The sequence below is a fragment of the Acidiferrobacter sp. genome (assembly GCF_054609335.1).
The window spans coordinates 1-53,815 of the sequence record NZ_JBTRWP010000018.1; the positions used below are offsets into that span (position 1 = coordinate 1).

Below are 53,815 nucleotides of genomic sequence, written 5' to 3' on the forward strand. Positions count from 1 at the left end.
GTGGAGGGGCCAGGGCCGTCAGGCCCTAGGCCCCGATCCTCCTAGGAGTCTCCTAAATAGAGACTCCTAGAAACTCCTACTAAGGCGGGCAAGGGAGCTACGGTGGCGGGCAAGGAAGCTACGCCCCGGGCAAGGGAGCTACGGTGGCGGGCAAGGAAGCTACGCCCCCTGTTTTTTGTACGACCGAAACGCGGTTTCCGACCACAATCACTCCAGCCGCCGCCATCGCCTCGGAGTCTGCCCGCACATCCTGCCGGACCCAGCGGGTTGGCTCGGCACCGACGACTGTGCGGATGAGACTGTCCAGTATCCACCCTCCGCGCGGTTGGTCCCGGTGGGTCAGGACGAGCCGGGTCACGGCCGCTGCCACACCGCTGCGTATCCCCGCCAGCAGCCGCGGATCGTAATGCAGATGGACCGGGTCGGCGTCTAGCCAGGTCGCCCAGCACGCGGTGAACTCCGCTCGCCACAGGGGGCGCGGTGGGCGTCCCGGGATCGGTTGGGGGGTCGTGGTACTGGTGGGAATGAGATGGTTTAAGATGCCATCCACAAAGGGTATATCCTGGCCGCTCACCGTAACCTGCCTTAATGCCCGGGCCAATTTCAACACCCCATCGACCCCATATCGCTCTTTCCTTTCCCCGCTGAGCGTCTTGCGTAGGTCGTGCATGTCCACTAAAACCGCCAACACCCCATTTTCCAGTCTCCTGGTTTTGATCGCATGGAAGTTGATGGCTTCCATTAGGAGCTCGTGACGCTGCCCAACCTTTCCCCCGACCCGGACTGACCCCGCGCCAGGCAGGTCGGTTTCAATTTCGCTCCATACCTCAGGGACCTGCGTGTGTTGAAAGATCCTGGACCGCGCCGTGCGCGCATTGTTTGTTGCGAGCAGCCGGTCACGCCATAGGATCGTGGCTGGGTCTATTTTAGCCATGACAAGTCTTCCTCCTCGCCAGTTCCTCGACCAGATGCCTCGGCGTACGCCTGGGCACCTTTTTTGATTTCCACGATTTTCTCCGCGTTCGTCAGATCCACCGGGGTCAGGACCCCACCTGCGTCCCGCCGATACCAGCGGTCGGGGATGGGCGCAGAGTAGTTATTTTTGGGGATGGACATGCGCACATACCTCGCGCGATCGTCGGGACCGATCGGCATGACTGCCCCCATGTCCCGGTCGATCAGATGACCCGCCTCGTCTGAAGTTATTTTGGAAAGAGCTGATCCCATCCGCGCGTTGTCAGTTAGGGCGCCAGCGCCGCGTGCGGCGAACTGGTCGCCCGAGTCCCCGGCGCGGCTCGCAAACTTGGAGATGTGGTGGAGGAATAAGATCGCGGCGCCTGTTTGGCGCGCGATCACCTCCAGCCACATCAGTAGTCGCGCCATTTCCCCATTCGAGTTCTCATCCAGTCGATGCGCCCGGGAAATTGTGTCGATGATGATCAATCGAGCATCTTTGCAATCCTCAATTAGACCATTCCTCTGCTCTGTGTCGCCTACGTCGAGCCCGGCGCCGACAACAGACAATAGGTCGATTTTCTCTTGAGCCCGTTCCACGTCCGCCTCCGACAACCCCTTTCCTAATGTGATCGCCCGCAACCGATGGTGGAGGACGTTTTGCGGATCCTCAGCTGCCAAGTACACCACGCGCCCGGTTCGCCCTGGTGCGATCCCCACGGTGTCCACACCGGCCGCCACGGCCAGCGCGGCCTGGAGCGCCCAGAACGATTTGGACGTGGCGCCTGGAGCGAACAACGTCCCCACGGTGCCGGCCAGAAAACCAGGCCAAACAAAATCCAAAGGCGGTGGGTCGGTTGTACAGCACTGGCGGATGTCAACCCTATAAGAGGAGAAGCCGAGTCTGCTCACGAGCGCGCCCTCCGTTCTGACGCCACCGCCGGCCGGACGCCTGCGGCGTCCAGCGCACCCTGAATCTCCACAGCAAGCCGCCCCGCCAGTTCAGATCCGAAAAACGCAAACCCATCGCCTCCACCACGTCCGCGCCGCCACAACCTGCGTGAGCGTTGTAAGAATGGTCGATTTGCCGGAACCGGGTGGAGAGAAGACGTCCCCAACAGTGCCCAAAGGCAGAAGATCCTCCAAAAACCAATCGATCGGTTTTGGTTGTTCCTGTAGCAAATCGCCGCCATCGAGCCACTCCATAACTCATCACCTCTATACCTATCTCCATCCCCGGAAATTCTGCCCCCTCCCCTAGCCCCCGTGGCGGCGAATGGCGCCTTCAAAGTGGCGCCATTCGCCGTCGGCCGATCAAAATAGTGAAGGCTGTGGGTGTGGGGTCTGATCGGACGCCGGCAACGCCACGCGCGGCACACGCGGTTTGTGGTGGCGCGGTTCGCGCGGGGCGCGCACCTCATTCGGGGTAGGCGGTGGGAAAAGCTCCTTTTGGCCCTCCGCACGGTCCAGTGCGCGGCGGATCGCTGGGGCATCCCGTAAGATCTGGCGCACACGGGCCTTTGAAACACCGCAACGCTTGGCGATCTGCGGCACATCGAATCCGTGCCAGGATAAAAAGATCACCGTGGAAACTAAGTTGCCGGGTGTTATTAGTGGGAGATCAGGGAGATTGTGATTGTTGAGATCATCGGATGCCTGATCTCCGCCATCCTGATCCTCGCAATCCTGGTACTCCCCCTCGTCATCCAACCTCGCGAGGGTGAGCCCCGCCGGCAAGGTACGGCGGTCGATCTCAACCTCCGCCTCAACCTCATCACCCTCACCCCCATCAAAGCGGTCATTAACCTGGCGACCAGAACGGCGTTGACGGCGCTCCTTATTAAGGTCGTGCCGCGCCTCTTTGATGGCCGCTTGAATGTCTCCAGGATGCTGCGTCATCGCCGCCAACGCCATCCCCAAGCAATCGTCCTGATCGAGCTTGTGAAAGGCCGCCAACCTCCTGACAGACCTATAAACCTGAGTAACCCCCGGCGCAGCCTTTTCCAATTTTTCCAGTTCTAATTTGTCCATAACAAAACCCTCAAACAATAGGCAAAATGGGGCTCGGCCGGGTCGGAGCGGGAAAAACGAAAGGCGCACGAGGCGCGGGCATTGGGACCGGGGATCGTGGCACGCGCAGGCGTACCCGGGGATGAAGCCATTTTTGAGGATTTTAGGACCAGGAATTCAGGACAGATCTGTCCTTATGGGTCCTTTTCAACCCAGGCCAGGAAGGCGGGGTTGTGAGGTTGAGGCCGGCCGGGGCCGGCTTCGCATTAATGCTGTTCTTGTTGCGCGCTCAGCTGGCGCGAGGGTTGCCCCTACGAATAACTATAGCACAAGCCAAACCGGACGCCAGTGCCTGTGGAATTATTTTTTACCCCAACCTCCCCACCAGGTCCTCCGCCCGAAAATGAGTATACCGCTTCACCATCTGCATGGTCTTGTGGCCCGTGATCGCCGCAACCTCGAGGGCGCTAAACCCCCGCTCTCCCAGGCGGCTCGCGGCCTCATGGCGCAAGTCGTGGAAGGTCAGGCCCGTGATGCCGGCCGCCTTGCAGACCCGCTCAAAGGCCTGACTGATGGAATCCGGGCGCATGCCCCACACGCGCCCATCCAGGCGGCGTGGAAGCCCGTCCAGGACCGCCAGCGCGGTCGTGGACAACGGTACACGCCGGGGCGTCCCGGTCTTGGTCTCCGGTATCAGGAGAACCCGCGCCTTGCGGTCCAGGTGCTCCCACCGCATGGCCGCGATTTCGCCTCGGCGCATGGCGGTCTCGATGGCCCAGGTGATGAGGGGGCCTATCTCGCCACCGTAGACGGTAGCGGCGGCCAGGAGGTCGATTTGTTCGTCCCCAATTAGGCGACGGTCGCGGCCGGGCGGCAGTTTTGGACGTTGACCCTTCACTAAGTCCACAGGATTTGACAGGGATTCCATGCCCCAGGCTGTGCGCGCGACATTAAACAGGTGGGAGAGTAGGGCGAGCTCCAGGCGAATCGTGTTGCTCCCCTTACCGTCACCCTGGCGCTGGCGCATATAGTCCGCCACATCCTTTCCACGGATGGAGGCCAGCGCTCGCCGGGCTAGCAAGTGCTCGCCAAGTTGCCGTCCTATAACTCGCTCACGGTAGGCTGTTGCTGGCTTTTTGGTAGGCGTGACTTCGGCAAGGTACCGCGTCAGGGCTTCGCCCAGACTTGTAGCCTCAGCCTCACTTCGTGAGGCGAACACTCCGCGGTCCATCTCACCTTCAATCTGGCGCGCCCAGGCCTCGGCCTCGGCTTTGGTATCGAAAGTCCTGTACTGGTGTTCGTGGCCTCGGCGGATGATCTGCGCCTGCCAAGCACTTTTGCCGCCCGGTCCTGGCCGCTTGCGGAACGTTGCCATAACTTTCCCCCTTTTGCCATACGCGTTATGGCGGGATTATGGCATATTCGGGCTTGTGGCCGGTATGGTTGTTCCTAAGTCCTTGATTTAATGGTGGGCCCGGAAGGACTTGAACCTTCGACCAGAGGATTATGAGTCCCCTGCTCTAACCAACTGAGCTACAGGCCCGTAAGAGGGTTACATGTCCAGGAAGCTGCGCAAGTGCTCGGAGCGGCTCGGATGACGCAGCTTGCGTAGGGCCTTCGCCTCGATCTGGCGTATCCGCTCGCGCGTCACATCGAACTGCTTGCCCACCTCTTCCAAGGTGTGGTCGGTATTCATGCCGATACCAAAGCGCATGCGCAGGACCTTGGCCTCGCGCGGCGTGAGGGTGTCCAATATATCAAGGGTCGCGGCCTTAAGGCCAGCCACGGTCGCGGCATCGGTCGGGGCCATGATGCTCGTATCCTCAACGAAATCGCCCAGATGCGAGTCCTCGTCGTCGCCGATCGGCGTCTCCATGGAGATCGGCTCCTTGGCGATCTTCAGTACCTTGCGGATCTTGTCCTCAGGCATGTCCATGCGCGCCGCCAGCTCCTCCGGGGTCGCCTCGCGCCCCATCTCCTGGAGCATCTGGCGCGAGATCCGATTGAGCTTGTTGATCGTCTCGATCATGTGCACAGGGATACGGATCGTGCGCGCCTGATCGGCGATCGAGCGCGTGATGGCCTGACGTATCCACCAAGTCGCATAGGTCGAGAACTTGTAGCCACGTCGGTACTCGAACTTGTCGACCGCCTTCATGAGCCCGATATTACCTTCCTGGATCAGGTCCAGGAACTGGAGGCCACGATTGGTGTACTTCTTGGCGATGGAGATCACGAGACGCAGATTGGCCTCGACCATCTCTTTCTTCGCGCGCCGCGCCTTGGCCTCGCCAATCGACATGCGCCGATTGACTTCCTTTAGGTCCGCGATCGGCAATCCGGCACGCACTTCGATGTCGCCGAGCCGGGTCTGAGCGGAGGTGATCGCCGCCATATTCGCCTCGATCACCTCGGCGCTGCCCTCACCACCCTTACCGATCTTCTTGATCCAGCGCGGATTGGTCTCGTTGCCCGGGAAGCTCTTCAAAAACACCTTGCGGGGCATGCGCGCCTTGGTGACGCAGACGTCCATGATGACCCGCTCCTGGTCGCGCGCCTCGTCGACCAGCGCCCGGACATGCTCGACCAGCCGATTGATCTGCTTGGAGACGAATTTGATCTCCATAAACTCTTCGGCGAGCTTCTCCTGGCCCTTCGCCACCTCGGGACTCTTGAAGCCTTTCTTTTCCGCGGCCTTCGCGATGGCGGCGTGCAGCTTGCGAATACGGCCGAAACGCTCGAGCGCCTCCTCGCGATCCGGACCGCTATCCTCGTCGGCGTCGACGCCATCACTGTCGTCGGCCTGCTCCTCGTCCTCATCATCGTCGGCGGCGGCGCCGACATCCCGCTCGGCCTCCTGCGGGGGCTCATCGACCGCTTGCGGGTCGACGAAATCCACGACGAGTTCGGTGAGCCGCATCTGGTCTTGCTCGACGAGCTCCATCATCCGCAACACCTCGACGATGGTCGCCGGGCACGCGGCTATGGCCTCGGTGCTTTGACGGATGCCATCCTCGATGCGCTTCGCCAGATCGATCTCGCCTTCGCGCGTCAAGAGCTCCACCGTGCCCATCTCGCGCATATACATGCGTACCGGGTCGGTGGTACGGCCAAATTCCCCTTCCACGGCCGAGGCGAGCACCTGCTCCGCCTCCTCCACCACCTCCTCGTCATCGGGGGTGGGGGCCGAATCGTTTTTCATGAGCAAGGTATCGGGGTCGGGGGCTTGATCGTAGACCTCGATACCCATATCGTTGATCATGTTGATGACGGTCTCGATTTGATCCGCATCATGCACGTCTTCGGGCAGATGGTCGTTGATGTCCCGGTAGGTCAGGAACCCTTGCTCCTTGCCCTGAAGGATAAGTTTCTTGAGCTGCAGGCGTTGCGTCTCTTGGTCCATTAAGGTCGCCCTTCGTGCCGTCTAGTTGAAATGGGACTCAAAATTTAACTGATAAGTATAGCAGGCCATCGACATCGCGCATCGACGGCTACTGCCCTTCGGCATTGCGACTCCGTAGATAGGCAACCAGCTCCGCCTGTTCCTCGGGAGTCAAACTTCCTTTATTAATCAAGAAATTATGCCGCTCTTTGGCCTTCGCCGCGCGGGCCTGCTCATTCAATGTTCTCATGATGTCACGCATGACCCCCTCGTGATCGGGAAGCAGCGACGGATACTCCCAGACGGCGAGCCGCGCCAAGGTCGAACGGTGCGGACTGTCAGCAAACCGCTCCAGAATGGCGCCCGTGGTCAGCCCCGGCGTCTCCCGCAGCAGCACCACAAGCGCCGCCAGTACGTCCATACCCGGTCTCCCCGCCAAGGGGAGTTCCCCGACTTCCTTAATGAGGGCGGGGTACTGCAAAAGCAAGGCCACGGCTTGGCGCACGAGCGAACCGCCACGCACCGGGACCAGGGGCTCCGCCCGCCGCACCTCTTCGGCGCGGGCCGGCACCAAAACCTCCGCCTGCGGGGCCTTCAGAGCACTCAACTCCGCCAATCGGCCGATCATAAGCTCATAAAGCGCCCCTTTCGCTAACTTCGACAACAAGGGCTTGGCAAGTTCAACCAACCGCGCCCGCCCATCCAGGCGTGAAAGATCAGCGCGCGCGCCCAAGGTCTCGAAGAAAAACTCCGGAAGCTCGGTGGCGCCCCGCAGGCGCGCTTGGAATCCGGCCTGACCCTCGGCGCGCACCAAGGTGTCGGGATCCTCGCCCTCCGGCAGAAACAAAAAGCTCACCTGGCGCCCATCCCTCAGGGCCGAAAGCGCCTGCTCCAGGGCGCGCCACGCCGCCTCGCGTCCGGCCCGATCGCCATCGAAACAAAACACGATCTCCGGCGCATAACGAAACAGGCGGTCAAGATGTTCACGGGTGGTGGCGGTCCCCAAGGTCGCCACCACATGGGTCACACCAAACTGCGAGAGCGCGAGGACATCCATATAGCCCTCAACGACGATGACCTGTCCGGCCTTATCGATGGCGTCCAGCGCCTGCGGCAGGCCGTAGATCTCGCGGCCCTTATGAAACAAGGCCGTCTCCGGCGAATTCATATACTTGGGCTCGCCTTGATCGAGCACCCGGCCACCGAACCCTATGATGCGGCCCCGCGCATCGGCGATCGGGAACATGACCCGGTCGCGAAACCTGTCATAAAAGCCGCCCGCCCCCTCGCGGGCGATGGCAAGGCCCGCCCGCTCCAGCAGGACCGGTTCGAAGTCCTGAGCCAGGGCGTTCAGGAGGCCGTTCCAGCCCGCGGGCGCGTAACCTAACTGAAAGCCCTTGGCGATCGCCCCCGTGATCCCCCGCCCCTTGAGATAGGCCTGGGCCCGCTCGGCGGACGGGTGATGGCGCAAGGCCTCCTGGTAATAGCGCGCCGCGGCGTTCAGCACAGGCTGCAGGTCCGGCCCCGCCTTGGCCATCGGGCGGCCCTCCTGTGGCATCTCGAGGCCGGCCCGGCGGGCCAATTCGGTCACCGCCTCGACGAAGGCCAAGCGATCGTAGTTCATCAGGAAACCGATCGCGGACCCGTGCGCCCCGCAACCAAAACAATGATAGAACTGCTTATCCGCGCTGACCGTAAACGAGGGAGTCCGCTCTTCGTGAAAAGGACAGCAAGCCTTGTAATCCCGGCCAGCCTTGCGCAAAGGCACGCGCCCGCCGACCAGTTCGACGATGTCCGTGCGCGCGAGGACCGCATCAATGAAGGGCGACGGAATCTTTGTTGCCACACAGGCCCCCCAGGCGCCCGCATAGGGAAAACAGACGCCCTTCCTTAACTCAACCGCTCCTTGATTCGCGCGCTCACAGCAGCCATGTCGGCGCGTCCTTGCACGCGTGGTTTGATATGCGCCACCACCCGTCCCATATCCTTGATCGAGGCCGCCTGCGTATGCGCCAAGGCCTCTTGAATGAGATCTTCGATCTCCTGGGCGGACAAGGGCGCGGGCCGGTAGGCCTGCCATACGGCAAGCGCGACCTGCTCCTTTTCCACGAGATCCGTACGACCTGCCGCGCTGAACTGTTCGATGGATTCCTGGCCCTGGCGCACGAGCTTTTCCAGAACCACGAGCACGCCGCCATCATCCAACGCTACGCGCTCGTCCACCTCGCGGCGCTGGATGGCGGCCCGCAACATGCGGATCGCCTCAAGCCGCGGGGCATCCTTGGCGCGCATCGCCGCCTTCATGTCCTCGGCGATTTGCTCCTTCAGTGTCATGGATCCTTAGAACGGCCTGTTGGCGCGCTGGGCAACCCGGGCGATTTTCTTCAGCTCGCGCTTGCGCGCGGCTGCCGCCTTGCGCTTGCGGACCGCCGTCGGCTTCTCATAGAACTCGCGACGACGAACCTCGGCGAATACACCCGCCTTCTCACACGACCTGCGAAAACGACGAAGCGCAACCTCGAAAGGTTCGTGCTCCTTGACGCGCACCGATGGCATAGACGCAATACACCTCGCTATAAGTGATGGATGAGCCGGGGCCCGTGGTAAACGGCGAATTCTAGCGCGCGCCGAGCCATTTGTACACATTCACCCAGTCCCAGGCCAGCGATGCCCACAGGGGTGCCGCTCCGCGAGCAGCCTCAGGCGCGGCCCTACCGGCAAGCGCCCACGGCCGGCGTAGCCGCACCGGGACATGGTCATTCCCCCGCAGTCACCAGGCGGTCCGGGCTCTATCGCCCCCATTGTCGAGAATTTCGGCCCCCAGACCGCCGTCAGGGGCTGGGGCGTGTGGCCGTCGCGCCCAACTTTCCGAGCCCCTTCCGTGAGGTCGTAGCGGCGACGGATAGGGTGCGATCGAGGCGCTCCAGGGCCAGCGCATGAGGGAACTGCCGCCGCATGCCTTCCAGAACAGGCCTCGTGTGCCGAATGGCTTCCTGGCAACGCTTCAGAATAGGCATCATGTCCTGGCGAGAGAGGCGGCAGATCGTCTCGCCAAAAACCAGAAGGTCTTCGGTGGTGGGCCATGATAAGGGACCGTTCTGTTGAAGAGGGAGGGCGGGCTGATCCTCTCGGATCCAGGCGACTGTACTGACGACGTCGTAGGCGGGCGCGAGCGCAGGATAGCGAGGGTCGTCGTATACCAAGCCAAAATTTTTAAGATGGGCATCGCCATTGCGCAGCAGGGTATTCATAACGACCATCGTAAACAGGGTATCCAGCGCCGGATCTTGACAGTACATCTCAAGCACCCGACCAACACTCGCCATGCTGGATGCGTACTTGGCGGTTCGTGGCAAACCCGATAGGGAACAGAAATCTTCAAACCCCAAGCGTTGCCCGTCTTCCCTCCGATCAAAACGTGTCACAAGAAGGGCGCGCCCGTTAACGGCAAGTTCCGAGTCCGCCGTGGGGATACCGGCGGCGCGGCATGCCAGGAGGCAAATATGTTCGACGATCGCAATGCCGGGGAATTCGGAGGTTTCGAGCTTAAGGATGGCATCCCCCACAGGGAACGACAGGGGCCCCCGTAAAGGCGCTGCGGCGAAGGTCTTGGGGAATATCCCCGATAAACCGGTTTGGGCGGCCAGCCGCTCAATCAGCTTCTCCAACAAAGGGGCGGTCGTCGACGGACTCCTGAGAAGCTCCGATACCGCGTGGCCTGCACTCAGCGCGGGGCCTGTGTCGGGGCTTTGCCCCTGTGGCAAAACTCGAACTCTGCCAACCATGTTCTGGCCCACCAGAGCGAGAACATCAAAGTCGTCATCGATCTTAAGCACTTTCCCCGCGATACGATGAATTGCCTCCAATAGAGCCCCTTCCGGAAAACCCACTTGTAAGGCGGGCGGTATGATCATAAAGGGATCTGAGTAATCTTCGTTCACGGGCATCGTGAGCGACACGGCATCGTCCTCTTTGGTGCCAGGCAAATAGGAGAACGTATATTCGCCGGGACTGGAGCGATCGAGGCGCGCGACCCGCGTGTCCCGGACATAAATGTCCAGGCTATCCATCAAATAAGACCCTGTTCGCGCATCGCCCTAAGCTGGTAGATGCTCGGCCGCATGGGCAAACGGCCATCCGCCGTCCGCTCTATCCGGGGCTCGTTCCGGAGATCCAAGGCGATATCCAGAGTGTCAAACACGGCTAATAGGTTCGCCATCGTGACATTACCGCTCCCGGCTTCAATGCTCCGTAAGGTGCCACGCGCGATACCGGCCCTCTTGGCCAGGTCCCGCTGCGATAAGCCCAGGAACACCCGGCGCCGAATGACTTTTTGCGCAATCTTTTCGGCAACCTCAAGCTGGCTCATGGCCCAATGGTATAACATATTGTACCAGAGGACAATCTCCGGGAGCTGGTGATAGCGGCCGGCCCGGTTGGGACCCTCAATGGCGCGGGCATAAGGCTGGGCTTACATACCGTTCAGGCGCACCCCGCCACGGGCGGCGACATGGCCGAGGCCGGGATCCGGGCGCCACAGCCTTGGTGAACGCGGCCCGGGGCGGTAAGCTGCACGCATTCCTGACTTCACTATACGGACCGCAACCCATGCTCGTGCTCGGCATCGAGACCTCCTGCGATGACACCGGCGTCGCCCTCTACGACCGCGATGCGGGCCTGCGCGCCCACGCCCTGTTCAGCCAAATGAGTCATGCGCGTTTTGGGGGCGTGGTCCCCGAGATCGCCTCGCGCGACCACATCCAGAAGCTGCTCCCGCTGATCGACACCTTGCTGGCCGACGCGGGGGTAGTCCTCGCTGACGTGGACGCGATCGCCTACACGGCCGGGCCGGGCCTCGCGGGGGCCTTGCTCGTGGGCGCGGCGCTGGCACGCGCGCTCGCCTTTGCGCTCACCATACCCGCGCTCGGCGTGCACCACCTGGAAGGCCATCTCCTCGCGCCGCGACTCGAACGCGAGGCCCCGGATTTTCCGTTTCTCGCCCTGCTGGTCTCGGGGGGGCACACCCTGCTCGCCGACGTCCAAGGCCTCGGGCGCTATACGATCCTTGGCGAATCGCGCGACGACGCCGCCGGCGAGGCCTTCGATAAGAGCGCCCAGGTCTTGGGCTTGGGCTTTCCAGGGGGACCTGCCATCGGCCAGGCAGCGGCACGCGGGCGCCAGACCGATCTCAAGCTGCCGCGCCCCCTCACCGATCGTCCGGGCCTCGAGTTTAGCTTCAGTGGCCTGAAGACCGCGCTCTTGCTGGCCGCTCGCGAACGGCCCTTGGACGACGTGCGGCGCGATGACCTCGCCTACGCCCTGCAAGAGGCGATCGTCGACACCTTGGCCATCAAGTGTCGCCGGGCACTGCTTCAGACAGGCCACGAGCGTCTCGTGATTGCCGGCGGCGTTGGCGCCAACTTGAGGCTGCGCGAGCGCCTCACAAACGACGCGCGCGCCCTCGGCGTCGAACTCTACTATCCACGCCCCGCCTTCTGCACAGACAACGGGGCCATGATCGCCTACGCCGGTTGCTTGAGGCTGGCCGCAGGCCAAACAGGCCATCAAGACTTCGGGGTTCGCCCCCGCTGGCCGCTGAACGAGCTTGCGCCGCCCTAAGCCCCGATCTTGGTCTCGCGGCCCGCGAGGAGATTGCGGATATTGCTGCGATGGCGCCACAAGAGGAGCACGCTCATGGCCGATGTGGCGGCAAAGAACACGCCGACATGGGCGCGCAGGGTCACGGCCACGAGGAAGGGGGCGGCGACCGAGGCGGTGAGCGCCGCAAGCGACGAGTAACGAAAAACTATTGCCACCACAAGCCAGATACCCAGCAGTCCGGCACCCGCCAAGGGATCAATGGCCGTAAGCACACCGAGGGCGGTCGCTACACCCTTGCCGCCGCGAAAACGAAAAAACACGGGATAAATGTGTCCGAGCAGCGCACACAAGGCGACTATCGCCACGAGCCACGGCGCAAGCCCGAGGAGCCGTGCCAAGACCACGGGGAGCACCCCTTTGAGGATGTCGCCGATTAGGGTGATAATGGCGGCCTTCTTGCCCCCGACGCGCAACACATTGGTGGCCCCGGGATTCCCCGAACCCGCGTGGCGCGGATCGGGTAAACCGAGCATCCGGCTTGCCAAAATGGCCGTGGAAAGGGAGCCTAAAAGATAGGCAAGCCCCGGCAAAACATAGGCCCAATTCGAGATATGCGTGACGGCGTTCCCCAAGACAGTAGTGACGTGCTGTATTTACACGATCTGGAAGCGGATTGCATCATCGGGATCTGGGACTGGGAACGCCAGACTCGGCAGACCATCGTCTTCGATCTCGACATGGCGGTCGATATTCGTGCCGCCGCCGCATCCGACGACATCCGCGACGCGCTTGACTATAAGGCGGTTGCCAAACGCGTCGTCGCATTCGTGGAGTCCTCGGAGTTTCGTCTCGTCGAGACCCTCGCGGAGCGCGTGGCGGAACTCGTCTTGCAGGAATTTCCAGTCCCCTGGCTGCGCCTGCGCCTCGATAAGCGCGGGGCGATCCGCGGCGCAGGTCAGGTCGGACTTGTCATCGAACGAAGCCGCACTACCCCCTGACGCGGTTACCCACAGAAATCCCGATAAACGCGCTCAAAAGGAGTTATTGCCTCATGCCCATGACGTTCCGCGCCACCGCCTTGATTGCCGCCTTGTCACTCTCCAGTGCCCATGCCGCCGGGTTTTACGTAGGCGCCAATGTCGGCGCCTCCGACGCCCAGAGCCTCGGCAATGCCGCCAGCGCCGGAATCTATGCGGGGTACGCCATTGACTCCTGGGTGACCCTGGAGGCCGGTTACAATCGTCTCGGTCGCTGGCTCGGCCACGATCAAGGCCAACCCTACACGACGATCGTCAACAACGTCGACGTTTCGCTGACCGCGGGACCCCGGTTCGACCGGCGGTTCCGAGCCTACGGACGCATAGGCTTCGTGGACTGGTCCACGATAGGCACTGGGGGCGGTGGCGAACATAGGGTCACAGGCAGCTCTGCGCAGAATGACATGCTGGAGGAACTGCACCAAGGGTTTTACGGCGTAGGCGTCTCCTATCGCCTGCGACACCGCATCGGTCTGCGTCTTGAATACCGTATCTACCGGGCCATGGCCGTCAACGGCCACGATCTCGACATAAGCTCGCTGCTGCTCGGCGCCACCTACCACTTCGGCTAAGGCGCGCCCTGGGCCATGAGGTTCCGCGCAGGCGGCGCCGCACCTGGTCGAGCCTCGTTCACGCAAGCGGCGCCTGCCACGCCGACTTGGGGTGGGGATGGCCAGATGCCCGAACCCTCAAAGCACGGTCGAACGCCCGCCATCGACCGCTAATATCTGACCTGTCACATAAGGGGCGTCCAGGAGCAGAAAGGTGGTGGCGCGCGCGATATCCTCGGGGGAGCCGGTACGGTGTAGAGGGATTTGCGCCAGCACACGCTCACGCTCGGCTGGGTCGGCGCCCGCCTCGGGCCACAGGATGGCGCCGGGCGCCACACCATTGACGCGCACCTCCGGGGCCAATTCGCGCGCGAGCGACTGCGTCAACATGGCAAGCCCGGCCTTGGCGATGCTGTAAATGGGGTAATCCTTGAGCGGGCGGGCGGCATGGATGTCGATGAGGTTGACGATGGCGCCGCCGTGCTCGGCGAGGTGCGGCGCGGCGCTACGACTCAAGAAGAACGGCGCGCGCAGGTTGGTGCCGAGAAGGTCGTCCCATTGGCCGACCGTCGCCTCCTGGAGCGGCGTCGGGTAGAAGGTCGAGGCGTTATTGACGAGCATGTCGAGGCGCCCGAAACGCGCAAGCGCCTCATAGATCAGGACGCGCGGGGCGTCTTCGCTCAGGATATCGGCGCGAATGAGGCTCACGCTGCCGGGGCGCGCCGACTCGAGTTCCGCGCGCAAACACTCCGCCTCATCGGCCGAGGAGCGGTAATGCAAGACGATCGATAGGCCGCGGGCGTGCAGTTGGCGGACGATGGCCGCGCCCAGCCGCCGCGCCCCACCCGTCACCAATACCACCCGTTTCGACACCTGCATGGCCTCCTCCTTTTGTGACAAAATGGCCGATATTCCCTTAATGGTCTCATAACTATGTCCGGTTCTTCGCTTCCCGCATGGGCTGCGCTCACACCCCCGGAAAAGGCTGCGCTCGCGCACAATGAACGGGTCCTCGATGTGCGCCTCGCCCAAGGACCGGTCGCCTTCGCCGATTATATGGAATGGGCACTCTATGACGATGAGTGCGGCTACTACGCCCGACGCGAGGTCTTCGGGGCGCGTGGCGATTACGTCACAGCCCCCCTCATATCCACACACTTGGCCCGCGCCCTGGCGCGCCAATGGACGCCGATACTCATCGCGCACGGAGGCTCCATTATGGAGGCAGGTTCGGGAAACGGCCAGTTGGCGATCGACACCCTGAAGGCCCTGGGTGAGGCCGGCACGCTCCCCGAGCGCTACTGGATGATAGAGCGAAGCGCGCGCCTACGCGCCATCGCACGGGAACGTGTGGCGGCGGAGATTCCGCAATGGGCCGACCGGGTCTTCGCGGTGGCCGACTGGCCCGACGCCGAGGCCTCGATCATCGTCGCCAACGAGATCCTCGATGCGCTCCCGGCGGCGCGTTTCCGCATGCGGGGCGGACGCGCCCATACCCTGCTCGTGACGCGCGATGAGGCTGGGGCCCGAGCCTTCGCCGAAGGCCCCGAGGACAGGTCTGCGACCGCGGCGCTGGCTGATTTGGCGCTGGTCGATGGCTACGAGTCGGAGACCTTGCCACAGGCCCGCGACTTTCTGCGGCAGGCCTCGGATCATCTGGCGCGCGGCGTGATCCTCTTGATCGATTACGGCTTCCCGCGTTCCGAGTTCTATCACCCGGATCGCCACCAAGGCACGCTCATGTGTCACTTCCACCAACAGGCCCATGGTGATCCCCTGATCCTGCCGGGCCTGCAGGACATTACGGTGCACGTCGACTTCACGGCCATCGCGCACGCGGGCCGGGCGCTGGGGCTCGATCTCGCGGGCTACACGAGCCAAGGGGTCTTTCTCCTGGGGCTTGGCATCGGCGAGGACCTGCCCACAGACGAGTTCGAGGCCTTGCGAGAGATCCAGGCGGTCAAGCGTCTCACGCTCCCGCACGAGATGGGCGAACTCTTCAAGGTCATAGCCTTCGAACGCGGCTACAAGGCCCCGCTTCGGGGCTTCCGCCTGCTCGACCGCAGCCGCGCGCTCGCCTGAAAAGGCGCGCCCGCCCGCCAAGACCCTCCCTCCAACCGCGTCCCGCGTAAGGCGCGCGGGCAAGGCCGCCTCCTCAGCCGGCCTTGCGCAACTTCAGGTAGATCTGCGGCAGCCGCGCTGGCAGCGCATCCAGGGTGTCGACGACCAAGAAATGACCCCGGCCGAAGATACGCTCCAGATAGGGGGCCCCAGCCGGATCGAGGGTGATGCAAAACGCGTGGACGCCCTGATCCGCCGCCTCCTTCACGGCCATGCGCGTGTCTTCGTGGAGGTAACGCTCGTCGCCGCCGTCATCGTAGTCGGCCGGGCGCCCATCGGAAAGGATGAGCAGCAGGCGACGCTCGGTGCCACTGTCGGTCAGGCGCATGCAGGCGTGGCGAATGGCTGCGCCCATGCGTGTCGCAAGCCGCCCCGACAGCCCGCCCACGATGGCCGCCTGTTTGGATGTGAAGCGCTCATCGAAGTCCTTGATCGGATAGTAGCTCACCGCATCGCGGTACTTGGAGGCGAAGCCGGCGATGGCATAGGGGTCGCCCACCTCCTCGAGGCTCACGGCAAACAGCAGGAGCGCCGCCTTGATGCGATCGACGACGCGCCCCACGCCGTCGGCTGCCTGCTGCATGATGGATGTGGAAAGGTCGGCGAGCAGCAGCACCGCCGTGTCGCGCACAAGCGGGCGCCGCTTGCGAAACACGAGGGGCGCGGGCGAGGCCCCGGCGCGCCGATCCACGACATAGGCGACGGTTGCGTCCAGATCGAGTTCCTCGCCCTCGTGCTGGCGCTTGCGCGGGGCCATGCGGCGCGGCTTCTCGGCCTGGATGGCGCGTCGAAGTCTGCCCAAGACCCGCGCATGGCGGGCGAGCAAATGCTCCGCGCAGGCCGCGTCCCGCTCCATCAGGGGTCGCTCAATCACGCGCGTCCAATCGCGCCGATAGACCTGCTCGCGATAGTCCCACTCCGGATACGGAAGTCCCGCACCTGCCGGCCGCAGCCTGCGAACGCGTGCCGACACGATGTGTGGCTGGGGCCGCCCGGCGCCTACGCGCCCACCCGACCCGCTGGTGTCCTCGGGCGGGATCGGCGTGTCCGGGTCGTGACCGGCGCTTAACGGTGCCGGCCGCGTGGGCGTAGGCTCCGGGGCCTCCGCCACAGCCCCGCCGTCTGGCTCTGGTATCTCGGCGGGCGCGGCCGGCCGTGGATAGACAGGTCGCCCTTGGTTGGGAGAGCGACCGGGGAGGTAGGCGGCGTCGCGGTCAGCAAGCCCTAATGCCGGAAAGCGACCCTCCCGATACAGCGATTGCGCCGCTACGAAGGACGTAACGAGATCGGCGTCGCGCGCGAGCAAGGCCGCCCAGGGGGCCACGGCGACCTCGCGCCCTGCCAACACAGAAAGGCTCTCCCGCCCGAGATCGAAGTAGGCCGCCGCCGGCCCCTCTGGACGCGTCGTGGCAAGCGCCATGAGGCGCTCGACATGATTCGGCATCAGCGCCTGAATTCGCGCATCCACGCGAAAGTCCTCGCACAGATCGAACAGAACCTGGAAACGCACAAGGTCCTCGCCGAAGGCCGCGAAGAGTGGACGCCAGGTCACGCGCTGATCGGCATCGAGCGGCGGGTGCGTCATCCCCGCCTGCGCGAAGAGCCGCGCCAAGACCTCGGCATCATAGGTCCCGAAACGCAGATGCCCGGCATGATGCAAAAGCGCCGCGAGCGCGTGCTCACGCGTTGGAAACGCGGGCGGCACAAACAAGGTACGGCCGTCGGTCTCGACAAAGGCGGGCCCGTCTACACTGAGCCCACGGGGCGCGAGAGACGGCGTCAACGAAAAGGCGGCGTGCGCGATCAGGACGAGAAAGCGTTCATGCTCGGCGCTGCGAAATCCCGGAAGCACCGCCATCAGGGCCTCATCACTGTCGGGGCCCTCCATACGAAAATAGGCCTCACCGCGCAAACGACCCGATTTCAGAATGTCGGCGCCACGCTTGAGCCAGCCATCGATCGCGCCCGGCCCCAAGAGCGTACGTACCTTGATCGCACCGTTTAACGCAAGCGCGGGGGCAAGGCCGCGATCGCGGGCGGCGGCGAGCGGCTCAAGGATCTCGGAGAGACCGGCAAAGCCGCGTCCAGCGGTGAGGCTTGAGATCGGGGCCTGAAAAAAGACCTCGGCGTTTTCCGGGGATCCGCGTCCCCACGCGATGCCGATGGCCCCCCAGCGACGACCACCCTCGACACCGAGCTCCCGCACCGCCGCCGCCAGGCCGTCGAGATAGGCGATCAAGGCCTTCCAGGCCCCTCGAATCGCGAGGAAATCACGCGCCTGCTCGATCCAGATGTCGGCCGCGCCCAACTCCCGAACAAGCCCAGGGCTTGCCCGCAGAAAGGCCTTGCCGGCCTCGCGGTCATAGAAGAATAGGTCCCGGCCGGTCTCGGCCCAGAGGGCAATGGTCTCGGCACCGTGCGGGGCCATGGCCGGCAGCGCCGCGCAGAGATCGCGATGCGCGACGAAGCTCAACTCCTTCAGCTCGTCCAAGACGAGTGCGAGCCGCACCTCGGGATCGCCTGTCATGCCGTGGACAAATGCGCCTTCACGATCTCGCGCAAGGCCATGGCAAGCTCGATATCGTCAGTCAGGGGGCTTACGAGTGCCGCCTCGCCCGCATCCAAGGGAGGCAGGCCTGCGGCGATGAGCGATCCCGCATAGACCAGCGAACGCGTCGAAGTCGCCTCGTCCAGACCATGATCCTTGAGGGCGCGGGCCTTGTGGGCGATCGCCACGAGCCGCGCGGCGATATCGGCATCCAACCCCCCCACCTCGTTTTGCACGATGCGCGTCTCGGTCTCGGCATTCGGATAGCGGAAGTCGATGGCCACGAAACGCTGCTTGGTCGACGGCTTCAAGTCCTTCAAGACCGTCTGATAGCCCGGGTTGTAGGAGATGACGAGCAGAAAATCCTCGTGGGCCTCAATCTCGACGCCACGCTTCTCGAGCGGCAGGCGCCGCCTATGGTCGGTCAGCGGGTGGATGATGACCGTGGAATCGGTGCGGGCCTCGACGATCTCGTCGAGATAACAGAGGGCGCCAACCTTCACCGCGCGGGTGAGCGGCCCGTCCTGCCAGACGGTCGATTCGCCTTCGAGCAGGAAACGGCCGACGAGGTCGGCGCTCGTTAAGTCCTCGTGGCAGGCCACCGACACCAGCGGTCGCCCAAGACGGTGGGCCATATGCTCCAAAAAACGGGTCTTCCCGCAGCCCGTCGGCCCCTTCAGCATCACTGGCAGCCGCCTGCGCCACGCCGCCTCGAATACCGCGATCTCGGTGCCCTGAGGCTCATAATAAGGGCCGTTTCCGGCCTCGGGGGCCTGCACGATGTCGCGTTCCACCCCTCGCAATCGTTCTATCAAGCCGCGCATGCCCATCCCTCATCTATAAGAAACTTATGATACATCCGGGGGCCTGAAATACCACGGGCGGGCGCAGGATGACCCGCACATCGCTGGGGCAAGGGCGCGCGACCCTGGACCATCCGGGGCTGGCGGCCTTCAGGCTCAGCGGGCCACCTTCAATGCCGCTATGAGGCGCGTGCGCGCGGCGCGCACGCGTTCCTGAATCTGCTCTCCGGCCAAGCCCTGCGCGGCCCACTCGCGTCCGGATACGCCGGCGGCGGCATCCCGGACTGTCCGCAGCCAGCGCGCCTGGGGGTAGTCCGTGTCCTCAAGACCGGCGCGCCCACGAGCATCGGCCTCGCACGCCCCGAGAAACTCCTCGAAGCGCTCGGGCCGGCGAAAGCCATCGACCGCCTCGACGAGACGCAGGACGGTCGCGGCCTTAAGCCGCAAAGCGTCATGGGCCAGTAGATGATGGGCCGCCACCGCGCGCGCCAGCGCCCGGTATTCGACGGGGGCCTTCAGGCGCGCGCAGAGCGCCTCCACGAGCGGTACGCCCCGCGCCTCGTGACCCTTATGCGAGGGCCATTCCTCGCGCGGCGTGAGCCCCTTTCCGAGATCGTGCAAGAGCACGGCGAAGCGCGCGCGAGCCGAGAGTCCGAGCACCGCCGCCTGACGCAGCGCGAGCAAGACATGGACGCCGGTATCCCCTTCCGGGTGGTATGCGGGGGGTTGGGGGACGCCGAACAGCCGATCGATCTCCGGAAATTGTGCCGCCAAGGCCCCGCAGGCGCGCAAGACCTCCACGAACAGCCACGGATGGGGCTCGGCGAGCGCCCGATCGAGTTCGGTAAAAACACGCTCGGGCACCAGTGCCGCCACCTCGCCGGCGCCGACCATGGCACGCATGAGCGCCATGGTCTCGGACGCCACGGTAAATCCGAAGCGGGCGGCGAAACGCGCAACCCGCAATATCCGCACCGGATCCTCGGCGAACGCCGGACTCACATGTCGCAAAATCCCGCCCCGCAGATCGGCGAGCCCGCCGTAGGGATCGACGAGCGTGCCGTCCGCACCACGGGCCATGGCATTGATGGTGAGATCCCGCCGCCGCAGATCCTCATCCAAGGTCACGTCGGGGTCGGCGTGGACCACGAAACCGCGGTAGCCGGGGGCGGTCTTGCGCTCGGTGCGGGCAAGCGCGTACTCGCAGTGGGTCTCGGGGTGCAGAAAGACCGGGAAGTCCGCGCCAACGCGCCGAAACCCCAAGGCCTCCATCTCTTGCGGGCTACTGCCGACCACGACATAATCCCGATCGATGACCGGTCTCCCGAGGAGTTCATCGCGGACCGCGCCGCCTACCAGATAGGTTTCCATGTGCCTCGCGATCGAATCGGCCTAGTGCGGCATTGTATCGGCTTCCCGGCCGTCCTGCTCGCGGTCTGCGCCTTGTCGGGTTGCGCGCTCCCCTACTATGCCCAGGCCATCGGCGGCGAGGCCGCGATCATGCGCGCCGAGCGTCCGATCACCCGCGTCCTGGCCGACCCCACTGCGGCACCCACGCTCAAAGACCGCCTGCGCTACGTCCTTGCGGTGCGGCGATTCGCGCGCGAGCGACTCGGACTCGCACTCCATGGCGACTACCGCACCTACGCCGACCTGCATCGCCCCTACGCCGTCTGGAACGTCTTTGCCGCCCGCCCCTTTCGCCTGACCCTGAAACGCTGGTGCTTCCCGTTCGCGGGCTGTGTCGCCTACCGCGGCTATTTCTCGCAGAAGGCCGCCACGCGCTATGCACAGCGCTTGGCGCGCCAGGGTGACGACGTTTTCGTGGGGGGTGTGCCGGCCTTCGCCACGCTCGGCTATCTACGCGATCCGGTCTTGAGCACCTTCATCGGCTATCGGCGGACCGAGATCGCGCACATCATTTTCCATGAACTGGCGCACGATCTCCTCTACGTACCCAACGCCACGACCTTCGACGAATCGTTCGCCGACACCGTCGCCGCCGTGGGGGTCAAGCGCTTCCTGAGAGACGAGGGGACCGCAAGCGAGCGCTTAGCCTACCGACGACTTCGCGTCCGTCACGAAGAGGTGCTTGCGCTCATGCGTGCCTGCCAGGCGCGGCTCGCGCGCATCTACGCGGATCCGACCTTGAGCCCCAGCGAGCGCGCCCAGGCCAAACACGCCTCTTTCCAGGCCCTACGGCGCGGCTTCCTTGGACTGGCGCGAGACTGGCACGGCGATCACGGCTATGGGGCGTTCTTTCGGGGACCCCTGAATAATGCCGTGCTCGGGGCGTATATGAGTTATGAAGGTCTGGTGCCCGCGTTCCGGCGCTTGTTGGCCCTGGAAAACGGCGACCTGCCGGCGTTCTTCCGGGCCGTGCGCTGGTACGCGCACCTCCCCGCACCCTTGCGGGACCGGGAACTCAATAGCCGACGGGGTCTAGTCGAGCGCCTGTCCACCTTTCAACAAACGAAAACGCGCCACACCCTCCAGGGATCCCGGAAGGATGCTGTGGGCACGCAGGGCCCGCGCCTGTCGCGCCCGATCCAGCACCGGTCGTACGATCAGACGGAGTCCTTTGAGGTATTTTCCATTCATGGCGCTGATGGCTAGCGTGGCCTGGCGCTCATCGGCTACGGCGACAAAGGCGTATCCACGCGCATCATGATCGTGCGCGCCCGGCACAAGATGCGTGAACACGATGTGCCCGAGACCCTCAAAGATGACCTCGAGATCGGCCTCCGTGACCGTCCGCGACAAATTTCCGATGTACACATTCATGACTTGAGCGTCCCCTCGCAGGCCCAGACCATCCTTCCGTCCCTTGTTAGACGTTAGCAGACGACGGGGGTGGCCGACATGTCCCCTTCGTCCTTCCGTCCAAAGGGTGCGACCGCACGTCAGGCGCAGCCGCGATCGAGCGCCTCCAAAGCCTCACGAAAGGGTCGGGGGGCAACACCCAGGTCGGGCAGGCCAGGCGCGCCCTCGGGACACACCGAGCCCACCTTCAGCGTGCGCCACTGATCCACCGAAAACGGCGTGCCCGGCGCATGTTGAAGAAGACGCGCAAGCAGGAAGCTCATGCGCGCCGATAACCGCCGCGGGCGGGCCCGCCCGCAGAGCGTGGCGATGGCGGCCACGCTATCCCCAAGAGACAGGATCTCCGGCCCGCAAAACCCATAGTCCTGGCCGGCGGCCGCCGTGCGCGCAAGCGCCGTGGCGATCCCACGGGCGACATCGTCCACATACACGGGCGCGATCAGACTTGCGGCAAGCGGCACGGGCAGACCCCAGGGCGCCCAGCGCAGGAGCTTGCGGAAACGGTCGACGAAGTGATCGCCAGGGCCATAGATGACACTGGGTCGCACGACGATGGCCTCGGGCGCGAGCGCCCGCAGGCGCATCTCGCCGCGCCCCTTACTGCACAAATAAGCACTCTCGGAGGCCGCGTCGGCGCCCGCGGCGCTTACCTGCAGCAGGCGCAGTCCACGCCCGGCGCGCGCCATGCGTGCCGGCAACTCCTCGTGCACCCGCGCAAAATCCCCGGGCGCGTGTTCCTTCAGGATACCCACGAGATTGATGAAGGCCTGCGCCCCCGATGCCAACTCCCGCAAGAAGCGCTCGTCATGGACGTCCCCCTCCCACAATTCCAGGCGCGGCAAGACCAGCAGGTCGCGATGACGATCCGGCCTGCGGGTGACGAGCCGCAGCCTGTAACCGCGGCCATGGAGTTCCCTAACGAGCGCGCGCCCGACAAAGCCGCAGCCGCCGAGCACCGCCACGCGCGCGTCGGGCCTAACTCCCATTCACGGCCACCTCCACCGCCGGGGTAACAGGCGCCATGCGATACTTGAGAGCATCCTGGCGACCCTTCAGAAGGTAATCGTATATGGCGGTAAAGGTGAGCACGTTTTTGACGTAGCCGCGCGTCTGGCGGTAAGGGATAGTCTCGATCCAGATGTCCGCCGGAAGCGCGCGCCTCACCGGCAGCCACGAGATCGCCGCCGTGGGCCCGGCGTTGTAAGCCGCCGTCGCCACCGGTTCCTCGCCGCGCGCCCGCAGCAGGACATCCGCCAGATAATGCGTTCCGACATCCACGTTGTTGGCCACGTCGATTAGGTCGCGATCACCCGTGATCGACAGATGGATCTCGCGGGCGGTGATAAATCCGGTTTCGGGCATGAGCTGCATGAGTCCGAGCGCCCCGACGTCGGACCGCGCATCGAAAATGAAAGCGCTCTCCTGCCGGATGATGCCATAGACCCAGGCCGGGTCGATCTTGTTGCGCCCGGCGTCGGCCTCTATGAGGGATCGGTACAGCAAGGGAAAGCGGATCGAGAGCGCGTGTTTGGCCCCGGTGCCGGCCACCGTGAGGATCGCGCAGTCACCCCAACCCCAACGCGAGGCAAGCAGGCCCGCGGCCTCGATCTGGTCCTCGGAAAGGCCGTGCAGGCCCTGAAACCACACGGCGCGCGCCTCGCGATGCTGGTGCAGCCGGAAGAGCTCGCGGGCCAAGCGGATGTCCGGGCGGCGCTCGACCGACCGGATCACGGCCGCAGGCGCGGTCAGGGGGACATTGGGAATATGGTAAGGCAGGCCAAGGCGGCCGGCTGCCAGGAACCCGTAGTACCCGAAATGCCGGGCAAGTTTCGCGAAGATCGCGTGCGCCTGGCGCTTATGGCCCATCGATGCCAGCGCCCGCGCCCGCCAGTACTGCCACTCGTGCGCCTTTTGCACCGCGTGCGGCATGGCGTCGATGAACATCAGTACGTCGCCCCACGCCTGCTCGCGCAGCGCCGCGCGCACCCGCCAGCGCGCGAGCTGGCCATTGCCCTGGCCCTTAGGCACCGCCGCCGCAAGCCAAGACAAGGCCACGGGCAGATGATCGGCCGCGCCGATCAGCCCAAGCCCGCGCAGGACGTAGTTATTGTCTTCACCCAACACCGGTTGCTTGGCCCGCAGCTGCTGCCAGAGGGTCATGGCGAGCGTGGGACTGCGATAGCCAAGCGACACCACCGCTTGGCGCACGATGTGGCGGGCGCGACGCAGGGTAAGCGGGTAATCGAGGTGCGCCAAGGTTTGGGCGGGATGCGCCGAAAGCGCGAGCCATCGCGCGACCCATAAGGCGTGGTCCGGGGACAGCGCCGCCTGGAGGCGCTTCAAAAGCTTCGTATTGCCCGCGCGCATGGCGAGCTTGGCACGTGCCCACAGATGCGCCTGGTCGGCACCGCCTGCGCGTAGCCAGCGTGCAGTCAGGCCTTGGCAGCTGCGCGGCAGCGACTGGCCGGTGAGCCATACTGCCTGCACCGCTGCCGCCACATTCTGTCCGCTGCGCGCGCGGGCGACGAGATCGTCGCAGTGCAGGGCAACATCGGAGTCGAAAGCAGGCACATAGAAGGCGAGGAAACGTTTGTCTTCGTGACGGCGGGCCAAGAATTTGAGCCAAGCGCGCCTCAGTTTCACGGCGACCGGGAGCTGGCCGTGGCGCGCGAGAAAAGCAGCGACCGCTTGTGGCCGGTCATGGCGCATGCGGTCCATGAGATAGTGGTAGCGGAGATAAGGCCGGGCGATATACCCGTCCATCTCGCCGTATAGCTGGCGGAAGCGATCGTAGCGCTCCTCATTCAGCGCCGTAAGGGCCTGCTGGTAACGGGCCCGGTCGAGCCCGAGGGAAGTGGTGCCGGCGTGAGCTATGCTGGAAAACGCCAGGGCGAGAACGAAGATTCGGACGACGCGCACGGGCCTGACTTAGGTGACGAGAAGAAATCACTATACTTGAGCCTACGAACCGTGCAAAGGATCGCATCATGCCATTCGACAGCATCAACCCGGCGACCGACGAAAGGGTCGCAAGCTTCCCGGAAACGAGTTCCAAGGAATTAGAAGCGGCGCTTACACGCGCCACACACGCCGCGTCGCAGTGGCAAAGGCGGAGTGTCGGCAAGCGCGTAGCACTCCTACAGGCGGCCGCCGCGATACTGCGCGCCGACTCGGAGCGCTACGCGGGGATCATTACCCTTGAGGTCGGGAAACCCATCGCGGAGGCCCGCGGCGAGATCGAGAAATGCGCGTGGGCCTGCGATTATTACGCCGAAAACGGCGAACGCCTCCTGCGAGACGAAAGCATCGACATCCCGGACGCGCAGGTATCCGTCGCCTTCTTGCCGCTTGGCGTCGTGCTCGCCATCATGCCGTGGAACTTTCCGTTCTGGCAGGTGTTCCGCTTTGCGACCGCCGCGCTCACAGCCGGCAACGCCGCCCTCCTAAAACATGCCGCCAACGTCCCACAGTGCGCCTTGGCGATCGCCGAGGTCTTCGAGCGGGCCGGCGCCCCCGAGGGGCTGTTCCAATCCCTGATGATCCGCGCGCCAGCGGTGGCAGCCTTGATAGAGGACCCGCGCGTGCATGCCGTGACCCTCACCGGCAGCGAGGCCGCCGGACGCGCGGTGGCGGCCGTCGCCGGACGGGCCCTGAAGAAGACCGTGCTCGAGCTCGGTGGTTCGGACGCCTTCATCGTGCTTCCCGACGCCGATCTCGAAGCGGCCGCCGAAGCGGCGGTTCGATCCCGCTACCAGAATGCCGGGCAGAGCTGCATCGCGGCCAAGCGTCTCATCCTCGTGGAGGCCATATCCGAGCCTTTCCTGGAACGATTCGAGACGCATGCCCAGGCCTTGAAGGTGGGCAACCCCAGCGACGAGACGGTGCGCATGGGTCCGCTGGCCCGTCACGACCTGCGTGCCGCCCTCCATGAACAGGTGGCGGACGCGCTGAATCAGGGGGCCGTGGCGCGGTTCGGCTGCCGAATCCCCGCGGGCCCCGGCAACTACTATCCGCCGTCCCTCCTCGACCACGTGCGCCCGGGGATGCGGGCTTATGCTGAGGAGCTCTTCGGGCCCGTGGCCATCGTCTTGCGCGCGCGCGACGCGGAACATGCGTTGGCCGTGGCCAACGACAACCGTTACGGCCTCGGGGCGAGCCTCTGGACGCGAGACACGGTCCAGGGGGCAGCGCTCGCGCGACGGCTGGAATCGGGGTCGAGTTTCGTAAATGCCATGGTCAAAAGCGACCCCAGGGTCCCCTTCGGGGGCGTAAAGGCCTCGGGGTATGGGCGCGAACTTGCCCTCTACGGCGTTCGCGAATTCATGAACATCAAAACCCTATGGATCGCGCCATGAAAGCCCCGTGGCCGACAACGTCCGGCGCCGACCACGGGGCCCCAAGCATGGTCTAGAACCGCAGCACGAGGTCACCGCTATAGAGCTGCGTGTTGTTGTTGGGGATGCGAAACTCCTGCCATTCTCCCCGGAAGGCCACGTGCCGGGTCACATAATACTGGATACCAGCCCCGTAGTCGGGGTGGGTTTGATCGCGCGTGACAGTGGTGGAGATCGGCGTGATGGTGCGCGTATGGAACCGCGAGGCACCCCCCTCTATGAAGAGCGAGAGGCGTGACGTAAACGGGAATGAGAGCAGCGCATTCAAGTCATAACCGCGATTGCGCACCTGCTCCGACCCTATCGGCGTCGAAATCGTGTCGGTGCCGAAATTCAGGTAATCCGCCTGAATGGCGAAGAAGCGGTCGAAGGCCAGTCCCATGAAGGCCTTCCACGCCCCCTGCGTACCACTGAAGTTGGTGAAAGGTTTCGGGAGATTGCTATTGTTAAGCCCGCGATTGCGGGCAACCCCGCCGCCGGCGCCGATATAAAGCCCGGCTTGCGAAAAACCCCCGTCATGGGCCAACGCGATCACCGGCGCAAGCGTCAACGCCGCCGTCATCCCTGTCTTAAGTAACGCTCCTTTTCTGATCATTGCTGTCCTCCGTTTTCAATGTCCTACGGTTGGACAAGAAAAACCCCTGCCCATCTTTGTCGTTCGTCATTGTAGAAGGGCGGCTCACAACGCGTATCCGGCTTAAGAGGCGATTCGGCTTGGAGAATTTCACGGAAACGTGCGCGAGCGTGGACGACGACCGGCGCTAGAGGACCGATAAGGAACGCGCGACGAAGGCCTTCAGGTAAGCGGTCTCCGGGATTGCCGGATGCACCGGGTGATCGGGGCCCTGGCCACCCTCGTCCACGAACTGCAGCCCCCGCTTGAGGCGGGCGGCCGCCTCTGCCACGGCCCGCGCGAGAGCGTGACGCTCAAGATGATACGAACACGATGCCGAAAGCAGCACCCCGTCATCACCCAAGACCGCGAGCGCCGCCTCGTTCAACCGCTGATAAGCGGCGAGCCCCGCCTCATAATCCTTGCGCCGCTTAATGAGGGCCGGCGGATCCACGATAACTACGTCAAAGCGTTCACCGGCCCCGCGAAGCTCCCGTAAGACATCGAAGGCATCACCCTGAATGGCGCGAACGTGTCCCGCCACCCCATTATCGGCGGCATTGCCGCGCGCATAAGACAGCGCGCGTTCGGAGGCGTCCACCAGAGTCACATGATCGGCCCCGTGGGCGGCGGCCTGAATCCCGAAGCCGCCCACATAGGTGAAGAGGTCCAGCACCCGGGCGTGCGTGACATACGGCAGGAGCCGCGCACGATTCGGCCGCTGATCATAGAACCACCCGGTCTTCTGGCCCGCGCCCAGCGCCACCCGGAACCGGCAGAGGCCCTCAATCACCGTGGTCTCGGCCGGCGGCTCGCCGAGCACTGCCTCGACATAGGTGGGGAGGCCCTCGAGGGCGCGGCTCGCGGTATCGTTGCGAATGAGGATACTGGTCGGACGCACGACCTGCTCCAGGGCCTCGATCACGAGCGGCTTCAGGCACTCCATGCCGGCGGTCGTGAACTGCGCGACTAGCGCATCGCCATAACGATCGACGACAAGACCCGGGAGGCCGTCGGCCTCACCGAAGATGAGCCGGTAGAAGGGCTGGCCGAAGGCACGTTCGCGCCACGCGAGCGCGGCTTGCACACGCGCGACGATCAGATCCCGGCCTATGACCGCACGCGGATCGGCGCTCATGAGCCGCACGCTGATGAGGGACTTCGGGTTCACATAACCCACCCCCAAGGGGCGCCCGCGGGCGCTTTCAACGCACACGAGATCGCCCGGCGTAAAAGCGGTGAGCGCCGTGGCATCACAATCGATCTCGTTGCTGAACACCCAGAGGTGGCCGGCACGCAGGCGCCGATCTTCGCGCGGTCGCAAACGAATAGTAGGGAGAGACATGGCGCCATTATACCAAGGAAGGGTGCGCGGCGCGGCTTGCGGGGTACAATCGGGATTTTGGAAGGCGCCATGGACACGACCGATCTCAGCAATCGCCTCGCAAGCGAGACGAGCCCCTATCTCCGACAGCATGCCGACAACCCGGTGGCCTGGCAGCCATGGGACGACCGCACCCTAAGGGAGGCGCGGCTGGCCGACAAGCCGATCCTGCTATCCGTGGGCTACTCGGCGTGCCACTGGTGTCATGTCATGGCCCACGAGTCCTTCGAGGACGACCGCGTGGCCGCGGTCATGAACCGTCTGTTCGTATGCATCAAGGTCGACCGCGAAGAGCGCCCCGACCTGGACCGCGTCTACCAGGCCGCCCACAATCTGCTTGCGCGCCGCGCCGGCGGCTGGCCGCTCACCATGTTCCTGGCACCCGACGACCTGACGCCGTTTTTTGGGGGGACCTATTTTCCGAAGGAAGCCCGCTTCGGGCTGCCAGCGTTCCCCGACCTGCTCGTGCAAGTGGAGCACTACTTCCGAGAACATCGCGCGGAACTCACAGCTCAGGCACCGCAGTTGCGCGAGGCCCTGAGGGCCGAGGGGCGTGCCAACCCCCGCGGTGGTGTCCAAGCAGCGGACACATCCGAGGCCCTGCGCGCGCTCACCGAGCTCAAAGGGCAGTTCGATGGGGCAAACGGCGGGTTCGGAGGTGCCCCGAAGTTCCCTCACCCAGGCGGCGTGCGAAGGCTTCTGCTCGCCTCCCCGGGCAAGCCCGATCCTGAGGCGCTCTCCATGGCGCGCGCGAGCCTGCGCGCCATGGCCGACCGTGGACTCTATGATCACCTCGAAGGGGGCTTTTTTCGGTATAGCGTCGACGCGCAGTGGCACATCCCGCACTTCGAAAAGATGCTCTATGACAACGCCCAACTGATCCCGCTGTATGCCGAGGCCTTTCTGGCCACCGGCGACAAGCGCTTTCGAGACGTCGCGATCGAAGCGGGCGACTGGGTGCTCGGGGCCATGCAGGCCCCCGAGGGCGGCTATTACGCCACCCTGGACGCCGACAGCGACGGCGAGGAAGGGGCCTTTTATCTCTGGCAACGGTCCGAGGTCGAGGCGCGGCTCGGCGCGGACGAGGCCGCCGTGGCGGTTTCGTATTTCGGGCTGGACCTGCCCCCCAACTTCGAAGGGCACGCCCACCACCTCATGATCGCGCGCCCCCTCGATGAGGTCGCCGCACGTCTCGGCGTGCCGGAAGACTTGGCCGCCCAACGCCTGGCGCAAGCCCGTGCTCAACTCGCGGCCATCCGCGCCACGCGCCCGAAACCCTCGCGCGACGATAAGATCTTAACGGCATGGAACGGGCTCATGATCAAGGCGCTGGCGCGTGCCGGGCGGCTCTTGGGCATCACGCGCTTCGTGGATTCCGCGCAGCGGGCCTGCGACCGGATGCGCCGGGATCTCTGGGATGGGACGCGTCTGGCCGCCGTGACCAAAGACGGTCGCACGAGTCCCTACGGCTACCTGGACGACTACGCCTTCCTGCTCGACGGTGTGCTCGAGCTCATGATGGCGCGCTGGCGAGACGCCGATCTGGCATTCGCGCGGGCCTTGGCCGCACGCATGATCGCGGATTTCGCCGACACCGAAGAGGGTGGGTTCTACTTCACGGCCAGCGACCACGACACCCCCCTCTATCGGCCCAAGACCTTCTCCGATGACGCCCTGCCCTCGGGTAACGCGGTGGCCGCCTCGGCGCTTTTGCGCCTCGCCCACCTGCTCGCAGACCCCGCGCTCGAGGCGCACGCAGAGCGCGCCGTCGCGGCAGGCAAAGGGGCGCTTGCCCACTACCCCTCGATGCACACCACGCTCATCGAGGCCTGGGAGGACGCGACCGACCCACCACCCATCATCATCCTGCGCGGGGCGGCGGGCCCTCTCGTCCAATGGCAGGAACGCGCCCGCAAAGACTTCGCCCCGCGCCGTTCGGTGTTCGCCATCCCCGAGGATGCGCGCGACCTGCCCGAGGGGCTCGCCGCACGCGCCCCGACAGGCCCTATAGTGGCCTACGCCTGCCAGGGCTTGCATTGCGAGGCGCCAGTGACCGAAGAACAGATGTTCGAGGCCTTGCTCGCGCGCACCACCCTTTAGCAGAATAACGAACGGCACCGTGGAGGAAACACCGTCATGCCCATGAGTCTTGGCGATTTCGTCGCACAGGCCCGCAGTCGCATCCAGGAAATCGCGCCCGACGAGCTCGACCGCCTGCTCGAGGACAATGAGGCTGTCCTCATAGTCGATATCCGCGAACCCGCAGAGTTCGAGGGCGGCCATATCCCAGGCGCGACCCTGATCCCGCGCGGGACCCTCGAACAGGCGGCGGACCCCAAGAGTCCGCACAGGGTGGAGCCCTTGTGCTCGGCCCAAGGGCGGCGTGTGGTGCTCTATTGTGAGTCGGGGACCCGCAGCGCGCTGGCCGCCGATACCCTGCAACAGATGGGCTTTACCGAGGTCGCGAGTCTCGCGGGCGGCTGCGTGTTGTGGGAGGCGGAGGGTTTAGTCTTGGTCGGGAGATAGGCGCGGCTCTCCGCCGTGACGGTCCACGATGCGATATACCGATCCGGCTGCAGCCGCCCGCACTTTTCGTTCGAACATCTCGGTCGCGCTGCGGTCGCGGGCTGAAACCATTGCAAAAAACGGTTGCACGCGAACCCCCCATTCGGACGCCACCCGCCCCACATCCGGATGTTGGACTAGGTGACGCGTGCCGTCGGCGACCTTGTCACGAACCGCACCCGGGCACCGGCATGCATCGGTTGCCAGCCGCCCCCGCTGCGTAAGGCGATAGCGCTCCCCACCACAACTCACGCGTACGCCGCGTCAGTCGGCCGCCCGATGGCGCGCACGAGAGCGGCTGTAGGCCCAAGCCTCACTTCGGGGCCGGGAGATGGAGTAGGCGTTCGGAACGCCAAACCCGCACGATCCGCACCTTCCGGGGGTCGCGCCGATACACGATACGAAATGGCGGATGGATGAGTTCCCGCAAGAATGGTTGCCCAAATTCAGGTACCACCCGTCCCATATCCGGATGCTCGACCAAACACGGGATCCGGTTGAGGATCTCCTTCACGAAACGCACCCCGACCTCTGGCACCCCTTGCTCCATGTACCAAATACGCACGTCCTCGAGATCTCGAAGCGCGGATTCGGCAAGACTCAGGACTATGGGAGACATGACTTAGAATCGGTCCCTGGACGCTCTAGCTGAATCGGGTTACGTAGACTACTCGCGCCATAAAACGTGCCAAGCGCTCACAGAACAGCCGGGACGCGATAAGCGCTCGTTGCCGTTTGCGCTGCTCGAAGCCTCCCGAGGGATTATCCCGAACGCCGAGCTTCATGGGTCGCGGTCCTCATTGTGTCTATCGACGCGCCTATCGGCCTATCCGCTATTCCAGACTGAGCCGCCTCTTCGCCTCGGCAAGCGACATCTCACGCCCCTCTTCCAAATCCGCGAGTCCCGCGACCACGCCCCGGAGGAAGGCCCGCTCCTCCTCGGTCTTCTCGTAATCCGCAACCGATTGGACGACTGCGACTCCGCGGCCCCGGCTGGTAAGCAGCACGGCGCGATGGGCATCCGTCACATGCTTCACAACACGGCCCGGATTCACCTTCAGATCCGCCAGAGGCACCACGTCTTCGGAAAACTTGATACTCATAAGCGCCTCGAAAAAGACCTGTTAACAGGAGCTAATTTATCAGAGGCGAACAGGTCCTGCAACGATATCAAGAAGGAGATGTAACGACGCACGGCCCCTCAGCCCTGTCGCGCGACCGACGCCTGGGCGGCGGGCCGAACCGCCGCCTCTTTGCCCCGCCCGAACCACTGGACGAAGGCGGTACGTGGCGGCGCGACATGGGCCTCGGCGAGCGTTCTCCGATCTTCCATGCTCTGCTCATGGAAATTTCCGACATTGCGTGCCACGGCCTCCTGGGAACGCTCCATCAGTCCAAGATAGGCCTCGGCGTCCAGGGGCATCTCCAGTTCCCGGCGAATAGCCACATTGGCACGCACGACCAGCGCCCCAAAGGCGATCCCGGCATTGGCCGCGTCGCGCAGCAACTTGGCCTCGGCCACCAATAGCGCCTGCTTCAAGTCGCGCATACGCTCGATGGCGCCCTCGATCGCGGTCTGGGCCTCGGTCAATATCTGGTTCTGCACGTCCCAGAAGGCCGACTGCGTGGCCTGCGCCTGATCCATCTCGCGCATCCGCGCGAGCGCCTCGTCGCGCCGCCCGCCGGCCGCCTCGATCACAAGCTCCTGGACCTTGATCTCTTCTTTCAGCCGCTTTACGGGCAACTGCTCGACCCCGAGATCGGCGACACTGCGCACGAAGAACTCGTTGGCGGTGACGACCGCCTCCACGGTGGGCATGGACCCCACGATATGCACCTTGTTCAGGTCGCCCCCTATGCCCCGGATGAGCGCTTCGTGCTGACCTGTCCCCAGATCGTCGCGCGCGAACGCCCCCAGATACTCCTGGGCGTGGGCCAAGGCCTCTGCTGACTTGAGGTAGACCTCGCGACGCAGCGCCATATCGCGCTCGCGATCGCGCATAAGGGCATCATGACGCAGACGCTCACCGTTGCGTTCGGACTCACTGCGGTTTTGCATGTAGAGCCCGCTTAGTGTGATGGTCGACCCGGTGGTGATCGCATAAAAAATGGCCGGCACGGACTTCAGTAAGGCAAACACCGATTCCAGCAACATGTAGAGATGCCCTCAGTCAGTTCAGACGATACCCGAAGACCTTGGCGAAACGTTCGCCGAAGGCCTCGGCGTCTATGGTGTGATTCTGTGTCCCGTTGTACTCAATCTTCAGAGAGCCGAGGAGCGATGCCACGCGCCCACTCGTCTCCCAATCAAAGCCCTTTTCCAATCCAAAAAGCAGGCCCGCGCGGTAAGCGTCACCACAGCCGGTTGGATCGCAGACCTTGTCCGCGCGCACCGGGGGGATGTGATAGACGTGCCCATCGGCATGGATCTCCGAGCCCTCGGCGCCCTTCGTCACAATGAAAGCGCGGGTGCGCGCGGCCAGCTTGGCGATACTGACATCGGTACGGGTCGCAAGCATCTGTGCCTCGTAGTCGTTCACGCACACATAATCGGCCTGATCGACGAATGAGAGCAGTTCCGCGCCCTCGAACATAGGTAGTCCCTGACCCGGATCAAAAATGAACGGTATGCCGGCCTCCGCGAATTGCCGCGCGTGGTCGATCATGCCCTGTCGCCCATCCGGCGAGACGATGCCGAGCGTGACGCCAGCGGCATCGGCGACGCGGTTGCGGTGCGACTCGCCCATGGCCCCGGGATGAAACGCGGTGATCTGGTTGTCATCCAGATCAGTCGTGATGAAGGCCTGCGCCGTATACGTCCCCGGCACCTCGGTCACATGGCCGCGGGCGATGCCGTGCCGATCCATCCATTGGGCATAAGGGAGGAAATCCTCGCCGACCGTACCCATGGGCACGGCCTTGCCACCCAGCGCGTTCAGGTTATAGGCAATATTGCCGGCGCAGCCCCCGAACTCCCGCCGCATGGTCGGCACCATAAACGACACGTTCAGGATGTGCAGCCGGTCCGGAAGAATATGTCGTCCAAACTGGTCCGGAAACACCATAATCGTATCGAACGCAAAGGATCCGCAAATCAACGTGGTCATTGTCCCCAAAACCCTCGTGAGTGGACCGGCCGCTGAACACGGGTAACTCAATGGCGCACAGCATAACCGCCACCGAGGTCTCCCGATATCGCAACCGGCCCGAATGGAAGAAAAGGCCCGATAGGTGGCTGCCACCGGGCTCAGGCGTGGGTCGCCGCAGGCCTCCAGGCCAGGTCGAGCTCGCGCGCGGCGCGCACCTCGTCCACGCGGCGCACAGGCAGCGTATGGGGTGCAGCCTTCAGAACGTCCGGCGTGGACGCGGCCTCGGCGAGGATCTCCGCCATGGCCGCCACGAAACCATCGAGCTCGTCACGGCTTTCGGTCTCGGTCGGCTCGATCAACAGACACTCTGGAACCATCAAAGGAAAGTAGATGGTCGGCGCGTGGTAGCCCTTGTCGAGCAAGCGCTTGGCGACATCGAGCGCTGTCACCCCGGTTCTTTCCTTGAGACCCTTCAAGGTCAACAGAAACTCGTGCGTGGCGCGGCGACGCCTATAGGCGGGCTCGAAGCCCAAGCCGCCGAGGCGCGCGAGCAGGTAATTGGCATTCAAGGTGGCATAGTCACTGATCCGCGCCATGCCCTCACGTCCGACGAGCCGCGCATAAACATAGGCGCGCAAAAGCACGCCCGCGTTGCCCATGAAGGCCGATAAACGGCCGATGGTCTGCGGACGGGTCTTCTCCGTGATCCAGCTATAGCGCCCGCCGCTCTCGGCGACCATGGGCACCGGCAAAAACGGCAGGAGCCGCTCGCTTACGCCCACAGGTCCCGCGCCCGGGCCGCCCCCACCGTGAGGGGTGGAAAAGGTCTTGTGGAGATTCAGGTGCACGACATCGAAACCCATGTCCCCGGGCTTGACCCGGCCCAGGATGGCATTCAGGTTTGCGCCGTCGTAATAGAGGAGCCCACCTGCGGCATGCACGCGCCGCGCGATCTCCTCAATGTGGCGATCGAAGACACCCAGGGTCGAGGGGTTGGTCAACATGAGGCCCGCGGTCTGCGGTCCGATGGCGGCATCGAGCGCCGCGAGGTCGATGTCACCATCGGGGCGCACGTCGATCTCCCGCACGCGGTAACCGCACATAGCCGCGGTCGCTGGATTGGTCCCGTGGGCCGCCTTGGGGATCAGGATCTCGTCGCGCGCGAGGTCGTTACGAGAGCGATGGTAGGCGCGGATCATAGCCACGCCCGCGAACTCGCCCTGGGCCCCAGCCATGGGTGTGAGCGACACCGCGCGCATCCCGGTCACGTCCTTCAACATCTCCTGCAGCTCGAAAAGACACGCGAGAAAGCCCTGACCTGTCGACTCGGGCGCGAGCGGATGGCGATTTGCGAAGCCCGGCAGGCTCGCCGCGGCGTGCGCGGCGCGGGGGTTATACTTCATCGTGCACGAACCGAGCGGATAGAAGTGCGTATCGATGGAGAAATTCCGCTGGCTCAAGCGCGTGTAATGCCGGACCGCCTGCAGCTCCGAGACCTCCGGCAGGACGGGCGGCGCGCGCCTCAGGAGCGCCGGCGGAATGTCGCCAGGCTCGGGCAACGAATGCGGCATCTGCGCGCCGTTCACCCGCCCACTCTGGCCTCTTTCGAATATGAGCACGGGCGGCTACTTCAGGGCAGCAATGGCGGCGGCGTAGTCCGGTTCCTGACCGATCTCGGCTACGAGTTGGGCGTGCGCAACCCGGTCCTCGGCATCGAGGACCACGACCGCGCGGGCCGTTATCCCCTCGAGCGGCCCGTCCTGAATCAAGACCCCGTAATCGCGCGCGAAATGGCGGTCGCGCATCATAGACAGCGGCACGACATGCGAGGTGCCCTCGGCCGAACAAAAACGGCCTTGCGCGAACGGCAGGTCGGAAGACACCACGAGCACCACCGTGTTCTTGTCCTTGGCGGCATATTCGTCGAAACGTTTTGTGCTTATGGCGCACACCGGCGTGTCGAGACTCGGGACAATGCTGATGATCTTCTTCTTGCCCTTAAAATCGCCAAGACCCACGTTCGCGAGCGAACCATTGACGAGCTTGAAATCCGGCGCCTTGGCGCCGACTTTGGGAAGATCGCCGGAGGTGGTGCAGGGGGTGCCTTTCAGGGTGATTTTTGCCATGTCTTAAGAGCTCCTTGGGTTGTCGTCCTTGTATGCGCAGGGGGGATCGAGACGGCGCTTCATCACGATCCGCTCCAAATGCTCGGCGTAGCGGGCTATATCGTCCGGGGTCTTAGTCTCGGTGGCGCACACAAGCAGTCCGTCGCCCATCTCCGGGAAGGACTCACCGAGCGCATAACCGCCGAGAATGCCCTGCGCCTCGAGGGCGCGCAGGGCCTCGGGCACCGGCACCGGGAGCCTGAGCGCCACTTCATGAAAAAACGGCGTCGCGGGAAAGGCCGCGCGCACCCCCGGTATGGCGGTCAGGCGCGCGCGCAAATCGGCGGTATGGGCGTGCGAGGCGAGCGCCACGCGGCGCAGACCCTCGGGCCCCAAGAGCGCCATGTGCACCGTGGCGGCGGTCACGAGCAGACCCTGGTTCGTGCAGATATTGGAGGTCGCCTTGGATCGGCGGATGTGTTGTTCGCGCGCCTGCAAGGTGAGCGTGAAGGCCTCGTGACCGGCGACATCGACCGTGCGCCCGACGACGCGTCCAGGCATCTGGCGGACGTGCTCGCTCCGACAGGCCATGAAGCCGAAGTAGGGTCCGCCCGAGGACAAGGGCGCGCCGAGCGGCTGCCCCTCGCCGACTGCGATGTCACAACCTGGGCCCCACATTCCCGGCGGCGCAAGCAATGCGCAGGCGACGGGGTTCACGAGTCCTATGGCCACGAGACCGTGATCCCGGGCCCGGGCAGTCAAGGCATGCACGTCCTCCAGACAACCGAAGAAGTTTGGCTGGGGGATGACGAGCGCCGCGGCCCCGTCGAGACGCGCCTTCAGGGCCTCCAGGTCGGTCGTACCATCGGTGCCCATGGGCACGATCTCGAGCGTGATCGACTGCGCCGATACCACCGCCTCCACGACTTTGCGGTAGAGGGGGTGAACGGTTTCCGGAATCAGCACGCGTCGCGACCGGCCATGCAGCCGCACGGCCATTAACACCGCCTCGGCCAAGGCCGATGAGCCGTCATAGAGGCTGGCGTTGGCGACATCGAGACCGACGAGGCTCGTAATCATGGTCTGGAATTCGTAGAGCACCTGCAAGGTGCCCTGGCTCGCCTCGGCCTGATAGGGCGTATAGGCGGTATAGAACTCGCCGCGGCTCGCGATCTCCCAAACCGCCGCCGGAATGTGGTGCTCATAGGCGCCGGCGCCCAGGAAGGTCAGGAACTCGCCGTCAACGGCGGCGCGCTCACGCATGAGACGACTCACCTGCTGTTCCGTCATCGCTTCCGGCACGCCGGCAAGCGGCGCTGAACGCAGCCGCGATGGGATCTCATCGAAGAGCTCCTCGACCGAGGCCGCGCCTATGGTCTCAAGCATCGCGTCCCGATCGGCCGCAGTATGGGGAATGAAGGGCATGATCTAACCTTCGGAGGCCAGCAAGGACTCGTAGGCGGCCGCGTCGAGGAGTGCGCGGACCGCCTCAGGATCATGGGGTCGCAATTTGAAGAGCCAGCCCTCCCCGTAAGGATCGCTATTGAGGGTCTCGGGCGCGCCGGCCAGCGCCTCGTTCACCTCAGTGACCTCGCCCGCAAGCGGGGCGTACACATCCGATGCCGCCTTGACGGATTCGACGACCGCGCATTCCTTGCCGACCACAAGCTCGGTCCCGGGCTTCGGGAGCTCGACGAATACCATATCGCCCATGAGGTCCTGGGCGTGATCGGTGATGCCGACCACGATATCGGCGCCTGCCGCGCGGACCCACTCGTGGCTCTTCGTGTAGCGCAAATCCCCCGGTACTTTACTCATCTCTCCTCCCGTCTATAGATCGATCAGGGCGCGTCCGTGGCGCACAAAAGGGGGCGCAACCAGCCGTGCGGCCAGCGCCTGCCCGGAACGTCCGGCGAGCGCGCAGACCTCCCCGTCCAAAGCCCCGAGCGGTACCCGGACGAGACCGATACCGCGCGACAGGGTCGGCGAGAAGCTCCCGCTCGTCACTGTCCCCACGCCAAAGGGCCCCTGCACCTCCTGGCCCGCACGCACCACCCCCGCTCCCTGCAGGACGAGGCCTGTAAGCCTACGCGCAAGACCCTGCGCGCGCTGCCGCAAAAGGGCGGAACGGCCGATAAACTCGCGGTCGGTGGCGAGATTGACAGTCCAGGCGAGGCCCGATTCGAGCGGCGAGACCTGTTCATCCATCTCATGTCCGTAAAGATTCATTCCGGCCTCAAGCCGCAGGGTGTCACGGGCGCCGAGCCCCGCGGGAACGACCCCCTGGGCCGCGAAACGCGTCCAGAGCGCCGCAACTTCACGCGCGTCGACGAGCATCTCAAAGCCCTGCTCGCCCGTGTACCCCGTGCGCGCCACGAAGCTGTCCCCCGTAAATACAGCATGGAAGGGCGGCAAGCGACCGAGGGCGGCGAAGGCGGCGGCATCCAGTACCCGCGACGCCGCCGCATCGGCCTGCGGCCCCTGCACGGCGATCATGGCCAGATCGGGACGCGGCGCGATGTCGACGGCAAACGCCCGCGCATGCCCGCGCAGCCAAGCGATGTCGCGCTCGGCGGGGCCGGCGTTAACGATCAGACGAAACCAGTCGGGGGCGATGAAGTAGGTTATGAGATCGTCGAGCACGCCCCCCTGTTCGTTCAGGAGACAGCCGTAGAGGGCCTTTCCGGGGACCGCGAGCCGGTCCACATCGTTGGCAAGCACATAGCGCAGGAAGTCACGGGCGCGCTCCCCGCGAACCTCCACCGCACGCATATGGGATACATCGAAGATGCCGGCCTGGCGGCGGACAGCGTGGTGCTCGGCAATCTGGGAGCCATAGTGGAGGGGCATGTCCCAGCCCCCGAAATCCACGATACGGGCGCCGGCCTTGACGTGCTCTTCATACAGGGGGGTTCGGTGACCCATGAGAGATCTCGCGTTCAATACACACGAACTCGCACCCCAAGGGCTGCGAGCGCTTCAGAAAGCCACCCCTCTGTCCCACAACCTGAGAGCTTTAGCCCCTTCGGTGGACTGCCACGCAGTCTCTCTCCAGAGTCGACGAAAATGGCCTCGCGGTCCCTTTGCCGGTACGTTTCCGGGCGGTTGCGTCGTCGGCGCCCATGCCCCGAAGGGCGGGTCTCTCCCGCGAGCCGTCTGTCGCCCGCTGACTATATCAGCCTCCCTATGGGGACGCCAAGCCGAATAGAAGCGCGTCCGGAGCCCGGCGAACGCGCAAAGCCACGCTTGCAAGCCCCGGCGCAGCGTCTAGGCTATAATGGCCAATTAATAATAATCATAATCCGGGTGGAAAAGGCCGTCGGCGGTCGCGCCGAAGCCGCCAGAGCGGCCTTTCGAGGATATTGAGGAGACTCTATGCGCCGCTTCATCGCTTTAGCTCTATGCCTTTTCTGTGCGTCGGCCTGGGCCGCAGGCCCCTCCAAGGCCTACATCATGGTCGCACCGCCTCGACAATCGCAAACGCAGGAGCAGGCGGTCTACGGACGCATCGCGCAATTCCTGGCGCAGGCGACCGGCGCACCGATCCGATTTCGCTATACGAGCAACTGGCTCACCTATATGGACCAAGTCCGCCAAAACTCGGCCGACATCTACTTTGACGGGCCATCCTTCATAGGATGGCGGATCGCGCGTTGGCACGATCATGCGGCCGTGGCCCTGAGCGGGCACCTGAAATTCGTGCTGGTGACGAAAAAGAGCGACCACGCGCCCACCAAAATGAGCGAGCTGGTCGGACGCAGTGTCTGTGCCTTCTCTCCGCCGAACCTCGGGACCTTGACACTCGACACCTCGTTCACCAACCCATCCCGGCGGCCCTATATTGTCGTGATCCACAGCTTCCCCGAGGCGGCGCGCAACATCATCGACGGAAACTGCGTCGCCGCCCTGGAGCCACTCCCGGTATTCAAACACCAGAACGCGAAATTCCCGGGCCGCCTGCAAGTAGCCGGCACGATACCGGGCCTGCCCAATCAAGCCTTCTCCCTGAGCGACAGGATCCCAGCAGCGTTGCGCCAAAAGATCATAGCCGCGCTCCTGAGCCCGGCGGGGCACGCAGTGACCAAGCCTTTGCGGGATATGTTCGGGCACAAACAGCTCGTGCGCGTGCACGACGCCGCCTACCTACCCTATCGTAAACTGCTCAATGCCATGGTGGGTTTCTAGGCGCTGCGAGACGGAGACGGGCCCCAAGCTGCGCAGGCCCTCTCCCTACGCCGCTTGGGGCCGGGTACGGACTGGCATCGGTGGGCCGGCAGCGTGTGAGGCGCGCGACCCTGCCGCGGGCCGTCGGCGGTGCGACGCACAGCGGCAGACTTGGTCACAGGGAATCCGGTTTATTGGAAGGAGTGCGGCCCGCTTACCAAGAGCGCGGACTCGAACAAACCGAGCACGCACTTGAACCTGCGATGGCGGCCCCAAGCGCCACGCCCCACCTCTTCAGTCGCGCGGCACCCGATGCGCGATCTGGTATTTGTCGAGCAAGCGATAGAGGGTCACGCGCGAAACGCCGAGCGAACGTGCCGACCGCGACAGGTTGCCGCCACTTTTCTCGATGGCCTCGCAAATCGCCTCACGCTCGGCACGCTCGCGCGCCTCGGCCAGCGTCTCCTCGACAGGAACGTCACGGTAGGAGCCGACATAATCCAGGCCCAGATCCTCGGGCCCTATCAGTTGCCGCTCGCACATCACCATGGCGCGGCGCACCCGGTTGATGAGCTCACGGACGTTGCCCGGCCAGGTATGCTGGCTCAGGGCGATGAAGGCATCGCGGCTGAAGCCCCGCACCTGCGGGTTCTTTTCCGCAGCGAATGTATCGAACCAGTGGCGCGCCAAGGCCGTCACGTCACCCTCGCGGGCACGCAGCGGCGGCACCTCGAGGTTCAAAACATTCAGGCGATAATAGAGATCCTCCCGGAACCGCTTTTCGCCCACCGCCTTTTCGATATTGACGTGGGTCGCGGCGATGACGCGGATGTCCGCATGCATGGTCTCGGTGCCGCCCACACGTTCATAGGTCCCGCCCTGCAGAACGCGCAAGAGGTTGACCTGGAGATCCAAGGACAGGTCTCCGATCTCGTCGAGGAAAAGCGTACCCCCCTCGGCCGCCTCTATGCGGCCGATCTTGCGTTGATGGGCGCCCGTAAAGGCGCCCTTCTCGTGACCGAACAATTCCGACTGGATCAACTTGTCCGGGAGCGCCCCGCAATTTACGGCCACGAACGGGTGCGAGGTGCGCGACGAATGAGCATGAATGGCAAGCGCGCACAACTCCTTACCCGTGCCCGTTTCTCCCTGGATCAGGACCGGGGCATCGGATTGGCTGATCTTCGCGATCCGCCGAAACGTGGCCTTTATCGCCTGGCTGGTGCCTACGATGTTCTTTTCGAAACGGTTTTCGACCGACTGCTGAGGGCGGACGCGGCTCAGGTTCGCCATGCCAAGGGCGTGGCCGAGGCTATGCAAAAGGCGCGGGACATCGACGGGAGCGACGTGGAAATCGAGACAGCATTCGCTGATGAGATGGTTGGCCACAGCGCTCTTCAAGAACGCGAGATCCAGGATCGCGATCCAGCGGAAACGGCTATTGCCATATCCGAGCAAGGCTTCCGCTTCGGCGACTTCCTTCTCGTTCGCGTTCTGTAGGCACACGATACCGACGCCCGCCCCCAGGCTGTCCATGTGAGCGCGTGCTGACGCCCACGCGCCGACGCGCGTCAGATTCCACCCCTGGCTCGTGATATCGGCCTCCCGGAATGGGAGAGTCTTCGCCGCGCAGTATACGAGCAGAGAGCGGGCGCCGCCCCCAAGCCCGGCACGGAAACCGAAATTCTCCGTCTTGCCGTCTCTCTCCTCGCCTCGCACCTCTGCCTCCTGCTCCCCTCGTCAATTCCGCTAAAAGGTCGTTGGCACGGTCACGCTTAAATTGACATTGGGCGCATCCTTCGTGAGCCCTATCGCTAAATTGGTGACGACCGTCACGCGACGGCTATCCGCGTAGGACATGCCGAGATTCAAGACCGCGGCGTTGCCGTTGCTCCCGACAACCGCCTGCCATGGACCGCCTTGCGGCTTTATGCTCGTCTCGGTGATGAACGTCTCGTTCATGGACAGCGTCAGACTCACGCGGCGGTTGAGCGCGAAGGCGGTCCCGCCCCCGAAACTAAAGGCGTTGCCGCCCGCGACCTCCCCGGGCTGCGGGGTTGTCGTACTGGAGATATTACCGAAGCTGTTGGGGATGTTATACGTATAACTCACGCTCCCGAACAAGATCGCCGGACTTACGGGTTTGATGAAAGAAAGCCCCGTCGAAACGGACCACACGCCGTTACCGGTCGGCAGGGACTCCGGGTAGCTCAGGTTATTGTTCTGCGGCTGGGTGACGACCGCGATGCCGTAAGGGCTCCGTCCGGTGGGCGCCTTGGCCGTCAGGTTCCAAATGGCCGCAGCCCCACCTTGGGTGCCGGAGAGCTGGTAATACAGGGCGGCGCTGACATCACCGATCTGGCCCTTATTGGCCACATCCTGCTGGCTCGCCTGAAGGCTCGAGCTATTGACGCCCACAGACTCGTAGGTGCTCTGCCGGGCGAGATAGGGGACCGTCAGCGACAACTCAAGGTCGTCGGTAGGCGCGTAGCTGCTCTGGAGCGACAAGGTTTCGATATTGCTCTGGACCTTACTTACGTTGATCTGCCCGAGAAAGATCGCCCCGAGGGCCAAGAAACCGTTCAGCGTAAGGGCGTTGCTGTCCGAGTAGGCGTAACTCACCCCGGGCTGCAGAATCAGCTGACCGGCCTTGAATAATGCGTTTTGCTGGCGATAGACCGCCTGAACGCTCTCTTGCGCCTTCGGTTTATGCTGGACGCCCAGCGCGCCCTGCGTCGACGAAGCGGCCCACGCGGGCTGCGCCGCAATAAGCGCTACGATGAGCCCCCATGAAACGGAACCACTCTTCCGTCCGCGCACGGTCATACTCCTTGCCAGCGTGAATTGGATCGGGACCTGGATCACGTCGTCTGGCCCCCCACAATATCATTTTTTTATAATATTATACTTGAGTTCTCTTTAATTCTGCCGCTCTGCCGCGCGTGGAGCGCCCCATGGATCACGGCGGGGACCGATATCTCGACGTCCTCTCCGACCACAGAGGTAGGCCGGTCCAGGCATCCGATCTCGCACCCTTCCGCGATGTGGATGTCGCCTTCGGCGATGATCGGTCCCCATATCACGCATCGCATGCCTATGATTATCTCACCTTCACACACAAGCGCGCCGTCTATGACGCTATCCGCCCCCACCTCCAGACGGCGGCGGGCTTTGACCGATCCCCGTAGTCTGGTTCCGGCCACCAGCGATACCGGTCCGCGAACGACCCGATCCTCGGTCATCGTCGCAGACACCGGATCCGGCAGAGTCGCATCGCGCATCCGTGGCTGCGCATCACCGGCCAGGATCGTCGGGGCCGTCATCGATACGAACAGGCACGGCGCGTCAACTTCAATCGTTTCATTGGCCGATGCCCGGCCGGTGATGCGGCAACCGCCACTTATTTTGAGTGTAACATCGGCGTGGCACCAGCGAATGATCGTGGAATTCCGATTGAGATGCAAGGTGGCCGCCGCGTAGAGCGCGCGATACGAGCCGTTTTCTCCGGACTCCAGCGAGCCTTCGCAGGCGACCTCTCTCTGGAACGCGATGGACGCCGGCAACACAATATCGCCGAAGGCGTAACTCATTTTGGTCGCGCATTCCGCGGGCGGTCGACGCACGGACGCCGGGATGAGGAACAGCAGCTCATCGTCCAGCCGGTATTCGGTAACAGTCGTCACGGGTTGCGCGAACAAGCCAAGGCGCGCGCGTAGCTTCGTGATCAGGCTGCGGGCGAAATGGTCCGGCGCGTAGGCGGCCTCCGATAGCGGTGACGGCCCGAGCGCCCTGCGCTGGCGCAGGAAGAGCCCCGCGGTCGGCGCAAAGGGGAGGACGAAAATGGTCGCCGTCACGATGATAAGTAGGCTCAACATGGCGTTTCCTCAAGGGGGTGCCGGCGCCGCCGGATCCGGCGTGCCAGTCGCTTGGCCGCGGTAACGGGGCGTCTTCTGCCAGCGAACGCGGCCCGGCCGCACCACGTCGCCGATGGCAGCCAGAAACCCGGCGGTGGCCGCGTAGGTAGAGACGAAGAAACCGATCAGGATGAGCGGGACACCCTTGACCTTATCGCGTTCCCCGTCGAGACGCATGGCCGAGGCGATCTCGTAGAAGGCCGCGGCGTTGCCGAAGGTCCCATAACTCACGACCGCCAGCATGAGCAGCAGGCCGCTGCCGTTGTCGCCGCACAGCCACAGGAGATACAAGACGAACCACCCTACGAGGAGCACGGGCGCCATGGCGTATATGCCGAGCAAAAGCACGCCGTCGATGCGCTCCCGGCGCGTCACGTGAGGAGAACGCAAGAGTGGCAGCAGGTGGCGAAAGAGGACTTGATTATGCCCCTGGGACCAGCGACGCATCTGGCGATAGCGGGCCTGCCATGACTCCACGACCTCTTCGTAGCACTCCGAACGGTTTTGGTACGCGACCTGCCATCCAGCGATGGCAAGACGATAGGTGATATCGGTATCCTCGGCCAAGGCATAGGGGTTCCAACCCCCGATCGAGCGCAGAGCGGCCACGCGCACCCCGCCCACCGTACCGCCGAACTGCGGGATCAGACGCAGATTGGCGCGCGCCTGCTGGTCGACCTGGTAGCCGCCCGACCGCTCCAGCTCCAGAAGGTGGGTAAGGACGTTAGTATCGCTGTTGTAGGGAACCACACGCCCCATAACGCCCCCGACTTCCGGGTCGAAGAACGGCGCGACGAGCTGTTTGACGAGCCCGGGACCGGGCAGATAGTCGGCGTCGAAGACGAGCGCGATATCGCCCGACACGAGCGCAGTCGCGTCGACGAGCGCCGCGGCCTTGCCGGGCAGCGCGTCCATGGGCCGATGCATGACCAGGATGCGGTCAGGGTAAAGGCCGGCGAATCGGTCGAGGATTGCGGGCGTCTCGTCCGTGGAGCGGTCGTCGATGCACAGTATCTTCAGGCGATCGGTCGGGTAGTCGACGGCGACCATGCGTTCGAGGACTTGGTCTATAACTTGCTCCTCGTTGTGAGCAGGAATGACGACCGTCACGGACGGCCAATAGGCCTGGGTGATATCGAGATAGGGATGGCGCTGGCGCCCAAAGAGCCGGTTCATGGTGAAGAACAGGTGCCGCAAGGCGTAAAAAAGCACCATAGAAACGACGACAAAGGCGATCGGCTGAAGCACGCCGATCAAACCCGCGTGCGCCTGCAAGGCGCGAGCGGCAAGCGGTATGCCGACAAGATCATTACTCATGGCGCAGCCTCCAACTCATACCCCACGAATAGAACGCAACGAGGCCCATAACATCGAGCAGGAGACCTAAGAGCAGGAACAGTGTCGGCATGGCGATGAGGCCAAGGTCGTGGATCGCAAAGGCCTGCAGGCAGAACTGGCAAGGCAGAGCGACTGCAAGCCACGTCAAGGCGAGCAGCGTCAGGGCGATCTTCTTGCCCAGACTAAAGTTGAGCGGGTAATAGATCGCCATGAACATGAACGGAGTGACGAACATGAGGGTCAACCCCATGAGCAACATCGACTGGATGTAGCCCGCTAGAACATACGGAAACGGCGCGAGCAGGGGAGTGAATGCCGTGGCACCTATGGCGAAGACCGCGGCGAGAGTAAAGAGCGCGAGGGACACGGGGAGGTGGCGGCGACGCAAGAACGCGGCTGCGACCAGATCGGCGATGACGAGCACCACGCAGGCCATCCACGCAGCATGCGAGGGCGGCCCGGCGCCCAGGTCGGGCACCGGGATAAAGAGGTCCGCCCTCCACGGCAGCACGTAACGTATCTGGCTAACGCCCACTCCGGGCGCGATCACGCCGCACCAAAATCGTTCTATGGCGGTCCAAAGCGGCAGAATGATCGGGCGCACCGCCCACAAAACCGCGAGCGCGAACACCGGGCCTAACATCAGCGAGATCCGGCGCTGGCCGCGTTCGTGGGGCATGATGCGCAAACCGCGGTGGGCGGGAATGATCCCACCCCGCCAGCCTTCGGCGCGAACGGCCGCGCGTGCCTCCGCCTCCGGGTTAAAAATGATAGAAGACACCGATGGACCCTCCGATCTGCCGGTAATAGGGACTTGCGAAACGCGCCGCGAAGAGATCGGTGCCCCAGTCAGCCCCTAGCCATTGCCGCCAAGTGACGGACAGGGTGTGGCTACGAAAGTCGACGAGCGCGACATTGGCGCCGATCGGGAGATAGGCCTCGGTCCCCCAACCATAACGAAGCGTCACCTCGGTTCGCCCGCTGGAGTCGTAACCGACGGCCGCGAAGCTCCTTTGCGCCTGCACGGCGCCCGGGTCGCTCGTGGTCCAATTGTGACCGGCCGTTGCGACCCAATGCGCGGGGAGATAGGCGGTGAGGTTCACCCAGCCACTGCGGTCGTCGTGGCCATCGCGAAAGCGTATGCCCGTGTATCCGACCGTGCCCACCAGACGCTTGTCGGGAAGTGCCTTGTAGGACAGGCTGGCATCGACTCGGTCTTTGGGGACGACGTCCGAGTTCGTACTGCCGGCGAGGCTTAGATAGCCATACCATCGCGGTGCGAAGGTCTGGGTGACGCCAAGGACCCCGTAGCTCTGTTCATACCCGAACGTGCGGCCGTGGTCGACCTCCCAATTCCAGATCGTATCCGACCCTTCGCCCAAGACTCCTCTGGCGTAGACACCCTCGAAACGCCCGTACCCCTGGGTCAATCGATAATAAGACCCGCCCGCACCCACCCACCCGTGGGCGCAGGCAACGCCCGGCCCCATGACCGCAAGCAGCGCGATAAAGCGTAGGGAATGTGCCCTTCGCTGGGCCGTCATGACGCCACCGCCCGCGGGCGAGTGACGCCGGCCCGCGCCTTGGGCGTACGGCTTTGTCGAGCCTTGGCCAGGACGGCCGCGATGCGCCGACCGGCGGTCCCGTCCCCGAACGGCGAATGCGTGGGACGCATGGCCTCCCATTTCTCGGCCGAACGATAGAGGCGGGCGACCTCGACCTCCAGGCGCCGAGCATCGGCGCCCACCAGACGCCCGGCGCCGCAGGTGATGACCTCGGGGCGCTCGGTCTGGCGGCGCGTGACCAAGACCGGCACGCGCGCGGTCACCGCCTCTTCCTGCAAGCCGCCGGAGTCAGTCACGACCAGCCACGCGTCCCTCAAGGCCTGCAGCATGTCGGGGTAGGCGAGCGGATCCGTGAGCGTGACCCGTTTGCTGACATCGGGCGACAATCCCCGCCAAATCGTCTTGACAGCACTTGCGACCTCGGGATTCGGGTGCAACGGCCAGAGCACGGCCACGTCTGTGAACCGCTCCACGACGCGGCGCATGGCCAGGCCGATCTCGTCGATACCAGCCCCCCAGTTCTCGCGACGATGCGCGGTGACGACGATCAGGCGATGCGCCTCGGACCTGCGTGTCACAGGACGGGGGCCAAGGCGACTGTATCCGAAGAGCGCCGCGTCGACGACGGTATTGCCAGTCATGGTAACGGTCTCAAGCGGGACACCCTCGCGACGTAAACAGGCGACCGCAAGCGGGGTCGGTGCGAAATGCCAGGTGGCGATGCGGGTAATGAGTTGGCGATTCAACTCCTCAGGAAACGGCTCGGTGGTGTCGCCGGAGCGCAGACCCGCCTCCACATGCGCGACCGGCACGCGGTGATAGAAACCAATGAGCGCACCCACGAGCGCCGTCGTGGTATCGCCCTGGACCACGAGCACGTCAGGGGCCACGCGCGCGACGATCGGATCGAGACTTTCAAGCAGCCGCGCGTTTAGCTCGGCAAGCTGCGGGCCGCGCGGGCCAAGGCGCAGTGTCGCGAACGGCCGCAGCCGCAGGAACCGATAGAGCTCCGAGACCGCGGCCTCGTGTTGTCCGCTGTGGACGAGGAAGGTCTCGCAACCGGCCGCCTCAAGCGCATGGACGACGCTCGCCGTCTTGATGATGTCAGGGCGCGTTCCCGTCAATACCAGGATCCGCAGCGCCCCTTTCTTACCGGTCGGCCGCGGACGCGCCCTACGGCGCTCGTTCGCGGCTCCCGCCCCCACTGACTGACGAGACATAGTCCTTCCAAAAAAATGGCCTGTGGCAAAATCCGGCCACCTCTGTGGGCGGCTCGGTCTCGTCGCGGGGCGTCAAAGCCCCTTCATAGTCCCCAAGATTGCGCCGATCTGCGCCGCGGAAAACACCCCAGAGTGCGCAAACCCCACACTCAAACTCATCTGGTTCAAGACATTGTTGGCGCTCGACAGGACCTGCGCGCTCTGGCCCAAGCCTTGCGCGCCCAAGGTCTGCTGTATGACCCCCTGCCCCGGCACGTTCACCGCCACGATCACGGAATCGCCGTTGAACGCCACGCGCCCTTGCGCATCGCCGTTGGCCGCCGCGATATTCGCCGACCCCCCGGCCGCACCGCCGATCTCGTAGCCCGGTCCAGCCGCCCCCACATTGATGACGGCGAAATTCTTTATGACGTTGTCATTGCCCGTGGTCTGTATGCCTTGACCTATTCCCGAAACGCCCGCAATCGGGTTCCCTTGGATCGTTCCCGTGCCTTGCGCGGCCGACTTGCCCGTGCCAGCGGTCTTGGTCGAAAAACTATGCACCGCGAGCTGTGGTCGGCCGCCGCTATCCAGCCCCAAACCGAGCGTCGTGCCCACAGCGAGGCTCGACCCATCCGCCTGCGTCCAGCGGCTCACCATCTGCAGCCCGAAATAGACCACGCCGTCCGAGCCCACATAGCGACCGCGCAGCCCCGACAGGGCGCGCGCTGATAGCGGCGGCTGCGCCGTGATAGGGCCCAGATCGGGCGCAAAGAGCGTGGCCGCTCGCACTGAGACGGTCGTCGCGCAGAAGGCACCCACCGCAAGCACCCTGACCGCACTGCGGATTACTCGTTCCCTTTTGCTCGTGTCCATACCGCTCCTTCGCCCTTAATCAGGAAGTCCTTAGGTTAAAATTCAGTCGCGGGAATGAAACCAAAATCCCGCAGATTGCGTGCCTCGTTCCTTTCCATCGCCGCCATGAGGCCGTGCACGCGCATCGTCTTCATGCCTTGGCGCAGGGGTGTGGCCTTGTCGTAGTGACGCCCCATGACGATGAACACCACGTCGTCCCAATCCTTCACGAAGCGCGCGAACCGAAGGCTGCGATCGCCCAAGGCGGGGTCAGCGAGGTAGACGCGCCCATGAACCACCCCCTTAAGCACCACGAAATGCTCATAGCCCTGGATGTCGAGCAGCACCACCACCGGGACCCGCAGCTTGACGAGCAAGGCCGGCGGTATTTTGTATCCGGCCCCGTGCAGTCCGATCCGGGAAAGGTAGCGGGCCATATCCAACATCGAAAAGCCCTTCTGCTGTACCACTTGGCGGTTGCTCACCTTGAGCATCCCAACGATCACCTGGTTCTCCGACAATTTCCGGCCGTAGGCGAAATCGACGAGCGTGGCAAGCGCCGCGGCCCCACAGCTGTAATCGGTATGCTGGCGAACCACCGCCCGAAACTTCAAAGCTTGCATGCTGGCGACGTGCGTAATGAGCGGCACGCCCCCGAATCCGTTGATGACGATCGTTCCCGCCCGCGCCAGAGCCGGCAACATCGCAAGCCCTATGATCCACAGTCGAAGACGATACGGCATAGTTTTTACCCTTGTAAAAAAAATGGGCGGGGATTTTCACCCCCGCCCACTGTGCGGCCCTTAGTCCGCGTCCGCTATGCTCAAGGTGTTGCGCTGCATGTTGGCCGCGCCCGCTGCGACGTTCAGGCCGATGTTGCCCGACGCGTTTTGCAGAACGTGGTCCGACACGGTTGCGGCGTTCGTCACCGGCAAACTATACAAGCTCTCGAAGCTGACCGGCACGTTCGCCGCGATGGCACCCATGGACACCTGCGACACCTGGCTTAGCGCGCTCGCGTTGCTGCCAGCCTGGTTGAACGCGTAGGCCAGATCGTTGCTCTGCATGTTCTGCATGCCTGAAGCGACGTTGGCTCCGATGTTGCCGGTGGCGTTCTGCAGGACGTGATTGGTCACGCTCGCCGTGTTGGACGAACCCGCATCGATGGCAAGGGAGTAAGGCCCGGAGCTCTGCTCGCCGGTGATTATGGCCGTTGCCGGCCCCCCGGTGTTGTCCGCGTCCATGTCGCCGTTGCCCGTACCCCAACCAAGCGCGATCGCGGTGTTGTTGGCCTGGACGTTCTGCACGCCTGAGGCCACGTTCACGCCGACGTTGCCCGAGGCGTTCTGCAGGACGTGGTTCGAAAGCGACGCGGTCATGTCACCGAGCCCGTCGATCGCAACGGAGGGCAAGTAGAAGGCCATGTTGCTCGCCTGGTTGTCGGCGATGGCTGCGGTGGCCGTGGTAGTGCTGGCGACCGGGCCCGCGGCAGCGGCGATCGAGAGGTTGTTGGCCTGCTCGTTCCACTCGCCGGCGGCGACGTTCGCGCCGACGTTGCCGGTGGCGTTCTGAAGGACCTTGTCGTTCAAATAAGCGTTGTTATTGCTCCACATGGTCAACGACAAGCGCGCGCTGTTGCCATAGAGCCCCTCAGTCCCTTGGTCGTTGTCGATCGCCGAGGTCGCGAAGTGCCCTGCGTTGTTGTAAGCGTAGCCCAGGTTGTTGGCCTGCATGTTGTCGGCGCCCGCGGCCACGTTCACGTTCACGTTGCCGCTTGCGTTTTGCAGCACATGGTTGGTGAGGAATGCGTCGTCATCCCCTCCGATGCTGATCGAGCCGCCAAGCGGTCCGGCGTTCTGATTGCTCGCGATCGACGAGTTCGCGGTCCCGCCCGATTTGGTCGACCAGGTCAGCGCGACTGCGGTGTTGTTGGCCTGCATGTTCTGGGTGCCGGCCGCGGCGTTTACGCCGATGTTGCCCGAGGCGTTCTGCAAGACATGATTGGAAAGCGAGGCGTCGTTGTCGGCCGACAAGTCCATGCTGCCGGCAATGATGCCGCCGTTCTGGCTATTGGCGATCTGGACCACGCTCGAGCCCGTCGCGGCGGTCGGCGAGTACGGGTAGACAGCATTTGCGGTGGCGACCGACAGGGTGTTGTCCTGCATGTTCTGCTCACCGGCCGCGACGTTTACGCCGATATTGCCCTTGGCGTTTTGCAAGACATGGTTGGAGAGCGTGGCGTCGTTGTCGGCGCCCATGGTCATCGCGCCAACGAGGAGCCCCGCCTGGAAGCTGCTGGCGCCCGCATAGGCGTCGAGGCCACCCCGGTTGTAGGAGACCGCGAGGTTATTGCCCTGCATGTTCTCGTCACCGGCGGCGACGTTTACGCCGATATTGCCCGAAGCGTTCTGCAAGACATGGTTGGAAAGCGACGCCGTGTTGTTATTGTCTGCGGCCAAGGCGAGCGCAAACGGTCCGGAGACCTGACTGCTTTCGACCGAAGCCGAGGCCTGTCCAGCCGGGAGCACGCCCAGGCCGTGGCTCAGCGCGGTGTTGTTGGCCTGCATATTGTCGGCGCCGGCGGCCACGTTCAGGCCAATGTTGCCCGAGGCGTTCTGCAAAACATGGTTGGAGGCCTGGGCATTGTTGGCGACGTCCGTCGATCCGCTGACCGAGAAGATATTGTTCCACTGCACGCTATCGATAGCCGATGACGTGCTGGTCTTCGTAGTGAGAGAGCCGTTAGCGAGCGCTATGTCGGTGTTGTTGACCTGCATGTTGCCGCTGCCGGCGGCGATATTGGCACCAACGTTGCCCTTGGCGTTTTGCAGGACGTGCTTGTTGGCCACGGCGCTATTGATTGAACCGTTGGCGAAGTCGAACGAGCCTGCCGCCCACTGCGCGCTGCTCACGCTCGCGTGGGCCATGCCGGTCGTCTTGGCCATGACCACGGGGGCGACTATGGCCATGCCGACGGCCGCCACTATGGTGCGAAGTTTCCACTGAGTTACCATATACCTCTCCTTTTCGTGTGAATCGAAAACGGCTTTCAATTGAAGCCGCCCCTTGCACCCCTACGGGTGTATGCCCGCAGATATACTCAAGGTGACGCTGTTGCTCAAACTGTTCCCGGATCCCGCGGTCTGGCTCACCTGGGCAATGCCGGTCACCCCTTTTAAGGCATTGTCCGCGACCACCACATCACGCTGACCCTTGGGTTGGGCGTTCACGAGGGCGCGGTTGATCTGGTGAATGGGTGATGCGATATGGGTGAGCTGATCGAGGCTCAAGCGCTGGACGGAACGCGTGATCGTGACGCTATTGGCCTCGAGGTTGTCGCTACCGGCCGCCTGATTGACGCTCAAAATGCCTGAGAAGCGCGCGAAGGCGTCACCCGCTATGCGCGCAGAGCTTGCGGCGTCGCCGCCTGCCTGCGCCGACAGCTGCTGTCTGATCCCCGCCCCGGCGTGGGCGCCACTGGTGATCGCGTCGCTATTGGCCTGCAGGTTGCCGTTGCCCGCCGCCTCGTTGATCGCGGCGATGCCCTTGCCGTCGGCAAGCGTCGACCCCGCGAGCGAAGCCGTATTGGACACGACAAGCGGGTCGGCCGCGCAGACCCGGACCGCCGCGAGGAGCGGGACCGAAAGTCCTAAGACAACGAGCACAGCCCGATTCATAACGCCACCTTTTCGTCAAACCGAAGGTGGGGGGCCCGATCCGCCGCCCACACCACTGATGGGAGCGCTATTAACAAGAACCGTGCCAGCTCCGGGAGCTTGGGTCTAACAGGCTGATGCATAAGGAGTTATGGCGCAGGCGCCGGCCCCCCCAAACGAACGCGGCGGACGCGACTGTAAGGCGTCGGACAGGAAAATTCAGGGTCTGCGGAATGCCCCGGTTTGAGTGTATCTATAACGAAACATCTGGCCATCCCAGTGCCCTGGGGAGCCGCCCGGAACGGCTCAATTCTCTAGGCGCTTAAGGTAAGGATGAACTGTATCTTATGCGATACATAGGGGCGTTTCGCGCCCCTCAAACGGGGGACCAGCTAACCTCGACGACCACAGGGGCGTGATCGGAGGGGCGCGCATGGCCACGTGCCTCGCGGTCCACGTAGCCCCGCACGAAGCCCGCGGCGAGCGGGGCACTCAGAAGGACGTGATCGATGCGCAGCCCCTGATCCCGACGGAAGGCGGCCGCCCGGTAATCCCACCAACTATAGGCCCGTCCTTCGGCGGCGAGCGCGCCCAGCGCGTCCGTAAACCCCGTGCCGATCAACGCCTGGAAGGCGGCGCGTTCGGGCGCACTCACGAGCACCGACCCCTCCCAGGCCGCCGGATCGTAGACGTCGCGATCCTCGGGGGCGATATTGAAGTCGCCCGCCAAGATGAGCGCGGGATTGTCGGCAAGCCAGCTGCGGCTCTGCTCCTTCAAGGCCTCAAGCCACGCAAGCTTGTAGGGGTAACGGGGGGAATCGAGCGCGGTCCCGTTGGGGATATAGAGGCTTGCGACACGCAGACCCCGGAAGGTCGCCACAAGCGCGCGGCATTGCGTATCCGGGAAACCCCCCAGCCCACAGGCGACATCGGTGAGCGGCCCCCGGGCGGCAATCGCGACCCCGTTATAACTGGGCTCACCGTGGAAGACTACCTGGTAACCGCGATCGGCAAAGGCCTGCGCCGGAAAATCCGCATCCCGTACCTTGGTCTCCTGCAGGCATACGACGTCCGGCTCGACGCGGCCGAGCCACTCCTCGAGCTGCGCAAGACGCACTCTCAGGGAATTTACGTTCCAGGTGGC

The 53,815-nt window shown here is 64.1% G+C and carries 50 protein-coding genes, 1 tRNA gene, 1 pseudogene and 2 riboswitches; of the genes and pseudogenes, 9 read left to right on the forward strand and 43 right to left on the reverse strand.

Annotation, left to right across the window (positions count from 1 at the left end):
- Window positions 1–118: 118 nt before the first annotated feature.
- The 12 genes from ACYCTF_RS06430 to ACYCTF_RS06485 all read right to left on the reverse strand — a co-directional run bounded on the left by ACYCTF_RS06430 (window position 119) and on the right by ACYCTF_RS06485 (window position 10,715).
- The gene (locus ACYCTF_RS06430) at window positions 119–934 is read right to left on the reverse strand and encodes a hypothetical protein (protein ID WP_461284740.1); all 816 of its coding nucleotides are present in this window, start codon (window positions 932–934) and stop codon (window positions 119–121) included.
- Window positions 922–1,866: a helicase RepA family protein gene (locus ACYCTF_RS06435; RefSeq protein WP_461284741.1), complete on the reverse strand. Its 945-nt coding sequence runs from the start codon at window positions 1,864–1,866 to the stop codon at window positions 922–924. Before ACYCTF_RS06435 ends, ACYCTF_RS06430 begins: the two co-directional genes overlap by 13 nt.
- 90 nt (window positions 1,867–1,956) lie before the next feature.
- Complete coding sequence (locus ACYCTF_RS06440) at window positions 1,957–2,160, reverse strand: AAA family ATPase (RefSeq protein ID WP_461283271.1); 204 nt, start codon at window positions 2,158–2,160, stop codon at window positions 1,957–1,959.
- Between the two features lie 108 nt (window positions 2,161–2,268).
- Window positions 2,269–2,985, reverse strand: coding sequence for a hypothetical protein (locus ACYCTF_RS06445; protein WP_461284742.1), 717 nt, complete (start codon window positions 2,983–2,985; stop codon window positions 2,269–2,271).
- Window positions 2,986–3,331: 346 nt separating this feature from the next.
- Window positions 3,332–4,339, reverse strand: a complete 1,008-nt coding sequence (locus tag ACYCTF_RS06450; protein WP_461283273.1) for a site-specific integrase — start codon at window positions 4,337–4,339, stop codon at window positions 3,332–3,334.
- Window positions 4,340–4,430: 91 nt separating this feature from the next.
- Window positions 4,431–4,507 (reverse strand) — tRNA-Ile (locus ACYCTF_RS06455).
- 9 nt (window positions 4,508–4,516) lie between these two features.
- Entirely contained in the window at window positions 4,517–6,367 is a 1,851-nt protein-coding gene (rpoD, locus tag ACYCTF_RS06460) for an RNA polymerase sigma factor RpoD (protein WP_461283274.1), read from the reverse strand.
- Between the two features lie 88 nt (window positions 6,368–6,455).
- Complete coding sequence (dnaG, locus tag ACYCTF_RS06465) at window positions 6,456–8,192, reverse strand: DNA primase (RefSeq protein ID WP_461283275.1); 1,737 nt, start codon at window positions 8,190–8,192, stop codon at window positions 6,456–6,458.
- Window positions 8,193–8,236: 44 nt separating this feature from the next.
- A complete protein-coding gene (locus ACYCTF_RS06470) occupies window positions 8,237–8,680 on the reverse strand; it encodes a GatB/YqeY domain-containing protein (RefSeq protein ID WP_461283276.1) in 444 nt (147 codons plus the stop codon).
- A 6-nt stretch (window positions 8,681–8,686) separates the two neighbouring features.
- On the reverse strand, window positions 8,687–8,902 hold the full coding sequence (gene rpsU, locus ACYCTF_RS06475) for a 30S ribosomal protein S21 (protein WP_065968651.1): 216 nt from the start codon (window positions 8,900–8,902) through the stop codon (window positions 8,687–8,689).
- Window positions 8,903–9,177: 275 nt separating this feature from the next.
- Window positions 9,178–10,416, reverse strand: a complete 1,239-nt coding sequence (locus ACYCTF_RS06480; RefSeq protein WP_461283277.1) for a type II toxin-antitoxin system HipA family toxin — start codon at window positions 10,414–10,416, stop codon at window positions 9,178–9,180.
- Window positions 10,416–10,715 (reverse strand): helix-turn-helix transcriptional regulator, encoded by a 300-nt coding sequence (locus ACYCTF_RS06485; protein WP_461283278.1) that lies wholly within the window; start codon window positions 10,713–10,715, stop codon window positions 10,416–10,418. The genes ACYCTF_RS06480 and ACYCTF_RS06485 overlap by 1 nt, the downstream gene beginning before the upstream one ends.
- 239 nt (window positions 10,716–10,954) lie before the next feature.
- Here ACYCTF_RS06485 and tsaD point away from each other — a divergent pair, with 239 nt between their 5' ends.
- Entirely contained in the window at window positions 10,955–11,965 is a 1,011-nt protein-coding gene (gene tsaD, locus ACYCTF_RS06490) for a tRNA (adenosine(37)-N6)-threonylcarbamoyltransferase complex transferase subunit TsaD (protein WP_461283279.1), read from the forward strand.
- Here tsaD and plsY read toward each other — a convergent pair.
- Entirely contained in the window at window positions 11,962–12,579 is a 618-nt protein-coding gene (plsY, locus tag ACYCTF_RS06495) for a glycerol-3-phosphate 1-O-acyltransferase PlsY (protein ID WP_461284743.1), read from the reverse strand. The two genes, tsaD and plsY, sit on opposite strands and share 4 nt — an antisense overlap.
- Between plsY and folB the strand changes: the two genes are divergently transcribed.
- Both folB and ACYCTF_RS06505 read left to right on the forward strand, forming a co-directional pair.
- Window positions 12,559–12,945 (forward strand): dihydroneopterin aldolase, encoded by a 387-nt coding sequence (gene folB / locus ACYCTF_RS06500; protein WP_461283281.1) that lies wholly within the window; start codon window positions 12,559–12,561, stop codon window positions 12,943–12,945. The genes plsY and folB overlap by 21 nt on opposite strands.
- A 53-nt stretch (window positions 12,946–12,998) precedes the next feature.
- Complete coding sequence (locus ACYCTF_RS06505) at window positions 12,999–13,556, forward strand: porin family protein (protein WP_461283282.1); 558 nt, start codon at window positions 12,999–13,001, stop codon at window positions 13,554–13,556.
- 117 nt (window positions 13,557–13,673) lie between these two features.
- On the opposite strand, the gene ACYCTF_RS06510 is transcribed toward ACYCTF_RS06505, so the two are convergent.
- A complete protein-coding gene (locus tag ACYCTF_RS06510) occupies window positions 13,674–14,414 on the reverse strand; it encodes a pteridine reductase (protein ID WP_461283283.1) in 741 nt (246 codons plus the stop codon).
- A gap of 54 nt (window positions 14,415–14,468) precedes the next feature.
- On the opposite strand from ACYCTF_RS06510, the gene ACYCTF_RS06515 reads away from it, so the two are divergent.
- Window positions 14,469–15,617, forward strand: a complete 1,149-nt coding sequence (locus ACYCTF_RS06515; protein WP_461283284.1) for a class I SAM-dependent methyltransferase — start codon at window positions 14,469–14,471, stop codon at window positions 15,615–15,617.
- A 73-nt stretch (window positions 15,618–15,690) separates the two neighbouring features.
- Here ACYCTF_RS06515 and ACYCTF_RS06520 read toward each other — a convergent pair whose 3' ends face one another.
- The 3 genes from ACYCTF_RS06520 to ACYCTF_RS06530 all read right to left on the reverse strand — a co-directional run bounded on the left by ACYCTF_RS06520 (window position 15,691) and on the right by ACYCTF_RS06530 (window position 20,378).
- Window positions 15,691–18,183: a nitric oxide reductase activation protein NorD gene (locus ACYCTF_RS06520; RefSeq protein WP_461283285.1), complete on the reverse strand. Its 2,493-nt coding sequence runs from the start codon at window positions 18,181–18,183 to the stop codon at window positions 15,691–15,693.
- Window positions 18,180–19,028 (reverse strand): AAA family ATPase, encoded by an 849-nt coding sequence (locus tag ACYCTF_RS06525; protein WP_461283286.1) that lies wholly within the window; start codon window positions 19,026–19,028, stop codon window positions 18,180–18,182. The genes ACYCTF_RS06520 and ACYCTF_RS06525 overlap by 4 nt, the downstream gene beginning before the upstream one ends.
- Before the next feature lie 135 nt (window positions 19,029–19,163).
- A complete protein-coding gene (locus ACYCTF_RS06530) occupies window positions 19,164–20,378 on the reverse strand; it encodes a multifunctional CCA addition/repair protein (RefSeq protein ID WP_461283287.1) in 1,215 nt (404 codons plus the stop codon).
- Between ACYCTF_RS06530 and ACYCTF_RS06535 the strand changes: the two genes are divergently transcribed.
- The gene (locus tag ACYCTF_RS06535; protein WP_461283288.1) at window positions 20,379–21,623 is read left to right on the forward strand and encodes an aminopeptidase; all 1,245 of its coding nucleotides are present in this window, start codon (window positions 20,379–20,381) and stop codon (window positions 21,621–21,623) included. It begins immediately after the preceding gene.
- 15 nt (window positions 21,624–21,638) lie between these two features.
- Here ACYCTF_RS06535 and ACYCTF_RS06540 read toward each other — a convergent pair.
- The 3 genes and pseudogenes from ACYCTF_RS06540 to ACYCTF_RS06550 all read right to left on the reverse strand — a co-directional run.
- Window positions 21,639–21,791: pseudogene (locus ACYCTF_RS06540) on the reverse strand (RNA-binding protein); the annotation flags it as partial.
- 119 nt (window positions 21,792–21,910) lie between these two features.
- Window positions 21,911–22,816 (reverse strand): complex I NDUFA9 subunit family protein, encoded by a 906-nt coding sequence (locus ACYCTF_RS06545; protein WP_461283289.1) that lies wholly within the window; start codon window positions 22,814–22,816, stop codon window positions 21,911–21,913.
- Window positions 22,806–24,749, reverse strand: a complete 1,944-nt coding sequence (locus ACYCTF_RS06550) for a transglycosylase SLT domain-containing protein (protein WP_461283290.1) — start codon at window positions 24,747–24,749, stop codon at window positions 22,806–22,808. Before ACYCTF_RS06550 ends, ACYCTF_RS06545 begins: the two co-directional genes overlap by 11 nt.
- 68 nt (window positions 24,750–24,817) lie before the next feature.
- On the opposite strand from ACYCTF_RS06550, the gene ACYCTF_RS06555 reads away from it, so the two are divergent.
- On the forward strand, window positions 24,818–26,185 hold the full coding sequence (locus tag ACYCTF_RS06555; protein ID WP_461283291.1) for an NAD-dependent succinate-semialdehyde dehydrogenase: 1,368 nt from the start codon (window positions 24,818–24,820) through the stop codon (window positions 26,183–26,185).
- Window positions 26,186–26,237: 52 nt separating this feature from the next.
- Here ACYCTF_RS06555 and ACYCTF_RS06560 read toward each other — a convergent pair whose 3' ends face one another.
- Together ACYCTF_RS06560 and ACYCTF_RS06565 are read right to left on the reverse strand one after the other, a co-directional pair.
- Window positions 26,238–26,819 carry an outer membrane beta-barrel protein gene (locus tag ACYCTF_RS06560; protein WP_461283292.1) on the reverse strand — a complete coding sequence of 194 codons (582 nt, stop codon included), beginning with the start codon at window positions 26,817–26,819 and terminating at the stop codon, window positions 26,238–26,240.
- 166 nt (window positions 26,820–26,985) lie between these two features.
- A complete protein-coding gene (locus ACYCTF_RS06565; RefSeq protein WP_461283293.1) occupies window positions 26,986–28,182 on the reverse strand; it encodes a class I SAM-dependent rRNA methyltransferase in 1,197 nt (398 codons plus the stop codon).
- A gap of 69 nt (window positions 28,183–28,251) precedes the next feature.
- Between ACYCTF_RS06565 and ACYCTF_RS06570 the strand changes: the two genes are divergently transcribed.
- On the forward strand, window positions 28,252–30,321 hold the full coding sequence (locus ACYCTF_RS06570) for a thioredoxin domain-containing protein (protein ID WP_461283294.1): 2,070 nt from the start codon (window positions 28,252–28,254) through the stop codon (window positions 30,319–30,321).
- Window positions 30,322–30,357: 36 nt separating this feature from the next.
- Window positions 30,358–30,747 carry a rhodanese-like domain-containing protein gene (locus ACYCTF_RS06575; RefSeq protein WP_461283295.1) on the forward strand — a complete coding sequence of 130 codons (390 nt, stop codon included), beginning with the start codon at window positions 30,358–30,360 and terminating at the stop codon, window positions 30,745–30,747.
- A 352-nt stretch (window positions 30,748–31,099) separates the two neighbouring features.
- On the opposite strand, the gene ACYCTF_RS06580 is transcribed toward ACYCTF_RS06575, so the two are convergent.
- The 9 genes from ACYCTF_RS06580 to gcvT all read right to left on the reverse strand — a co-directional run bounded on the left by ACYCTF_RS06580 (window position 31,100) and on the right by gcvT (window position 38,905).
- Entirely contained in the window at window positions 31,100–31,405 is a 306-nt protein-coding gene (locus tag ACYCTF_RS06580; protein ID WP_461283296.1) for a type II toxin-antitoxin system RelE/ParE family toxin, read from the reverse strand.
- 214 nt (window positions 31,406–31,619) lie between these two features.
- The gene (locus tag ACYCTF_RS06585) at window positions 31,620–31,889 is read right to left on the reverse strand and encodes a type II toxin-antitoxin system Phd/YefM family antitoxin (RefSeq protein WP_461283297.1); all 270 of its coding nucleotides are present in this window, start codon (window positions 31,887–31,889) and stop codon (window positions 31,620–31,622) included.
- 98 nt (window positions 31,890–31,987) lie between these two features.
- On the reverse strand, window positions 31,988–32,941 hold the full coding sequence (locus ACYCTF_RS06590; protein WP_461283298.1) for a hypothetical protein: 954 nt from the start codon (window positions 32,939–32,941) through the stop codon (window positions 31,988–31,990).
- A 16-nt stretch (window positions 32,942–32,957) separates the two neighbouring features.
- Complete coding sequence (locus ACYCTF_RS06595; protein ID WP_461283299.1) at window positions 32,958–33,893, reverse strand: carbohydrate kinase family protein; 936 nt, start codon at window positions 33,891–33,893, stop codon at window positions 32,958–32,960.
- Between the two features lie 140 nt (window positions 33,894–34,033).
- Window positions 34,034–35,494: an aminomethyl-transferring glycine dehydrogenase subunit GcvPB gene (gcvPB, locus tag ACYCTF_RS06600; RefSeq protein ID WP_461283300.1), complete on the reverse strand. Its 1,461-nt coding sequence runs from the start codon at window positions 35,492–35,494 to the stop codon at window positions 34,034–34,036.
- Window positions 35,495–35,500: 6 nt separating this feature from the next.
- Window positions 35,501–36,001 (reverse strand): thiol peroxidase, encoded by a 501-nt coding sequence (gene tpx, locus ACYCTF_RS06605; protein WP_461283301.1) that lies wholly within the window; start codon window positions 35,999–36,001, stop codon window positions 35,501–35,503.
- Between the two features lie 3 nt (window positions 36,002–36,004).
- Window positions 36,005–37,405 (reverse strand): aminomethyl-transferring glycine dehydrogenase subunit GcvPA, encoded by a 1,401-nt coding sequence (gene gcvPA / locus ACYCTF_RS06610; RefSeq protein ID WP_461283302.1) that lies wholly within the window; start codon window positions 37,403–37,405, stop codon window positions 36,005–36,007.
- Between the two features lie 3 nt (window positions 37,406–37,408).
- Entirely contained in the window at window positions 37,409–37,798 is a 390-nt protein-coding gene (gene gcvH / locus ACYCTF_RS06615; protein WP_461283303.1) for a glycine cleavage system protein GcvH, read from the reverse strand.
- Between the two features lie 12 nt (window positions 37,799–37,810).
- Window positions 37,811–38,905 carry a glycine cleavage system aminomethyltransferase GcvT gene (gcvT, locus tag ACYCTF_RS06620; RefSeq protein ID WP_461283304.1) on the reverse strand — a complete coding sequence of 365 codons (1,095 nt, stop codon included), beginning with the start codon at window positions 38,903–38,905 and terminating at the stop codon, window positions 37,811–37,813.
- 60 nt (window positions 38,906–38,965) lie between these two features.
- Window positions 38,966–39,045, reverse strand: a riboswitch (glycine riboswitch).
- Window positions 39,046–39,138, reverse strand: a riboswitch (glycine riboswitch). It abuts the riboswitch before it with no gap.
- 217 nt (window positions 39,139–39,355) lie between these two features.
- Between gcvT and ACYCTF_RS06625 the strand changes: the two genes are divergently transcribed.
- Window positions 39,356–40,165: a phosphate/phosphite/phosphonate ABC transporter substrate-binding protein gene (locus ACYCTF_RS06625; protein WP_461283305.1), complete on the forward strand. Its 810-nt coding sequence runs from the start codon at window positions 39,356–39,358 to the stop codon at window positions 40,163–40,165.
- Between the two features lie 273 nt (window positions 40,166–40,438).
- Here the strand turns inward: ACYCTF_RS06625 and ACYCTF_RS06630 are convergent, their stop codons facing one another.
- The 12 genes from ACYCTF_RS06630 to ACYCTF_RS06685 all read right to left on the reverse strand — a co-directional run.
- Window positions 40,439–41,863 (reverse strand): sigma-54 dependent transcriptional regulator, encoded by a 1,425-nt coding sequence (locus ACYCTF_RS06630; RefSeq protein WP_461283306.1) that lies wholly within the window; start codon window positions 41,861–41,863, stop codon window positions 40,439–40,441.
- Window positions 41,864–41,893: 30 nt separating this feature from the next.
- Entirely contained in the window at window positions 41,894–42,964 is a 1,071-nt protein-coding gene (locus ACYCTF_RS06635; RefSeq protein ID WP_461283307.1) for a transporter, read from the reverse strand.
- A 74-nt stretch (window positions 42,965–43,038) separates the two neighbouring features.
- Window positions 43,039–44,019: a bactofilin family protein gene (locus tag ACYCTF_RS06640; RefSeq protein ID WP_461283308.1), complete on the reverse strand. Its 981-nt coding sequence runs from the start codon at window positions 44,017–44,019 to the stop codon at window positions 43,039–43,041.
- Between the two features lie 9 nt (window positions 44,020–44,028).
- Window positions 44,029–45,375, reverse strand: coding sequence for a glycosyltransferase family 2 protein (locus ACYCTF_RS06645; RefSeq protein WP_461283309.1), 1,347 nt, complete (start codon window positions 45,373–45,375; stop codon window positions 44,029–44,031).
- A complete protein-coding gene (locus ACYCTF_RS06650; RefSeq protein WP_461283310.1) occupies window positions 45,368–46,177 on the reverse strand; it encodes a hypothetical protein in 810 nt (269 codons plus the stop codon). Before ACYCTF_RS06650 ends, ACYCTF_RS06645 begins: the two co-directional genes overlap by 8 nt.
- Complete coding sequence (locus ACYCTF_RS06655) at window positions 46,158–46,940, reverse strand: YaiO family outer membrane beta-barrel protein (RefSeq protein WP_461283311.1); 783 nt, start codon at window positions 46,938–46,940, stop codon at window positions 46,158–46,160. The genes ACYCTF_RS06650 and ACYCTF_RS06655 overlap by 20 nt, the downstream gene beginning before the upstream one ends.
- On the reverse strand, window positions 46,937–48,181 hold the full coding sequence (gene wecB, locus ACYCTF_RS06660) for a non-hydrolyzing UDP-N-acetylglucosamine 2-epimerase (RefSeq protein ID WP_461283312.1): 1,245 nt from the start codon (window positions 48,179–48,181) through the stop codon (window positions 46,937–46,939). Before wecB ends, ACYCTF_RS06655 begins: the two co-directional genes overlap by 4 nt.
- Window positions 48,182–48,253: 72 nt before the next feature.
- Window positions 48,254–49,036: a hypothetical protein gene (locus ACYCTF_RS06665; protein ID WP_461283313.1), complete on the reverse strand. Its 783-nt coding sequence runs from the start codon at window positions 49,034–49,036 to the stop codon at window positions 48,254–48,256.
- A gap of 35 nt (window positions 49,037–49,071) precedes the next feature.
- Window positions 49,072–49,758 carry a C39 family peptidase gene (locus ACYCTF_RS06670; RefSeq protein WP_461283314.1) on the reverse strand — a complete coding sequence of 229 codons (687 nt, stop codon included), beginning with the start codon at window positions 49,756–49,758 and terminating at the stop codon, window positions 49,072–49,074.
- A 60-nt stretch (window positions 49,759–49,818) separates the two neighbouring features.
- A complete protein-coding gene (locus ACYCTF_RS06675) occupies window positions 49,819–52,029 on the reverse strand; it encodes a beta strand repeat-containing protein (RefSeq protein WP_461284744.1) in 2,211 nt (736 codons plus the stop codon).
- 60 nt (window positions 52,030–52,089) lie between these two features.
- The gene (locus ACYCTF_RS06680; RefSeq protein ID WP_461284745.1) at window positions 52,090–52,692 is read right to left on the reverse strand and encodes a hypothetical protein; all 603 of its coding nucleotides are present in this window, start codon (window positions 52,690–52,692) and stop codon (window positions 52,090–52,092) included.
- 355 nt (window positions 52,693–53,047) lie between these two features.
- A partial coding sequence (locus tag ACYCTF_RS06685; protein WP_461284746.1) for an exodeoxyribonuclease III occupies window positions 53,048–53,815 on the reverse strand: 768 nt, incomplete at its 5' end.

Bases quoted from the DNA above. Each gene is read 5' to 3' on its own strand.
- rpoD (WP_461283274.1), bottom strand. From the start codon at position 6,367: ATGGACCAAGAGACGCAACGCCTGCAGCTCAAGAAACTTATCCTTCAG.
- ACYCTF_RS06580 (WP_461283296.1), bottom strand. From the start codon at position 31,405: ATGTCTCCCATAGTCCTGAGTCTTGCCGAATCCGCGCTTCGAGATCTC.
- ACYCTF_RS06520 (WP_461283285.1), bottom strand. From the start codon at position 18,183: ATGACAGGCGATCCCGAGGTGCGGCTCGCACTCGTCTTGGACGAGCTG.
- tpx (WP_461283301.1), bottom strand. From the start codon at position 36,001: ATGGCAAAAATCACCCTGAAAGGCACCCCCTGCACCACCTCCGGCGAT.
- ACYCTF_RS06570 (WP_461283294.1), top strand. From the start codon at position 28,252: ATGGACACGACCGATCTCAGCAATCGCCTCGCAAGCGAGACGAGCCCC.
- gcvT (WP_461283304.1), bottom strand. From the start codon at position 38,905: ATGGGTCACCGAACCCCCCTGTATGAAGAGCACGTCAAGGCCGGCGCC.
- ACYCTF_RS06665 (WP_461283313.1), bottom strand. From the start codon at position 49,036: ATGGACACGAGCAAAAGGGAACGAGTAATCCGCAGTGCGGTCAGGGTG.
- ACYCTF_RS06470 (WP_461283276.1), bottom strand. From the start codon at position 8,680: ATGACACTGAAGGAGCAAATCGCCGAGGACATGAAGGCGGCGATGCGC.
- wecB (WP_461283312.1), bottom strand. From the start codon at position 48,181: ATGTCTCGTCAGTCAGTGGGGGCGGGAGCCGCGAACGAGCGCCGTAGG.
- ACYCTF_RS06515 (WP_461283284.1), top strand. From the start codon at position 14,469: ATGTCCGGTTCTTCGCTTCCCGCATGGGCTGCGCTCACACCCCCGGAA.
- ACYCTF_RS06575 (WP_461283295.1), top strand. From the start codon at position 30,358: ATGCCCATGAGTCTTGGCGATTTCGTCGCACAGGCCCGCAGTCGCATC.
- ACYCTF_RS06430 (WP_461284740.1), bottom strand. From the start codon at position 934: ATGGCTAAAATAGACCCAGCCACGATCCTATGGCGTGACCGGCTGCTC.
- ACYCTF_RS06565 (WP_461283293.1), bottom strand. From the start codon at position 28,182: ATGTCTCTCCCTACTATTCGTTTGCGACCGCGCGAAGATCGGCGCCTG.
- gcvPA (WP_461283302.1), bottom strand. From the start codon at position 37,405: ATGCCCTTCATTCCCCATACTGCGGCCGATCGGGACGCGATGCTTGAG.
- ACYCTF_RS06545 (WP_461283289.1), bottom strand. From the start codon at position 22,816: ATGGGAGTTAGGCCCGACGCGCGCGTGGCGGTGCTCGGCGGCTGCGGC.
- ACYCTF_RS06525 (WP_461283286.1), bottom strand. From the start codon at position 19,028: ATGCGCGGCTTGATAGAACGATTGCGAGGGGTGGAACGCGACATCGTG.
- ACYCTF_RS06445 (WP_461284742.1), bottom strand. From the start codon at position 2,985: ATGGACAAATTAGAACTGGAAAAATTGGAAAAGGCTGCGCCGGGGGTT.
- ACYCTF_RS06625 (WP_461283305.1), top strand. From the start codon at position 39,356: ATGCGCCGCTTCATCGCTTTAGCTCTATGCCTTTTCTGTGCGTCGGCC.
- ACYCTF_RS06645 (WP_461283309.1), bottom strand. From the start codon at position 45,375: ATGAGTAATGATCTTGTCGGCATACCGCTTGCCGCTCGCGCCTTGCAG.
- tsaD (WP_461283279.1), top strand. From the start codon at position 10,955: ATGCTCGTGCTCGGCATCGAGACCTCCTGCGATGACACCGGCGTCGCC.
- ACYCTF_RS06510 (WP_461283283.1), bottom strand. From the start codon at position 14,414: ATGCAGGTGTCGAAACGGGTGGTATTGGTGACGGGTGGGGCGCGGCGG.
- ACYCTF_RS06590 (WP_461283298.1), bottom strand. From the start codon at position 32,941: ATGTTGCTGGAATCGGTGTTTGCCTTACTGAAGTCCGTGCCGGCCATT.
- ACYCTF_RS06440 (WP_461283271.1), bottom strand. From the start codon at position 2,160: ATGGAGTGGCTCGATGGCGGCGATTTGCTACAGGAACAACCAAAACCG.
- ACYCTF_RS06505 (WP_461283282.1), top strand. From the start codon at position 12,999: ATGCCCATGACGTTCCGCGCCACCGCCTTGATTGCCGCCTTGTCACTC.
- ACYCTF_RS06485 (WP_461283278.1), bottom strand. From the start codon at position 10,715: ATGAGCCAGCTTGAGGTTGCCGAAAAGATTGCGCAAAAAGTCATTCGG.
- gcvH (WP_461283303.1), bottom strand. From the start codon at position 37,798: ATGAGTAAAGTACCGGGGGATTTGCGCTACACGAAGAGCCACGAGTGG.
- ACYCTF_RS06585 (WP_461283297.1), bottom strand. From the start codon at position 31,889: ATGAGTATCAAGTTTTCCGAAGACGTGGTGCCTCTGGCGGATCTGAAG.
- ACYCTF_RS06595 (WP_461283299.1), bottom strand. From the start codon at position 33,893: ATGACCACGTTGATTTGCGGATCCTTTGCGTTCGATACGATTATGGTG.
- ACYCTF_RS06450 (WP_461283273.1), bottom strand. From the start codon at position 4,339: ATGGCAACGTTCCGCAAGCGGCCAGGACCGGGCGGCAAAAGTGCTTGG.
- rpsU (WP_065968651.1), bottom strand. From the start codon at position 8,902: ATGCCATCGGTGCGCGTCAAGGAGCACGAACCTTTCGAGGTTGCGCTT.
- ACYCTF_RS06680 (WP_461284745.1), bottom strand. From the start codon at position 52,692: ATGAATCGGGCTGTGCTCGTTGTCTTAGGACTTTCGGTCCCGCTCCTC.
- ACYCTF_RS06555 (WP_461283291.1), top strand. From the start codon at position 24,818: ATGCCATTCGACAGCATCAACCCGGCGACCGACGAAAGGGTCGCAAGC.
- ACYCTF_RS06655 (WP_461283311.1), bottom strand. From the start codon at position 46,940: ATGACGGCCCAGCGAAGGGCACATTCCCTACGCTTTATCGCGCTGCTT.
- ACYCTF_RS06530 (WP_461283287.1), bottom strand. From the start codon at position 20,378: ATGGAAACCTATCTGGTAGGCGGCGCGGTCCGCGATGAACTCCTCGGG.
- ACYCTF_RS06670 (WP_461283314.1), bottom strand. From the start codon at position 49,758: ATGCCGTATCGTCTTCGACTGTGGATCATAGGGCTTGCGATGTTGCCG.
- folB (WP_461283281.1), top strand. From the start codon at position 12,559: ATGCGTGACGGCGTTCCCCAAGACAGTAGTGACGTGCTGTATTTACAC.
- ACYCTF_RS06640 (WP_461283308.1), bottom strand. From the start codon at position 44,019: ATGTTGAGCCTACTTATCATCGTGACGGCGACCATTTTCGTCCTCCCC.
- ACYCTF_RS06560 (WP_461283292.1), bottom strand. From the start codon at position 26,819: ATGATCAGAAAAGGAGCGTTACTTAAGACAGGGATGACGGCGGCGTTG.
- ACYCTF_RS06480 (WP_461283277.1), bottom strand. From the start codon at position 10,416: ATGGATAGCCTGGACATTTATGTCCGGGACACGCGGGTCGCGCGCCTC.
- ACYCTF_RS06675 (WP_461284744.1), bottom strand. From the start codon at position 52,029: ATGGTAACTCAGTGGAAACTTCGCACCATAGTGGCGGCCGTCGGCATG.